Source organism: Candidatus Competibacter denitrificans Run_A_D11 (genome assembly GCF_001051235.1).
GTDB lineage: Bacteria > Pseudomonadota > Gammaproteobacteria > Competibacterales > Competibacteraceae > Competibacter_A > Competibacter_A denitrificans.
In genome coordinates, this window is record NZ_CBTJ020000025.1 from 1 (window position 1) to 57,671 (window position 57,671).

Below are 57,671 nucleotides of genomic sequence, written 5' to 3' on the forward strand. Positions count from 1 at the left end.
CGTGGCGCTTCTCGCTCTCCCACGGGATCTGCAGTCCCTCAGGGTTTTCGTGCTACCACGTCGCCCTTACACTTTAACCAATCCCCAACATACAAGGGAATTTCCGACGATGCGGCGACGGCGATGGATGCTTACGGCAGTTGCCGCACCTTCGGCTCACGCGCCCACTGCCGGGTTTTCGCAGCCTCGACGAAGGGGGCACAGTCGCTGGCTTTCAGCACGCCTGCATCCGCTTGTACGCTAGCGGCTTGTAATACCGCCTGCGCACCGGCATCGGCGGCGATGGCTTTCAAATGGCCGAAAGCGTCGCGCACCCAATCCACGGCGGCGGCTTCCTTGCTGAGCCGCTTGCCTGCTTCAGCGGACAGCACCAGCGCCACGGCGTCGAATACGATAGACGGCGTACCGGCCAACTGACCGTCAGCGGCTAGCGTCTTGCCATCCGCCAGCTTGGCCCCGCCCACTTTAGGCGCGACGATTTTGACGCCCGCACCAGCGGCTTCAGCGGCCTTGCGTAAGGCCATCACCGCCGCACCGTCGGAACCATCATCCACCAGAATCCCGACCGCCCGACCGGTAAGAATCGGCTTCATCTTGCCGATCAGTTGCAGGGCTGGCGAGGGTTTCATGTCGATCACCGGCGCAGCGGGCGCAGGGGCAGGCGGCAGTTGCTCCATACCCAGACCGTCCGCCACGCGCTTGGCCAAAGCCGGGTCGAGGTTAAGCAGATGGCCGACCACGCGCTCGCGGATGACCACCGTGGCGACCTTGGAGAGTTCAAACACCAGGGCTGACGCGATGTGCGCCTGCTCCAGTTCGCTCTGGCTGCGATAGAACAGCCGCGCCTGACTGTAATGATCGGCAAAGCTTTCGGCGCGGATGCGGCCTTTCTTGCCGTCGTCGGCTTGAGCAAAGGTGCGGAAGCCATCCGGCGTCGCGCGCGGTGAATCGGCTTGTAGGGAACTCGGCTCGTAATTGACCCGGCCCTTGGGTACGCCCATTTGCATGTGGCCGTCGCGTTGCAGGTTGTGGAACGGACACTTGGGCGCGTTAATCGGAATCTGATGAAAGTTGGGCGAACCCAGCCGGGAAAGCTGGGTATCCAGATACGAGAACAACCGGCCTTGCAACAGCGGATCGTTGGAAAAATCGATGCCAGGCACGATGTGAGACGGGCAGAACGCCACCTGCTCGGTTTCGGCAAAAAAGTTATCGGGATTGCGATCCAGCACCATGCGGCCGATTATCTTTAAGGGAACCAGTTCCTCCGGGATCAGCTTGGTGGCGTCAAGATGATCGAAGGGGAACTTGGCGGCCTCTTCCTCGCTAAACAGTTGCACGGCAAATTCCCATTCCGGGAAATCGCCCTTGGCAATGGCTTCATACAGATCACGGCGGTGGAAATCGGGATCGGCTCCGGCCAGTTTCACAGCCTCGTCCCAGACCGTGGATTGCAGGCCCAGCTTGGGCCGCCAGTGGAATTTGACGAAGGTGGAGTTGCCCTGGGCGTCGAGCAGGCGGAACGTGTTGACGCCAAAGCCTTCCATCATCCGCAGCGAGCGCGGAATGGCGCGGTCGCTCATCGCCCAGATCAGGGTGTGCATGGTCTCCGGCATCAGCGAGATGAAATCCCAGAAGGTGTCATGGGCGCTGGCCGCCTGCGGAAAGCCGCGATCCGGCTCCATCTTCACCGAATGAATCAGGTCGGGAAACTTAAGGGCGTCCTGAATAAAAAAGACCGGAATGTTGTTGCCCACAATGTCCCAGTTGCCTTCCTTGGTGTAGAACTTTACTGCAAAGCCGCGTACATCGCGCGGAGTGTCCACCGATCCCGCGCCACCGGCCACCGTGGAGAAGCGCGTGAAGACCGGAGTTTTCTGGCCGACCTCAGTCAACACCTTGGCGGTGGTGTATTGGGCGAGCGAGGCGGTCAATTCAAAAAAGCCGTGAGCCGCCGAACCACGGGCATGAACGATGCGTTCCGGGATGCGTTCATGATCGAAGTGAGTGATCTTCTCGCGCAGGATGAAATCTTCCAGCAGCGTCGGCCCGCGCGGCGTCGCACGCAGCGAGTTTTGATTATCCGAGATCGGTAGGCCCTGATTGGTGGTCAAAGCAGGATGGGAACCGCCGGCGTGCTGGTGCAGTTCGCCCGCGTTACCGCGTTTTCCGTCAGTGGGAGGTGTAGATTGGGCAGTCATTGAAACTCCAAAAACCAAGTGGGGGATTGAGAAAGCCAAAACGGGATGACCAGAACCACAAGAGCGTCTAGCTTTAGAGACTCCAAAACCGTCTGTAAAATGTCTCGGAATCGTTAAACAGTGTATTGGAGTTTGGCATGTCTGGTGGGTTCCACCCATCAGGCCCATACGTTGAATTAAAATGGGTGGCTAACACATCATGGCAACGGTTCAGATTGAATTACCCTCACCCGCGCCCGGCACCCGGCGGATGCTACGGGTTCACCGTTACGGCCCGCCCGGCGCACGACCCAAAGCGTATTTTCAGGCGGCCCTGCACGCCGATGAAATTCCGGGTTTGTTAGTGGCACAGCATCTGTTGCTAGGGCTGCAACAAGCGCAAGCCGAAGGCCGGATCAGTGGTGAGGTGGTGGTGGTGCCGGTGGCCAATCCCATTGGTCTGGGGCAGCATCTCAATGGCCGGTTGCTGGGGCGGTTCGATTTCGAGAGTACCGGCAATTTCAATCGCGGCTTTCCCGATTTGGCGGCGGTTGCGGCGGAACGCTTGCGCGGATGTTTGAGTGCTGATCCAGCCAAGAACATTGCTACAGTGCGGGAAACACTGCGGGCTGTGCTGGCGGAACAGCAGGCCATTCGGGAGACCAGCGCCTTAAAACTGGCTTTGCTCAGCTTGGCCGTGGATGCTGATTATGTGTTCGATTTGCATTGTGACAGCGAATCGTTGCTGCATTTATATACCTCGCGCTGGCATTCGGACGAGGGGCGCGTCTTAGGTGCAGAATTGGGGGCGGCGGTGATTCTGCTGGAGGAGGAGCCGGGCGGAAATCCGTTTGATGAAGCGTGCGCCGGGCCGTGGTGGAAGCTGCGCGCGGCTTTGGAACATGAAGCGCCGATTCCGCTGGCCTGCTTTGCGACTACAGTGGAACTGCGCGGTCAGGCCGATGTGCGCGATGATGATGCAGCGGCGGATGCGGCGGCGCTGCTGCGCTTTCTGCAACGGCGCGGCGTGATCGCCGGTGAACCGGGGCCGTTGCCGGAATCCCACTGCGAACCAACGCCGCTAAACGGTGTGGATGTGCTGACGGCACCGGCGGCCGGTGTGCTGGTTTATCGCAAGCAGTTGGGGGAGGCGGTCGCAGCGGGCGAGGTCGTAGCGGAGGTGGTGGATCTGTTCGGCGAACCGCTTGGCGCCGCTCGTCACCCAATCCGTGCTGCGACCGATGGCCTCCTATTCGCCCGTATGACCGAGCGGCTGGCGCGGCCGGGGCAGAAGTTCTGCAAGGTGGCAGGGCGGGAGCCGCTGGCTTATCGACAGGCTGGAAGATTGTTAGAGGATTAAGAGTCTATACGCAAATCCCCTCTTCTTCTGGGAGAGGAACCGGGGATGATGGTTTGTCTTCAATGGGTTATCTCCCTTGCCCTAACTCCCCAAAGAGAGTGGGAAAAGGGGAGCGTCGAATTTTCGTCTTTGTCATTAAAACTGCTTATGATCGACCCAACCTTTTACAGCGACTTTAGGAGTTTAAGATGGAATTGATTGGATTTCTGTTGATCGGTTTGGCGGCGGGCTGGTTGGCGTCGATTTACATGCGCGGTAGCAGCATGGGCTTAGTCGGTAATCTGGTGATTGGTGTGGTCGGCGCTTTTGTGGGCGGTTTTCTATTCCGGTTGATCGGTTTCGCCGCCGTTGGCTTGATCGGTCATCTCATCACCGCTACGGTCGGTGCCGTCGTCTTGCTTTACGCGGTCGGCGTGCTGAAAAAGAGCTAAGAAGCCCGACGCTCACTCACCCATGGATGCACTTTGGCTAGCACTTGCTTTTCTATTAGGGTTGTTAGCCCGTCAGTTGGGATTGCCGGCGCTGGTCGGTTATCTCGTGGCGGGCTTTGCCTTGAATGCCCTGGGGCAACAAAGTAGTGGGCTGTTGGATCAGGTTGCTCATGCCGGTGTCTTGCTCCTGCTGTTCAGTGTCGGCCTCAAACTGAAATTGCAAAGCCTGATTCGCCCGGATGTCTGGGGCGGTGGTGGACTGCATCTGATTCTCAGCGCGATGGTGCTGTGTTTGTTGTTGTGGGGTGTGACCGCGCTCTCCTTCAGTCAGGGTCTAGTCCTCGCCGTTACGCTGGGATTTTCCAGCACCGTATTGGCCGCCAAGGTGTTGGAGGAAAAAGTTGAATTACGGGCGTTTCACGGCCGGTTGGCCATCGGCATCCTCATCATTCAGGATCTGGCGGCACTGGCCTTGATGACACTGGCGGGTGGGGTGCTACCCACGCCCTGGGCCTTGCTGGTGCTGGGATTACCGTTGTTGCGGCCGCTGATCGGCAAAGTGCTGGATTGGACTGGGCACGATGAGTTGCTGGTGTTGTACGGCCTGGCGCTGGCGCTGGTGGTCGGCGGCTTGGGTTTCGAGCAAGTCGGGCTGAGTTCAGAATTAGGCGCACTGCTATTGGGTGCCGTGCTGTCCGGTCATTCGCGCGCGGTGGAATTATCCCGGTCTTTGTGGGCACTCAAGGAAGTGTTACTGGTCGGCTTTTTTCTGCAAATCGGCTTACTGGGCTGGCCGAGTATCGGCAGCGTAGGCGGAGCGATCCTGTTGACCGCGTTGTTGCCGCTGAAGGCGATCCTGTTTTTCATCATCCTGATCCGGTTCCGGCTGCGCGCACGCACGGCGTTTTTGACGGCGCTGGCGCTGGCCAGCTACAGTGAATTTGCCCTGATCGTGGCCAAATTTATGGTCGGTAATGGGCAATTGGGGCCGGATTGGTTGGTGGTGCTGGCCCTGACGGTAGCGCTGTCCTTTGTGGTCGCCGCCCCGCTGAACCATTATGCGCACGACCTGTACGAGCGCTTGGAAACGTGGCTGGCTCGTTTCGAGCGGCCGGAGCGGCATCCCGACGAACAGCCGGTGTCACTGGGTAAAACGCAAATCCTCATTTTGGGGATGGGTCATACCGGTACCGCTGCGTATGATTTTCTCAAAAAGCGGCAAAATACGCCGGAAGTCCACAAGGTACGGCTGGTCTCAGGTATTGATTCCGATTTGGTCAAGGTCGAGCGCCATATCCACGAGGGTCGGCGCGTGGTGTATGCCGACGCCGAAGATCCAGGCTTTTGGCATCGGCTGCATCTGGACCGACTGAAGGCGGTCATCCTGGCGATGCCCGATCCAGAAGCCAAGCGGATTGCCACCGAACAATTGCGGCAGCATGGCTTTCAGGGTCTGATTGGGGCGATCAGCAGCTATCCCGAAGAAGAGAAAGCGCTCAAGGCCGCTGGGGCCGATATGACCTTTTTGGCTTTCAACGAGGTCGGCGTTGGTTTGGCTGAGCATGTCTGGGAAGCGTTGGAAAAACGCGCTCCCGCACCGGCCAAAAGCACGTTAGGCTGACACCAATCGGCGTTACCGTGGTCTATTTCCGCAGATCAAAAACCGGCGAGAACTCAGCATGAGCAACAAAATCAGCAAGACTGAAGCCGAATGGCGTGCCCAGTTGACCCCTGAGCAGTTTGCCATTTGCCGTGAGAAAGGGACTGAGCGGGCCTTTACCGGCCACTATCACGACTGTCACGAGCCAGGGATTTATCGCTGCGTGTGTTGCGGTAAAGCCCTGTTCGATTCCAATACCAAATTCGATTCCGGCAGTGGCTGGCCCAGTTTTTGGCAACCGGTGCAAGCCGACAATGTGGCCACTGCCGAGGATCGCAGTTTTTTTATGCGCCGCACCGAAGTGGTATGTGCGGATTGTGGTGCCCATTTGGGCCATGTGTTCGACGATGGCCCCAAGCCGACCGGTTTGCGCTATTGCATCAATTCGGCGTCGTTGCGGTTGGATCGTACTGGAAAGGTTGATTCGCCGGATGGAGCTTGACCATACCGTTGCGCCATGCCGCCGTTGAGCACCTGATAGCAAGCGGCCGGTAGATTCTCGGTTGAGGGTGGTTTTGGCCGTTTCTGGGGTTTAGGGTTGCGGGCTGAGTTCACAATGTCCCGTACCCAATTCGCCAGATCAGGATCACAACCATCGCCATAGGGTACTGGTTTTTGCGAATCGCACTGCGGCGACCCAGGTGGGCAGGCCAGCCGGACATGGAAATGGGCATCGTGTCCCCACCAGGGCCGGACTTTATTAAGCCAACTCCGGTCGGTTTCGCTGTTGCATAAGCCCTGTTTGATGATAGCGTTGACGAAAATCCGATCCACTTCCGGCGAGAGCGCCGCTTGTCGCAAGGTATCTCGATACCGGGGCGACCAGTTGGCGTAATTTAGGGTACCTTCCGTGGCCCGAATCATTGAGGGTGCGCCGAGGCTTTCGGTATTCGGTCTTGGCAATAGCCGGTCACGGGGCTGTTGCAGCAGCCAGATATCGGCATCCAGTCCGGTTTGATGGCTGCGATGGCCGCCTGGCATAGGGCCGCCACGGGGTTGGCCCAAATCACCAATCAGCAGCCGACTGCCGTTGGCGGCGGCCTGTCGGCTCAAGCGCTCCAGAAACTGAATCAGCACCGGATGGCCGTAATAGCGATTGCGGCTGGAGCGCATCACTTGATAACCATCTCCGACCAGCGGTAGTGTTCGTGCGCCGACGATGCAGCCTGAGGTGAACGAGCCGATCACCTCAGGCTGTCCCGATAGGGGTGAACCGACATCACTCCAGCCGTTACCGGCCTGGGCTGAGGCGAACACGAGCACTAGCAGGATAGATAGGACACTAAATCGGGTGGCTTTCATCAAGCAGTCTCACGGGTGCAATTGAGTCTTATAAGCTTAACTAAGGAATAGGTGTTTGGGCAGTCCCCGGATTTAAAAGGATTGCGTGACCTGGGGTTCATTAACTTACAAGCCGATCAGATTCAATTAGTGCTGTAGGGGTTTTTAGCGTTCGCGCGTTTGCGGACATTCCCCCACCAATTCCACCTTGCCGTATTCGTCCACCGTCTCCAGCCGCACTGCGAATCCCCACAGCTGGTGCAAATGCCTCAGCACTTCCTGAAAATTATCGTGCAAAGGCCGGCGGTTGTAGGGCGTATGGCGCAGGGTCAGCGAACGATCCTTGCGATGGGCCACATTCCATACTTGAATGTTCGGCTCGCGGCTGCCTAGGTTGTACTGATCGGACAGCGCCAGTCGCAAGCGCCGGTAACCGGCCTCATCATGAATGGCGGTCACTTCCAATTCGTCCTGGGTCTCGTCGTCCAACACCGCGAACAGCTTGAAATCCCGCATGACCTTGGGCGAAAGATACTGGGCGATAAAGCTCTCATCCTTGAAATTGCGCATTGCGAAATCCAGCACCCTCAGCCAATCCTGACCGGCCATATCGGGGAACCAATAACGATCCTCGGCCGTCGGTTGCTGGCAGATGCGTTTGATGTCGCTCATCATCGCAAAGCCCAGCGCATAGGGATTGATGCCGGAATAATAGGGATGATCAAACGGCAATTGCTGAATCACGCTGGTATGCGATTGCAGGAACTCGATCATAAAGCCGTCGTTGACATAGCCTTGATCGTACAGCGCGTTCAGCAAGGTGTAATGGAAGAACGTAGCCCAGCCTTCATTCATCACCTGGGTTTGCCGTTGCGGGTAAAAATACTGGCCGATCTTGCGGACGATCCGCACGATTTCGCGTTGCCACGGCTCCAGTAACGGCGCATTTTTCTCGATAAAATACAGCAGGTTCTCTTGTGGCTCCGTCGGGAAGCGCGCTTCGCTCAGCACTCGTTCGCTCGGCCTGGCCGGCACCGTGCGCCACAGATCATTCAGTTGCAACTGTAAATAGGCTTCCCGTTCCTGCTGGCGCTGTTTTTCTTCACCCAGCGACAACGGCGCGGGATGCTTGTAGCGATCCACCCCATAGTTCATCAAGGCATGGCAGGAATCGAGGAACAACTCGACGTTTTCCTCACCATAGTGTTCCTCACATTCGGCCACGTAATTACGGGCGAACAGCAGGTAATCGATGATCGCGTCGGCGCTGGTCCAGGTGCGGAATAAATAGTTGCCTTTGAAAAAGGAGTTATGACCGTAAGCAGCGTGGGCGATCACCAGGGCTTGCATCATCGCGGTGTTTTCTTCCATGAGATAAGCGATGCAAGGATCAGCATTGATGACGATTTCATAGGCCAGCCCCATCTGGCCGCGCCGGTAGTTCTTCTCGGTCAGCACGAACTGCTTGCCGTAAGACCAGTGTTTGTAACCGAGCGGCATCCCCACCGAGGAATAGGCATCCATCATCTGTTCGGCGGTGATGATCTCGATTTGGTTGGGGTAGGTATCCAGCTTAAACTCATTGGCGGCGATCTGGCCGATCACCTCGTTGTAGCGTTCCAGGATCGAAAAGGTCCATTCCGAGGAATCGGTAATGAGTCGGCTCGTTGTCATGACACGCGCCTCTTAAATAACTCCCGAAACACCGGGTAAATATCCGCCGCCCCGTCGATCTGCTGCATGGCGAAATTGGGATGCACCTCGCGCACTTCCTCGTAAGCTTCCCACAGGCTTTGGTGGCGGTCTGGGGTGATTTCGATATAGGAAAAATAACGGACGAACGGCATGATGTGCTTGAGCAGGATGTCCTTGCAGGCCGGTGAATCGTGATGCCAGTTATCGCCGTCCGAGGCTTGCGCGGCATAAATATTCCAGACCGACAGCGGATAACGGGCCGCTGCGATGTCGGCCATCAAAGTCAATGCGCTGGAGACGACCGTGCCGCCGGTTTCGCGCGAATAGAAAAATTCCTGTTCGTCTACTTCCTTGGCGACGGTGTGGTGACGGATAAACACCACCTCGATCTTCTGGTAATTGCGCTTCAAGAACAGATAGAGCAGGGTGAAGAAGCGCTTGGCCAAGTCCTTACGCGCCCGATCCATCGAGCCGGACACATCCATGATGCAAAACATCACCGCCTGGGTGCTCGGTTGCGGTTGTTTAGTGCGATTGACATAGCGTAGATCGAACGTATCGATAAACGGCACCGCCCGCACGCGGGCGCGCAGGTGCTCGATTTCCTCAACCAATGCTTGCGCGCGGGGTTCATCCACCGGCGTTGCCGCCAACACCTGCTGAAGTTCGGCTTCGGCTTCGTGCAAGCGGCGGCTATAGGGCGCCGCCATTGCGATCCGCCGCGCCAGCGCGCCCCGCATCGAGCGCACCACGTCGAGGTTGGACGGATTGCCCACGCTGCTAAAACCGGCTCGCACCGACTTGAATTCGGCCACCTTGGCCAGTTGGGTGCGCACCAGATTGGGCAGCTCCAAATCCTCGAAAAACAGTTCCAGAAATTCCTCGCGCGACAGCTCGAATACGAAATCATCCTCGCCTTCGCCGCTGTTGCTGGCCTGACCTTTGCCCGTGCCGCCGCCACTGCCGCCTTGCGGCCGCGCCATCCGGTCGCCTTTGATAAAGTCCTTATTGCCGGGATGAATGGTTTCGCGCCGCCCGCCCGCGCCGTGGCCGAACACCGGCTCGGACAGATCGCGGGCCGGAATATTGATCTTCTCGCCGTTATCAATATCGGTGATGCTGCGGCCATTCATGGCCTCGGTCACGGCTTTCTTAATTTGGCTTTTGAAGCGCCGAATGAAGCGCTGCCGGTTGACAGCACTTTTGTTCTTGCCGTCCAGCCGCCGGTCGATCAGCGTGGCCATGAATGATCTCCCCGGTCAGGACGCCTTGCGCACCCGCAAGTACCAGTCGGACAGCAATCGCACCTGCTTGGGGGTGTACCCCTTGGCGACCATTCGATCCACGAACTGGGCGTGTTTTTTCTGCTCCTCGGCGCTGGCTTTGGCGTTGAAACTGATCACCGGCAGCAGATCCTCGGTGGTCGAGAACATTTTCTTCTCAATCACCGCCCGCAGCTTCTCATAACTGGTCCAGGCCGGATTGCGCCCCGCATTGTTGGCCCGCGCCCGCAATACGAAGTTGACGATTTCGTTACGGAAATCTTTCGGGTTGCTGATGCCGGCTGGTTTCTCGATTTTTTCCAATTCGGTATTGAGCGACCCTCGATCAAACGACTCGCCGGTGTCGGGATCGCGATATTCCTGATCCTGAATCCAGAAATCGGCGTAAGTGACGTAGCGGTCGAAGATGTTCTGGCCATACTCCGAATAGGATTCCAGATAGGCTTGCTGCAATTCCTTGCCGATAAATTCGGCATAGCGCGGCGCGAGAAAGCCCTTGAGATGGGACAGATATTTTTCCTCCACCTCGTTACTGAACTGCTCGCGCTCGATTTGCCGCTCCAGCACGTACAACAGATGCACCGGATTGGCCGCTACTTCCGCATGATCGAAGTTGAACACCTGCGACAAAATCTTGAAGGCGAAGCGGGTGGAAATGCCGGTCATTCCCTCATCGACCCCGGCATAATCCCGATACTCCTGCATCGACTTGGCCTTGGGATCGGTGTCTTTCAGGTTCTCGCCATCGTAAATCCGCATCTTGGAAAACAGGTTGGAGTTTTCCGGTTCCTTGATCCGGGTTAATACCGAAAATTGTGCCATCATCTCCAACGTACCGGGCGCGCAAGGGGCGGCGGACAGCGAACTGTGGGTCAGCAGCTTGCGGTAAATCTTCACCTCATCGGATACCCGCAGGCAGTAAGGCACCTTGACGATGTAAACCCGGTCGAGAAACGCCTCGTTGTTTTTGTTGTTCTTGAAGGATTGCCATTCCGATTCGTTGGAATGCGCCAAAATGATGCCTTCAAACGGAATCGCCGACAGCCCTTCGGTGCTGTTGTAGTTGCCTTCCTGAGTCGCGGTCAGCAAGGGATGCAGCACCTTAATCGGTGCTTTGAACATTTCGACGAATTCCATCAGGCCACGATTGGCACGGCACAAGGCACCGGAAAAACTGTAGGCGTCGGGGTCGTTTTGGGCGAAATGCTCCAGCTTGCGGATATCCACCTTGCCGACCAGCGAGGAGATGTCCTGGTTGTTCTCATCGCCGGGTTCGGTCTTGGCGACGGCGATTTGATGCAGGATCGACGGCCGCAGCTTCACCACCCGGAATTTGGTGATGTCGCCGTTGTACTCACGCAGACGCTTGGCCGCCCACGGCGACATGATATGTTGCAGATAACGGCGTGGGATGCCGTAATCGTCTTCCAAAATCTGGCCATCTTCTTCGGGATTGAACAGCCCCAGCGGCGATTCAAACACCGGCGAGCCTTCGATGGCGTAGAACGGCACTTTTTCCATCAACTGCTTGAGCCGTTCCGCCAGTGACGATTTTCCGCCGCCCACCGGACCCAGCAAATAGAGAATTTGTTTCTTTTCTTCCAGCCCCTGCGCGGCATGTTTGAGATAGGAAACGATCTGCTCGATGGCTTCCTCCATCCCATAAAATTCCTGAAAGGCGGGATAAATTTTAAGAATTTTATTTTGGAAGATGCGCGATAAGCGGGAATCGTTACGGGTATCGACCATTTCCGGCTCGCCGATGGCCATCAGCAACCGTTCAGCAGCGCTGGCGTAGGCGCTGGCGTCCCGCTTGCAGAGATCCAAATACTCCTGGAGCGTGAGGTTTTCTTCGCGGCTTTGTTCGTAGCGCGAGAGATAGCGGTTGAAAAGGGTCATCGGGTATACCTCGCTGTAATCGGAGAAGTGCGACGGCTTCCAGTTTTAGTATTCAAGATCAGCGTGTTGTGAATCACTATGGGGCTATCGATCAGGAATTTTCATGCAATTAATATGCTAGGATTCAATCGGCGGCTACTTGCGTATGATCTGGCCGTTGGGTCAAGTGGATTCACAATTTCTTTGTTTTTGATAAAAATCAACCAATCAATAAGTTATTTATAGATTTAGCACTGAATAGCCTATGAACAGCTTGTTAGACCTATACTCGTCCGCTAAATTTTGTGGGCTGAGAAAACACGCTTCAAAATACCTTTCAGGGGCTGCTGCTGCGCACTTTTGAGGTTCGCGCAAGCAAAACGGGCATGTCGGCGCCACCATCCTGCCGCGCAATTTAGCGAATCTCTGGAAACGTAGTGCTCGTTCAGGCATAGATGGCCAGAATCCTGCCTTGATCATGGAGAGTCTACGCGGGCTTGGACCAGATCCGCCAAGCGTGGTTTCGAGATCCTTTAGCAGGTTGGTGGGATCTCTGCCATGACTTTACTGTGCAGCGAACCCGGCACCGAATCGAAAACGTGAACAGGCAATTGCATTGAAGATTATTAGCGAGTGGTTTCAACGGCTTTTTAACGATCCGCAAGCGGTCATCTTGATCGTGGTGCTCACCTTCGGCGCCAGCGTCATTTTGTTGATGGGGCGAGATCTGGCACCGTTGCTCGCCGGCCTTGTCATTGCCTATCTCTTGGAAGGTGTAGTCCAACTCCTGCAAAGATCTCTACATTTGCCTCGGCTGGTGGGCACTGTCTTAGTCTTTGTGCTGTTTCTCGCGTTCGTGCTGTTGCTGTTATTTGGCCTCTTGCCGCTCGCTTCGCGACAGTTCACCCAACTCATACAACAGCTACCGAACATGATCGTCAAAGGGCAAAATTTGTTGCTCAGTTTGCCGGCTTTGTATCCAGAGGTTATTTCAGAAGCCCAGGTTTTAGGTGTGATCAATGCGGTAAAAACTGAAATTGCCACTTGGGGCCAGAATGTGGTGAGCTGGTCGTTAGCGGCCGGTATGGGCGTAATCGCTATTACCATCTATCTGGTCCTCGTGCCTTTGTTGGTGTTTTTCTTTTTAAAAGATAAGGAGTTGATTCTGCAATGGGTCCACAGTTTTCTTCCCAATGACCACACGTTGGCGCAGCAAGTCTGGCGGGAAGTGGATCATCAAATGGGCAATTACGTGCGCGGCAAATGCGTGGAAATCTTAGTGGTCTGGGTGGCCACCTATGTGGCTTTCGCCTATATGGGCCTTCAGTATGCAATGTTATTGGCTTTAATGGTCGGTTTGTCGGTGATTGTGCCCTATATTGGGGCAGTGGTGGTGACGGTGCCGGTAGCGCTAGTCGCTTTTTTCCAGTGGGGCTGGAGTTCGGAGTTTTTATGGTTACTCGGTGTTTATCTGATTGTTCAAGGACTTGACGGTAATATCTTAGTGCCACTGCTTTTTTCTGAGGTAGTCAACCTGCACCCAATCGCGATTATCGCCGCAGTATTGGTATTCGGTGGTTTTTGGGGCTTTTGGGGTATCTTTTTTGCGATTCCCTTAGCAACGGTGGTGCAGTCTATTTTAAAAGCTTGGCCAAGGCCCTTACCGTTAATGGAATGATGCGAGTTAAAGAGTGTCTAAAATCTTAGGATTTTAAGCATCAAAATGCTCTCATGATAGTCACATCGATAAGGAACTTTCTGATGGTTATAGTGCCTCAATGGGGCTTATCGCTTCATTGAAATCATGATTAGCCCTATTTTCGCAACTTAATTGTTAATGGAGAGTGTTATGGAATTAACGGGCAAATTAAATACGGTCACTGAGACGGTTGATCGGGTGGCGGTCGGTGCCCATGAGGTTGTCGATAGAGCGACCGGTGCTGCCGCTTCGGTGGCGGAAAGGGCAGCCGGGGTGGCGGCTGATGTTTCAGAAAAAGCGTCTGATGTAGCTGTCGGCATGAGCAACAAAGCCGCAAGCGCGCATTACGCGGTTGATAGAGCTGCCGACGCGACTCATTTAGCTGCTGAAAAGGCGGTGGGCATGGCTGCACAAGTTTCGGAAAAAGCATCGGATATGGCCGCTAGAGTGAGCGAAAAAGCCTCAAATGTGGCGGCCCACGTCGCGGAAAAAGCATCGGGTATGGCGGCCCAAGTCGCTGAAACCGTCGATGAAAAGAAGAAGGAGCTAAAAGATGTTCAGGAAGATTTGTTGGAAACGGTGCGGCTGTATGTCCAGCAAAGTCCGGTTAAGGCGTTAGCCATTGCTGCGGTCGGCGGTTTCTTGCTGAGCCGTGTTCTGAGAGGCCGCTAATTCTCAACTATTGTGAGGCGATCTTACGCCGTGAATGAAACTGCCGGATCTCGTGCTGTTTTCAACACCCCAGAGCTTGACTCTGGGGTGATGGGAGAGGTGCAAGGGCTACTTTCCGAGTTCAGCGGGTTGGTGCAGGATCAGGTAAAACTTGCCGCGTTAGAAACCAAGCAAGCCGGTGCCACATTAATAACGCTGGCGGCTTTAGGTGTCGGCGCGGCTATTTTACTGTTTAGCGCTTGGTTGGGACTTATGGGAGTAGCGGTTCTTTTTGTGGTCGAACGCGGGATGATGATGGGCAGTACCGCTTTGGCGCTCGCGGTCGGATTTAACGTGCTCCTGGCCTTTCTGCTGATCTTCATCGCTTATCGCCGCAGTAGCCGTATCACTTTTCCTGCCACCAGTCGTAGCCTTAAGGCGCTGTTATCCAAGGAATCTTATGAGGGCCTATCTTAATGGCAGGTACTGATCTTCAGGGGAAGGCACAAGGCTCTCTAGCCGACCAGATTGCGGAGATCGAACGGCGGCTTCAGAATCGCCAGCGATTGATCGGGTTACGCCGGAGCCTTTTGAACCAGCATATCCGTCAAAAAATCGCTTCCCCGGTCACGCTCTTGGTGGCGGGCAGTGTGGGCTTTGTCATCGGTGATCTGACGCGAGGAGAAAGGAAGAAAGGGTCTCTTGGCGAAGAAGTGCCCAGGACATCGCCCCTTATGGAAGTGATTGATAACGTAGTAGGGTGGGTACGGCCCATTTTTCTAGCCGAGATGGGAAAGATCATGCAGTCTTTTTCCTCGGTGGTGTCAAACGAACTTTCCGAGCAGATCTATCGGCTTAGTGAAAAAGCTTTTACCGAAAAGGCTGATAACACCTCCGAACCGACGTGATTAAAGAAGCGGCGACAACAAACGAGCCGTCGCTTCAAACAGCCGTTGGCCGAAAGTGGCTCGCCGGCCCGGTTTAACGTAAGGTCGGGCCAGTTTTAGATCGGCCTGGAAAGTCTCAATAAGCTGAGCGGCGATCTGCTCGTTATAGATCGTGGCCATAATCTCGAAATTGAGGGATAGGCTGCGGTTGTCGAAATTGGCGCTGCCGACGGCGGCGATCTTTTTATCGACCACTAACACCTTAGCGTGCAGCATCGGTGGGCCATATTCGTCGATCTTGATCCCTGAGCTAACCAACTCATCGTAATAACTGCGTGCAGCGGCGGTGACTAAGCGCGAATCGCTTTTGTGAGGGACGAGAAGCCGTACCTCCACTCCCCGCAACGCCGCTGTGATCAGAGCGGCCGTTAACGCCTCAGTTGGGACGAAATAGGGCGTGGTCAACAGGATCTGGTGTTGGGCACCGGCGATCATCGCAAAAAAGCACTTACTGATGGCGTGGCGAGTGTTGTCAGGTCCCGATTCGAGCAATTGCAACCAAAATCTGCTCTGGGATTCTTCAGAAAATGGTGGGAAGAACGCCAGCTCGAATGGTGCCTGATCGGTTGCGAAGTACCAATCTTCCAGAAAGATAAATTGCAGACGGTGTACCGGTTCCCCATCAATGCGCAGGTGTGTGTCGCGCCAAGCGTTCTCGGAACTGCTGAAGCTGCTGTGGTTGTCGCAGACGTTGATGCCACCGATGAAACCGATTTGGCCGTCCAACACCACGATCTTGCGATGCGTGCGAAAATTAAGCTGTGTGGGCCGCAGTCGGGCCACGCTGATCGGGTTAAACCAGGCAGTCGCTGCACCGGCGTCTTCGAGCGGTTTTAGAAACCGGCGGTTGACGCGGTTAGAGCCGATGGCATCCAGCAGCAACCGGACCTGCACGCCAGCACGAGCTTTTTCGATCAGCAAATCGCGCAGCCGAGTGCCGATGCCGTCCGGTTGCCAGATGTAATATTCCAGATGAATGTGATGAGTAGCCGCTGCGATGGCCTCTTCAATCGCCTGAAAACACGCATCGCCGGTTTCCAGCAAATGGATATCGAGAGCCGCCGCCGGAACCCCTTGCCCGGAACGCTTGAGCAACAGGGCCAACTGCTGTTCCAAAGCGGTGTCGGGGAAGCCGGGTGGGGTCTGTTCATCTTGACGCAAACGATGGGAAGCGGATTGGACTAAGCGATTGCGAGCACGGTCGTAGCGCAACCGTCGCCGCCGCAAGCGTCGCGGCCCAAGCAGCAGATAAACGGCAGCGCCGATGTAAGGCAAGAACAGCAACGCCAGTAACCAGGCCAACGTGGCCGCTGGCGAGCGGCGCTCTAAAATCAGAGCGGTTGCGGCCAAAACCAACCACACCAGCCACGCCAGCCACAAGAAAGTCAGTAAATGCTCGGAGGACATGGTTTAGAGGCGCTCCGATGCAAACTCCGCCAAACGTGAGCGTTCGCCGCGCCGCAAGGTCACATGACCGCCATGTTGCCAGGCTTTAAAGCGGTCAACCACATAAGTCAAACCGGAGGTTGTTTCCGATAAGTAGGGCGTATCGATTTGCGCGATGTTGCCAAGGCAGATCACCTTGGTACCGGGGCCGGCACGGGTGATGAGGGTTTTCATCTGCTTCGGTGTGAGATTCTGCGCTTCGTCGATGATCAGGTATTTATTCTGAAAGGTACGACCACGCATAAAGTTCAATGAGCGAATCTTGATTTTACTGCTGAGCAAATCTGCGGTGGCGGCGCGGCCCCATTCGCCCCCTTCCTGGGGTGCGAGCACCTCCAGATTATCCATGAGCGCGCCCATCCAGGGCGTCATTTTCTCCTCTTCGGTACCCGGCAGAAAGCCGATATCTTCACCGACCGGTACGGTAATCCGCGTCATGATGATTTCTCGATAGCGTTTGCTATCTAGGGTTTGCGCCAACCCCGCAGCCAGTGCCAGCAAGGTCTTACCGGTGCCAGCGGCGCCAAGCAGAGACACGAAATCGATTTCGGGGTCCAACAACAAGTTAAGGGCGAAATTTTGCTCACGGTTACGGGCTACGATACCCCAGACCGAATGATTAGGAGCCGTGTAATCTTTAAGAATTTCGATCACCGCCTCCTCGCCGTTGATCTGGCGAACGATAAAGTCGGTCGGTGGGTCGATTTGGAATAAACCTTGATTCGGGTGCCAGTGAGTCACGTCGGGGCCGCGTACCCGATAATAGGTATGGCCGCTGTCTTGCCACGAATCCAGCTCTTTGCCATGGGTTTCCCAGAAATCAACCGGCAAATCCCAGGTACCGCTGTAAAGCAAGTTAACGTCATCCAGCGTTTGATCGCTGTAGTAGTCCTCGGCGTGCAGGCCGAGGATGGCCGCCTTGATCCGCAGGTTAATATCTTTGGAAACCAGGGTGACCCGACCGTCGGGATAGTCCTGTTGCAGGCTGAGCGCCATGCCCAGAATATCGTGATCCGGGGTATTGCCGGGTAGCGGTTGGAGTGAGGGGTTAGGTCGAAGTGGCCGTGTTTGGAAAAACAGCCGACCGCTGGATGGCTTGCCTTGCTGACCTGGCAAGCCAGGCAGTTGCAAACCTAAATCAATCGCGTCTTTGCTGGCCCCAGCGATCAATTCATCAAGAAACCGACTGACTTGGCGGACATTGCGGGCGACCTCGGAAACCCCTTTTTTGGCATGATCGAGTTCTTCCAGCACCATCATCGGCAAATGAATATCGTGTTCCTGGAAGCGAAACAGAGCGCTCGGATCGTGCATCAGGACGTTGGTATCGAGCACAAACCTACGGGGATTGCGCAGAGCGGGCGAAATCTGGAATTTGGCGGCAGTGGTCGTCATGAGCGGGTCTGGCCGGTGGTTCGGCGGAAGGTTGAGGGTAGGAAAATTTGACGAAGCGGGGCTACGGCGAGTCGTTGCAGCGCCGGCCGGGGTGTTAAGCCGTGTGTTCGGGTCAATGCGACTCAAGCGGCGGCTGGCGGGGTGGTCAGCGCGGCCAGAACGGCGGCTGCATGGCCATCCACCTTGACCTTGCGCCATTCTCGGCGCAGCACACCATCGGCATCAATCAGGAAGGTGCTGCGTTCGACCCCAAGCGCTTCCTTGCCGTAATGCTTTTTTAGTTTGATGACGTCGAAGAGTCGGCATAGCGCTTCATGCGCGTCCGTGATCAGATGAAACGGTAAAGCGTGTTTAGTGCGGAACAGGTCGTGGCTACGCAGGCTATCGCGCGATACGCCCAACACGATAGCGTTGGCTGCGACGAACTGTTCATGCAAATCGCGGAATTGTTGACCTTCAGCCGTGCAGCCTGGTGTGTTGTCGCGCGGATAGAAGTAGAGCACGACCGGATGGCCACGCAACGCGGACAATCGCACGGTTTGGCCGCCGGTCGCCGGTGCGCTGAAATCAGGAACAGCCTGTCCTATCTCGACGCCCATCTCGATTTAGCCCTTAATCGGTTCTAGTACCGCATCCAAATTTAGCTCGTCGCAAAAATCCAGGAATTCCTCGCGCAACATGGCGATATGGGTGGTGGCCGGAATGCCGATGGCCAGATTGACGGAAAACATCGGCGTTCCGGTGTGCGGTGCGCTGTAGCTGCGGGTCATCATATCTTCAATATTAATCGAGCGATTGGCGAAAAAGCTCGCCAGGTGATGGACGATCCCGGGTTGGTGAACCGCCACCACCTCCACCGCGTAGGGCAGCACATCACCTGACGGCTCGCGGCTTTCGGTGCGTTTGACCGTGATGTTCAGGCCCAAGGTCTGCTCCAGTTTTTTGAGCTGCATTTCCAGCTTCGTCAGGGTGTTCCAATTACCTTGAATCAAAAGCAAGACGGCAAACTCGACGCCCAGCACCGTCATACGGCTGTCTACGATATTGCAATCGCATTCCAAAATGACACGCGATAGATCGTTGACCAGGCCGGGCCGATCTTGGCCCAGAGCGGAAACGACGAGATAGTTTTTCACGGACGAAGCTTCCTAACAAAAAGAGAAGAATTTGCCGGTCCCAGTGTACAGGCATCGTGGAGGGGTGAAAACCGCTCCTTATGGCGTCCTGTAGGCGCTTGTCAAGCAGGCCCCGTATCCGTACCATGCCGCGATGCTAGGCTGAATTTGGGGAGTGGAAGACCATGTTTCGGGGCAGTATGGTGGCAATCGTCACCCCTATGCGCGCGGATGGCGGGCTGGATTTTGCGGCGCTGGCGCGCCTCGTCGAGTTCCATATCGAAAATGGCACCGATGCCATCATTGCCGTCGGTACCACTGGCGAATCGGCGACTCTCGATTTTGAGGAGCACATTCGCGTGGTACGCCAGGTCGTCGAACTGGTCAAGCGGCGCATTCCGGTGATTGCCGGTACCGGCGCCAACTCGACCAGCGAGGCATTGCATCTGACCCAGCGTTCCATGGAAGCCGGAGCGGATGCGTGTTTGCTGGTGACACCGTATTATAACAAACCGACTCAGGAAGGGCTGTTCCGCCATTACCAGATGATCGCCAAGACGGTGCCGATCCCGCAGATTCTTTACAATGTGCCTGGGCGCACTGCCTGTGACCTCAAGCCGGAAACCGTCGAGCGGCTTGCCGATATCCCCAACATCATCGGTATTAAAGAAGCCAGCACGCTGGAGCGAATCCAGGAATTAGTGCAGCGATGTGGTGATCGCCTGGATGTCTTCAGCGGTGACGACGGTATTGCGGCCGAGGCGATGCTAAGCGGCGCCAAGGGCGTGATTTCGGTGACCGCTAACGCCGCGCCGCGTGCCATGCACGAGCTAAGCGTCGCCGCCTTGGCCGGGGATCGTGCCCAGACCCAGGCTATCAATGACCGACTAGCCGAGTTGCACAAGGCACTGTTTGTCGAATCCAACCCTATCCCGGTGAAATGGGCCGTTGGCCAGTTGGGCCTTATCCCACCAGGTATCCGTTTGCCGTTGACTCCACTGTCCGAGGTGTTTTATCCGACGGTGCGGGCGGCGCTGCAACAGGCCGGAGCCATCTGAAATATGCTGATTACGCGCTTTAATCCGCCCTTGTGGCGTGCCGTCGTCCCGGTCGTCACGCTGACGATGCTGGCCGCTTGTTCCACCAGTCTCGATACTCTGCTACCGGATCGCCGACCGGATTACCGGAAGAGTACCCTGGCCCAGCCGCTGGAAATTCCGCCAGACCTCACGGCGTCTACCATCGACGACACGTTAGTGGTGCCGGAACTTAACCCGGCTGGTTCGGCTAAGTTATCGGCTTATGCCAGCGAGCGCGGTGGTGCCCAGCCGCAGCCGGTGAAGGCAGAAGCCGTGCTGCCGCTGCAAGCGGGGATCACCCTGGAGCAGGCGGGTAATCAGCGCTGGCTGACCGTTGCGGCACCGCCGGATCGGGTCTGGCCGAAGGTGCGGGAATTTTGGACCAGCAATGGGTTTGCGTTGAAGCGCGATGATCCGACCATCGGGATCATGGAGACCGATTGGATGGAAAATCGGGCGGATATTCCTCAGGATGGGGTCCGCGCGGTTTTGAAGAAATATTTGGATGTGTTGTATTCGGCGCCTACTCGTGATCGATTTCGGGTCCGATTGGAACGGGTCGGTGAGGGTCGCGCCACAGAAGTTTATCTGGCGCACTCCGGGGTAGAGGAAATGGCGGTTGGCGGTGCGACCGCGAGTGCTACCAACACCTACATCTGGCAGCGGCGCCCTTCCGATCCAGAGCTGGAAGCCGAGATGCTCAAGCGTCTGATGGTCTACCTTGGCGCATCTGAAAAGCGTACCGCGACTGAACAGGCTAAAGCTGGAACGACGCCAGGGCCGCGCGTTCGCCTCATTGAGCAAGGTGCGGAAAGTCAGCTCGTCATTGGGGAAGACTATTCCCGTGCTTGGCGATTGGTTGGCTTGGCTCTGGACAGCAGCAATTATGCAGTTGAGGAGCAAAATCGCGGCCAGGGTCTCTACGTCGTCGAGTATCGTGATCCAGAGAAGGAAAACCAAAAGCCTGGCGATGAAGGTTGGCTCGCCAAGCTCGCATTCTGGCGCAGCAAGCCGCAGGCACCGCCACCCGGTACTCGCTACCGGGTGCGCTTGGCAGGTCAAAGTGGAAAGACCGTGGTTGTGGTCCGTGACAGCGCTGACCAGCCTGATTCCTCGGCGGGTGCTCGGCAAGTTTTGGAAGCGGTACAACGGACTATCCGGTGATCTGGTGTCGGCTGGCTCGACCGGTTTGGTCGAGTCAGTTTGGAAGCCGGGCCTAGTTGGAGCTATCGAACTTGGGCGCACGCATCCAGCGGTTGCCGCCGCAGTTAATCGCCCAGATCGCAGCGGGCGAGGTGGTCGAGCGGCCGGCCTCCATCGTCAAGGAGCTGCTTGAAAACAGCCTGGACGCCGGCGCTAGCACCGTGCGCATTGAAGTCGAGGAGGGCGGCGTCCAATTAATCCGAGTGCGTGATGATGGCGGCGGCATTCATCCTGATGATTTGCCGTTAGCCTTAGTCCGCCATGCCACCAGCAAACTCGCTTCGTTTGCGGATTTGCAGCACGTTTCCAGCTTGGGTTTTCGTGGCGAGGCGCTACCCAGCATCGCCTCGGTGGCGCGTCTGACGCTGACATCCCGAACGTTGCAGAATGACACGGGTTGGCGGATGGTTGGCGATGGTGGTGACGCCGTGCGTGAGCCTGTGCGGGCTTCTCATCCGATAGGGACTACGGTCGAAGTCCGCGATCTGTTCTTCAATGTGCCTGCCCGCCGCAAGTTTTTACGCGGTGAACGTACTGAATTCGGCCATATTGAAGATGCTGTTCGTCGCTTGGCCTTGAGCCGGTTTATGACCGGATTCGGTTTGTGGCATAACCAGCGGCTTGTTTTCGAATTGCCGCCGGCGACTGATCACCTAGCCCGCACTCGACGAATTGCAGCGCTCTATAGCCGTGACTTTGTTGCCGCTACCCTTTGGATCGACAACGAAGCGGCCGGCTTGCGGGTTACCGGCTGGTTAGGATTGCCGGCCGTGGCTCGTGCGCAGCCTGATTGGCAATCTTTCTTCGTTAACGGTCGGCCGGTACGTGATCGCACCATCGCCCACGCCGTGCGTCAAGCCTATCAAGATGTGCTGTATCAGGGGCGCCACCCGGCCGTGGTGCTTTATGTTGAGCTGGACCCGACCCTGGTCGATGTCAACGCCCATCCGACCAAACACGAAATTCGGTTCCGGGAATCAGCGCTAATCCATGAGACTGTCCGCCGCATCGTGCAAACCGCCTTGGCCGAGGTGCGACCGGGCACGGCCCCAGCGCCTGTTCTGCGATCTGAGGTGCGCGGGTGGTCGAGCGGGTTCGGGGGCGGCGGTGGTTTCATGACGGGTCAGCGCCCGTTACCGCTGGGAGTGCGAGAGCAATTCGCGGTCTACGGCCAGTTGCATCCGCAGACCTCACCCGCCAGCGAGGTACCCCCGGTCAGCGGTGATCCCTCGCCCCTGCCTGAGCGCCCGCCACTAGGCTATGCGTTAGGCCAATTGGCCGGTTGCTATGTTTTAGCCGAAAATGCCGAGGGCTTGATCGTGGTCGATACCCACGCAGCCCATGAGCGCATCCTCTATGAACGCCTCAAAGCCGATCTAGGTGCGCGCGCTGTGCAAACCCAATCCCTATTGGTCCCGGTGACCGTGGCAGCCACCGCTGGTGAGATACGGTTGGCGGAGGAGAATCTTAAATTATTTGCGCAAGCGGGCTTGCTGGTTGAGCCGTTGGGGCCAGAGACGTTGGTGGTGCGGCAAATTCCAGCGCTGCTGGCGGGCGCTGATATGGCCGGCCTGGTCCGCGACATGCTTGCCGATTTGGCCACGCACGATACGACGGATCGGGCTGAAACGGCCATTTTGGGATTACTGGCCAGTCTGGCCTGTCATGGGGCCGTGCGTGCTCACCGTCCTCTCAACCTTTTGGAAATGAACACGTTGCTGCGGGATATCGAGCGCACTGAGCATGGTGGCCAATGCAATCATGGTCGGCCGACCTGGGTGCAGCTTGAATTGGCGGAATTGGATCGGTTATTTCAGCGGGGACGCTGAAGGTGGCGGCTGACTCGAACCCAGCGGTTTATCCGCCGGTCTTGTGTTTGATGGGGCCAACCGCCTCCGGTAAAACCGCCCTAGCGCTGGCGCTGGCTCAGCGGTTGCCTGTGGAGATTATCAGCGTAGATTCCGCGCTGGTTTATCGAGAGATGGATATTGGCACCGCCAAACCGGATTTGGCCACCCGGCGCCTGATCCCGCACCGGTTGGTAGATATCCTTGATCCCGCCGAAGCGTATTCGGCTGGGCGGTTTCGGGTTGATGCTCTGCGCGAGATCGCTCAAATCCACCGGATGGGGCGTATTCCCCTGCTGGTGGGTGGCACCATGCTGTATTTTCGAGCATTAGCGGAAGGTTTGTCCCGGCTTCCCCCAGCCGATCCGGCCGTGCGCGCCAGACTGGCGGTTGAATTAGCCGAGCAGGGCAGCGCGGCCTTGCACGCGCGCCTGGCGCGGGTCGATCCAATCGCTGCCGAACGGATTCATCCTCATGACCCGCAGCGCGTCCAGCGGGCGCTTGAAGTCTATGAAATCACCGGTCAATCATTGACGGAACTTTGTGCCCTGCCACGGGACGAATCATTGCCATGGCGAATGATTAAGCTCATTGTGGCCCCGGCGGATCGCCACTGGTTGCATACTCGCATCGAACAACGATGGCGCCAGATGCTAGAGCAAGGTTTTATCAGTGAGGTGGAACGGTTACGGGCGCGTGGCGATCTTGATTTGGATAAACCCTCGATGCGTGCGGTTGGCTATCGGCAAGTTTGGCTGTATTTGACGGGTGGTCTGGATTATGCATTGATGACTGAGCGTGCCCTCATCGCTACTCGCCAGTTGGCTAAGCGGCAGATGACCTGGCTGCGCACTGAACAGGATGCGGAATGGCTAGAAAGTGCTGATCCGGATTTGCTGGCAAAAAGCCTGAACCGACTGCGAGTGAAAGGGTTTTTCCGCAAAGGTGCTGATGGCTTGTGATAGACTATTGAAGTCGGTGCTCGGTCGTTTTCTGATCAAACTGTCTATATCGCTCAATGCATTATTGTTATTCTCGCGGGTAACACATCATGGGAATGTGATGGTCCAGTGGTGGGTGGACGGCCCTGCGGGGGCGAATGTCGTGTATGGCGTCGCCGCACTGTTTTATTTTGGCGTCTAGCTGTTTTTCTTTTTGCAAGATTAGGAGTTACGCAGTTGAAATTCTAAGTTATTGATTAACAGAAGATTTCGATTGTCTGCCGCACAAGTCGATTTCTTTTAAAATCAGAGCGTTAGAGATCCAACTGCGTAACTCCTAAAGATATATCTTGATCTTTGGTTTTGGCGGGTCTGTTCGGGCCTATAACAACAAGGGAGAATTCGGTGATGGCAAAAGGTCACTCTCTTCAAGAGCCTTTCTTGAATGCGTTGCGCAAGGAGCGGATTCCCGTGTCGGTTTATCTCGTCAATGGGATTAAGCTGCAAGGGCAGATCGAGTCTTTCGACCAGTTTGTGGTGCTGCTTAAAAATAGCGTCAGCCAAATGATTTACAAACACGCTATTTCCACTGTCGTGCCCGCACGCAATGTGCGACTGAATTTGGCGATGGACGAGAATAATGCCGGCAACGATCAACTCTGAACGGCTTGACCCAGTTTGCGGAGGACGGTTTGTTCGAGCGTCCGCGCGGCGGTGAGCGCGCCGTTTTGGTGCATGTGCAGCTCGAAGCCTTCGCAGGCGAGCAAGATTTTAGCGAATTTCGGGAACTGGCGATGTCGGCGGGTGCCGAGTGTATGGCCCTGATCACCGGGCGACGCCAAGCTCCCGATCCCCGTTTGTTCGTCGGCAGCGGTAAAGCCGAGGAAATTCGCGAAGCGGTTCGTCAAAACGCGGCCGATCTGGCCATCTTCGATCACACCTTGACCCCCGGACAGGAGCGCAATCTCGAAGCTTTCCTGCAATGTCGGGTTGTGGATCGGACTCGTTTGATCCTGGATATCTTCGCGCAGCGAGCGCGTAGCTTCGAAGGTAAGCTACAGGTGGAGTTGGCACAGTTGCGCCATTTGTCCACACGGTTGGTGCGGGGCTGGACTCACCTCGAGCGGCAGCGCGGCGGTATTGGTCTGCGCGGCCCAGGCGAAACCCAGTTGGAAACCGACCGGCGTTTGTTGGCGGATCGTATCCGCCAAATCCGTTTACGACTGGAACATGTTGACCGCCAGCGCGAACAGGGGCGACGGGCGCGACGCAAAGCCGATTTGGCCACCGTCTCAGTGGTGGGTTATACCAATGCTGGCAAATCGACCTTATTCAACGCCTTGACCCAAGCGGGCGTCTACGCGGCCGACCAGTTGTTCGCCACGCTGGACCCGACTCTACGACGGCTGGATTTGCCAGGGATGGAGCCGGCGATTCTCGCCGATACGGTCGGCTTTATCAGTGATCTCCCGCACGAGCTGGTGGCCGCATTTCGGGCCACCTTGCGCGAGACGTGTGAGGCTAATCTTTTGCTGCATGTCATTGATGCCAGCCATCACGACCGCGAGGCCGTTATCGCGCAAGTCGAAGGCGTGTTGACGGAAATCGGTGCGGACGCGGTGCCGTGCCTGCAAGTGTTCAATAAAATTGACCTGACCGGCGAGCCGCCCCGGTTGGAGCGAGATGCACAAGGCCAAGTACGGGCAGTTTGGCTATCGGCCATCCGTGGCGCGGGAATGGATTTACTGGCGGTGGCCATCGCCGAGCGATTGCGCGGCGAAGGTGTGTACGGTTGGTTATGCTTGCCGGTCACGGCGGCCCGCTTGCGCGCTCGCCTGTTCGGGTTGGGTGCCGTGCTCGGTGAGCATACCGATGCGGACGGCCAGTGGTTGATTGAAGTGCGCATGTCGCGCGGTAATGTGGAACTTCTGCGCCGCCGTTACGGGTTGCGGCCAGAATGGGTGCGTTCGGGATTCGATGTCCCGGCGGTGTGAATCTAGGATGAACAATCCGAAAGACCGAAACACGATTTTGGGGTATGACATGGCCTGGAATGAACCGGGAGGCGGTAACCGCGATCCTTGGAGTGGGGGTGGTCGGGATCAGGGGCCGCCTGATCTGGAGGAGGTGATCCGCAAGCTGTCCGACAAATTTAGCGCGCTGCTGGGTGGTCGGCGTGGTGGCGGCGGCGGTAGCAGTGGTAGCGGCGGCGGTTCCTCCTCTTCAGGGTTTGCCGGTATCGGCCTGGTGGTTGGTGCTATGGCCGTGATAGGTTGGCTGATCGCCAGCATTTACATCGTTGATGAAGGGACGCGCGGGGTAGTCTTGCGCTTTGGTCGCTACCTGGAGACCACGATGCCGGGACCGCATCTGCGGATTTTTCCTATCGACCGGGTGGAGATCGTGAATGTTGAACAGCGGCGTTTCCGGGAGGTCGGCTATCGATCCGGGGGCGGGGGTGGGGGCAATCGGCAGCCGGCGCTCCGTTCAGTGCCGAAAGAAGCCCTCATGCTGACGCAGGATGAGAATATCGTCGATGTGCGTTTGGCGGTGCAGTACCAAATCAATGATCCGCGATCCTACCTGTTTAACGTGTTTGACCCCGAATCAGTCTTGGTGCAGGTGGTGGAGAGTGCAACCCGTGAGACGATTGGCAAAAGCACCATGGATTTCGTCTTGACCGAGGGTCGTAGTGACATCGTGGCCAATATCAAGTCATTGAGTCAGCGCATTCTTGACAACTATCCGCCCGGCCCCCTCCAGCTGGCCGGTACGCTGGAGACGAAAAAAAAGCCTGATCCAGCCGTCGATGATGGAAAAGACAAAAAGCCACCGATTTCAGCCAACAGCGGTAAGGGTATCGGATTGCAGATCATTACTGTGGTGCTCCAGGACGCCCAACCACCGGAAGAGGTCCAGGATGCTTTCGCCGATGCCATCAAAGCCCGTGAGGACGAGCAACGGCTGAAAAATGAAGCGGAAGCTTACGCCAATGAGATTATCCCAAGAGCGCGCGGTCAAGCGGCGCGGCGTTTACAGGAAGCGGCAGCTTACAAAGAACAGGTTATCGCCCAGGCCCAGGGTGAAGCGAGCCGTTTCGCTCAATTGTTGGGAGCCTATACCAAAGCACCTGAAGTGACGCGAGAACGGCTGTATTTGGAGACGGTTGAGGCGGTATTGGCGCGCACCAGCAAGGTGTTGGTCGATACGCGCGGCACCAACAATTTGTTGTATCTGCCGCTGGATCGGCTATTTAGGCCGGTGGAGCCGGTATCGGGGGCGAGTGTCGGTACCACCGCGACTCCAGCGGCCGAGGCGTTGCCGCCGACGGGTCAGTCACCATCCTCTGATGGCAGCGCGGCGGCCACCCGCTTGCGTGATTTGAATCGTAGTCGGGAGGTACGCTGATGGCTTCCTCGCTCTTGTCGCTATCGCGTAATGCCTTGCTGGGCACGCTGATCGGCGTCGTCGCAGTGCTTGCGATGTCTCTGTTTACGGTGGATGAAACCCAGACCGCCATCCGGTTCCAACTGGGTGAGATCGTTCAAGACAACTATCCGCCAGGTTTGCATTGGAAATGGCCGCTCATCAACAACGTCCGCAAATTTGATCGGCGATTGCAGACACTGGATACCGAACCAGAACGGTTTTTAACGGCGGAAAAGAAAAACGTCATTGTGGATTCGTTCGCCATGTGGCGGATCGAAGATGTGCGGTTGTTTTACACGACCGTCGGTGGCGATGCCGCCCAAGCCAATGTGCGCCTGGATCAAATCGTTAAAGACAGCCTGCGCAGCGAATTTAGCAAGCGGACGATCCAGGAAGTAGTTTCGGGTGATCGGGATCAGATCATGGAGACGCTCAGCCGGTTGCTGCGGGAGCAAGCGACCCAACTGGGGATTGCCGCAGTCGATGTGCGGATCAAGCGAATCGATCTGCCGGCGGATGTCAGCAGCTCGGTATTCAGCCGCATGAAAGCCGAGCGGTTGCGGGTCGCCAAGGACTTCCGCTCTCGGGGTGGCGAGGCGGCTGAACGCATCCGCGCCGATGCCGACCGGCAAAGCACGGTGGTGTTGGCAGAAGCGTACCGTGATGCCGAGCGTCAGCGCGGTGAGGGCGATGCGCAAGCGGCCGACACGTATGCCCAAACGTATGGTAAGGACCAGGATTTTTATAGTTTCTATCGCAGTTTGACGGCCTATCGGCAGAGTTTCGCCAATAAAGATGACATCCTGGTGTTGCAGCCGGATTCCCAGTTCTTGCGCTATTTCAACAAAGCGCAATGATCTTAGCGATGCGCTGTACTGTGGGCTGCCATCGGCCAGCAGGGGTCGGCCTTTGCCATGTGGGATGACTTGCTGGCGGCCTTCGGTTTGATGTTGGTACTTGAAGGAATTTTGCCCTTTTTGAACCCGCGCGCCTCGCGCCAGAGCCTCTTGCGAATAACCCAGTTGGAGGATCGTCTACTGCGGTTGATTGGCTTAGGCAGCATGATACTGGGGTTGATGGTGCTGTATTTTTTTCGCTGAAGTCGATGCGTCGCCTTTATTCACCCTTACCGAATCTATCATCGGCCCGCCATGAGCGTTGAAGATCGTTGGCTGTTGCCTGAGGGCATTGAAGAAATTCTGCCGCCTGCCGCCAGTCGTTTGGAGGGGCTACGCCGCCGATTGATTGATCTGTACACGAGCTGGGGTTACGAGCTGGTCATGCCGCCACTGATCGAATTTCTCGAATCGCTGCTGACCGGGACCGGTAATGATCTGGAATTGCAGACCTTCAAGCTCACCGACCAACTGAGTGGCCGCATGATGGGTGTGCGTGCCGATATGACCCCGCAAGTGACGCGGATTGATGCTCATTTGCTCAAACGGGATGGGCCTGCGCGCCTGTGCTACATGGGCACGGTGCTGCGCACGCGCGCCGATGGCTTCGGCGGTTCGCGTAGCCCTTATCAGGCCGGTGTCGAGCTGTATGGCCATCGTGGCTACGAAAGTGATCTGGAAGTCCTCACCCTGATGCTGGAAACCTTGGCGGTCGCTAACATCGCCGATGTGCATCTGGATTTGGGGCATGTGGCGATTTTTCGAGAACTGGTTCGACAAGCGGGCCTGGATCACGACCAAGAAAAAATCTTGTTTGAAGCGCTGCAACGTAAAGCACTGCCAGAGATTCGCCGACAGCTAATGGCGTGGCGTCTTGCGCCGTCGGCCGAGCGGCTGCTATCGCATTTGGCGGAGTTGAACGGGGATATGGCGGTGCTGACTGAGGCTGAAGCGCTATTAGCCGGAACCGGGGCGGCAATTGATGCGGCCTTGGTCACGCTGCGGCGCCTGGTCACCGCGCTACAGCGCTACCGACCAGAGCTGCCGATCCATATCGATTTAGCAGAATTGCGGGGCTATCACTACCATACCGGCGTCCTGTTTTCCGCCTATGTGCCGGGTCGAGGGCACGCGGTGGCGCAGGGTGGCCGTTACGACGAAATCGGCCAGGTCTTCGGCCGAGCGCGCCCGGCAACCGGATTTAGCACCGATTTGGCGACACTGTTACGGTTGAGCGAGCCGCCGGGTCGGATTCATCGCGGAATCTATGCACCGGATACGGACGATCCGGCCTTGGAGCGGCAGGTGGTGAGCTTACGGATGCAGGGGGAGCGGGTCGTGCGGGCTTTGTCCGGTGGTGCCGAAACGCCGCCCGGTTTGGGGTGTGATCGGATATTGGTGCGCCGGGGAGAGGAGTGGGTGGTTGCTCCGGTGCCAGAAGAGCCTGTTGGACAGGGCCGGATTCATTGAGCCACTTTCAGGAAGCAAACATGGGCAAAAACGTAGTTGTCGTCGGCGCGCAATGGGGTGACGAGGGCAAAGGTAAGGTGGTGGATCTGCTCACCGAACATGCGGCAGCGGTCGTCCGTTTTCAGGGCGGGCATAACGCGGGCCATACCTTGGTGATCGGTGGCCAAAAAACCGTTTTGCACCTGATTCCTTCCGGCATTCTCCGGGATGGCGTCGATTGCTTGATCGGCAACGGGGTGGTGCTCTCGCCAGAAGCTTTGCTGGCCGAGATCGACGCGCTCGAAAAACGCGGTGTGGCGGTGATGGAGCGATTGCGGCTGAGCGAAGCCTGTCCGCTGATTTTGCCTTATCACGTTGCGCTGGATCAGGCCCGTGAGAAAAAACGCGGCGCTCAAGCCATCGGTACCACCGGACGCGGTATCGGCCCGGCCTATGAAGATAAAGCGGCCCGGCGGGCAATCCGGCTGGGTGATTTGCTGAATCGGGATCGTTTCGCTGCCAAGCTCACCGAGGTGATGGGGTATCACAACTTCGTCCTCCAACATTATTTTCAGGTCGATGCGGTCGATTTCCAGAAGACCTACGATGAAACGCTGACGATGGCGGAACGGTTGCGTCCACTGGTCGCCGATATCACCGCGTTGTTGGGCGAGCATCGGCGGCGTGGCCACAACGTGCTGTTCGAGGGCGCGCAAGGGGCGATGCTCGACATTGATCACGGCACCTATCCCTATGTCACCTCCTCGAATACGACAGCAGGCGGTGCGGCGACTGGAACCGGGTTAGGGCCAGGCTATCTCGATTACGTGTTGGGCATCACCAAGGCCTATACCACGCGGGTGGGAGGCGGACCCTTCCCGACTGAATTGTTCGATAAAACCGGCGATTATTTGGCCGAACGCGGCCATGAGTTTGGTTCGACCACCGGCCGGCGGCGGCGTTGCGGCTGGTTCGACGCAGCGGTGTTGCGGCGTTCGGTGTTGAACAACAGTGTGTCAGGATTGTGCGTGACCAAGCTGGACGTACTGGACGGCTTGGAAAGCATCCAGGTCTGTGTGGGCTATCGCTACGGCCAGGAGCGACTCGATTGTGCCCCGTTGGGCGCTGAAGCCTTGGCTGCTTGTGAGCCAATTTACGAAGAGCTGCCCGGTTGGCAGCAGCCCACTGCTGGCGTGCGCCGTTATGAAGATTTGCCAGCCAATACCTTGGCTTATTTGCGGCGGCTTGAAGAGTTGACTGAGCGGCCTATCGCCCTGGTTTCCACCAGCCCGGATCGGGCTGATACCATCGTATTGCGAGATCCCTTTGGTGCCTGAAATCCGCCAAAACAAAAGGCCCGGCGTTAACCGGGCCTTTCGATAAAATCTGGTGCCGAAGAGAGGACTTGAACCTCCACTGGGTTACCCCAACTAAGACCTGAACCTAGCGCGTCTACCAATTCCGCCACTTCGGCTTAAAGTCGCCGGTTCAGCGGCGACGGGAGCGCACTATACGGATTGCCTCTCACGCTGTCAATTTTTCCCTTCCCTCTCTTAACCCGCTACCGATACCTTTAATGACTGCAAAAAAACGTGATGCCTGGCGCCGCATGGACCCCTTTCTCAACCGAGAGCAAGAGAAATACGGTCGTCCTTCGCCCAGCCGAGAATTTATCCTGCACTATTTGGAAGAGCGGGGAATGCCCCTAACGTTGGGCGAATTGTGCGCTGAGTGGGGGATCAGTGACAGTTGGGAAGTCGAGGCGCTCTCCCGTCGGTTGCGGGCCATGGAGCGAGACGGCCAATTGATCCGTAACCGTCGCGAAGGCTATGGATCGGTTGCCAAGATGAATCTGGTGCCGGGGCGAGTGATCGGTCATCCAGAAGGGCATGGTTTTTTGATCCCTGACGCCGGCGGCGACAATCTGTTCCTCTCACCCCGCCAGATGCGCAAACTGCTGCACGGCGACCGGGCAGTGGCGCGAGTGATCGGGGTCGATTACCGGGGTCGGCGTGAAGGTGCCGTCGTAGAAGTGCTAGAGCGCAACACCGAAATAGTGGTTGGGCGCTTTTGCGAGGAGCGCGGGGCGTTCTTCATCGTTCCCGACAACAAACGGATCAATCAGGACATCATGGTACCGGCGGATGGACGTGGTGAGGCCCGCGCCGGCCAAATCGTCATCGCCGAGTTGATCGAACAGCCCAGCTCGCAAAGTCGCCCGCTCGGCCGGATCAAGGAAGTGCTGGGCGAACACATGGCGCCGGGCATGGAAGTACGCATCGCCATCGCCAGCCACGGTATCCCGATAGACTGGCCAGATGCGGTGTTGGCGGAGGTGAGCCATTACGGCGATACAGTGCCGGACGATGCCAGGCAAGGCCGTTGGGATCTGCGTGAGATCCCATTGGTGACCATCGATGGCATCACCGCCCGCGATTTCGACGATGCCGTGTACTGCGAACAGCGTGGGGCCAACTGGCGTTTGCTGGTGGCCATCGCCGATGTGTCGTGGTATGTGCAGCCCGGTACGGCATTGGATCAAGAGGCCCGCAAGCGCGGCAATTCGGTGTATTTCCCGGATCGCGCCATCCCGATGTTGCCGGAGGTGCTTTCCAACGGTCTGTGCTCACTCAATCCCGCTGTGGATCGCTTGTGCATGGTCTGCGAGATGGCTTTTAACGCCGAAGGTCGCATGATTCGCTCACGCTTCGCCGAAGCGGTGATGCGCTCACAGGCCCGGTTGACCTACGATACCGCTGCGGCCATCGTTGCCGACCGTGATCCGCATGTCCGCAAGGAATACGCCGCCCTAGTGCCGCATTTGGACCGCCTACAGACGCTGTATCAGGTGCTAAAGGCAGCACGCGAACAGCGCGGCGCGATGGATTTCGACACCCAGGAGACGGTGATTGAGTATGGCGCGGATCGCAAAATTGAGCGAATCTTGCCGACTGAGCGCAATGACGCCCATCGTCTCATTGAAGAGTGCATGATTGCCGCGAATGTGGCGGCGGCGCGTTTTTTACAGCGCAACAAGATACCAGGTCTTTACCGGATTCATGAGGGACCTACCGAGGAGCGCTTGAAAAAACTGCGGGCTTTTCTCGGTGAGTTGGGTTTGGGGCTGAGCGGGGGTGAGAAGCCGACACCACGCGATTACACTCGAGTTTTGGAAGGTGTTAAGGGCCGAGCAGACGCCCATCTGATTCAGACCGTCATGCTGCGCTCGCTGGCTCAGGCGACTTATAGTCCTGCGAACGCCGGTCATTTCGGGTTGGCGCTGGAAGCGTATGCGCATTTCACTTCGCCGATCCGCCGCTATCCCGATTTGCAGGTGCATCGTGCCATTCGTCATATCCTCAATGGCGGTAAGGCGGCTGATTTTCCCTACACTCAAGCGGATTTGCTTGGCTTGGGCGAGCATTGCTCAATGACCGAGCGGCGGGCCGATGAAGCAACGCGCGATGCGGTGGAATGGCTCAAGTGCGAGTTTATGCTGGATAAGATCGGTCAGGTTTACGATGGCGTTATCACCGGCGTAACCGGGTTTGGCTTGTTCGTCGAACTGAGCGGGGTCTACGTTGAAGGGCTAATCCATGTGACCGCCTTGCGCAATGACTACTACCAATTCGATCCGGTCGGCCAGCGCTTGCGCGGCGACCGCTCCGGGCAAATTTACCGTCTGGGTGATAGTTTACGGGTGCGGGTGGTGCGGGTGGATTTGGATGAGCGCAAGATCGATTTTGAATTGATTGAGAGCGGGCGCCGCGATGAAAAACCGCGATCTCCGCGGAGTCGCGGCCCACGCAAAAAGGGTTGAATACAGTGCTGGAGGAATCGATCCACGGCATCCATGCAGTGGCGGCGGCGTTGAAGTACGAGCCAGAACAGTTAAGCGGGGTGTGGGTAGAGCGGCAACGACGGGATGGGCGCTTGCAGACGTTGCTGGAGCAGGCGATGGGCCTTGGTATAGCGGTCCATTACACCGAACGATCCGAGTTGGATCGACTGAGCGGTGGGGCGCGACATCAGGGCATTGTGGCCCGCTTGGCCGGGCGCCGGCCTGCGCTGACTGAGGACGATTTAGCGGATTTGCTGGCGGGAGTGGCCGGATCGGCTTTGTTACTGGTGTTGGACGGGGTGCAGGACCCACACAATCTGGGCGCATGTTTGCGTAGCGCGGCAGCGGCGGGCGCCCATGCTGTGCTTGTTCCCGCTGATCGGGCGGTGGGTTTGAACGCGACGGTCCGCAAGGTTGCGTGCGGTGCGGCGGACATCGTGCCATTCGTGCAAGTGGTCAATTTGGCACGGGTACTGCGCGATTTACGCGAGCGGGGCATTTGGGTGATTGGTGCAGCGGGAGAAGCGGAAACCAGTCTTTACACGGTCGATTTCACGGTGCCGACCGCCATTGTGTTGGGCGCCGAAGAAAAAGGGCTGCGCCGTCTGACCCGCGAACTGTGTGATCACCTGGTCCAGATTCCGATGGCGGCCGGTGGCATCAAGAGTTTGAATGTATCGGTGGCGGCAGGAATATTTCTGTTCGAGGCGCGGCGGCAGCGGGCGTTTAGCGCCTGACCGGCTTTTCGTAGCGCGTCATTTCCAAATACCCTTGACCGCCAATTTTTTGATCTCCGAAACGCCCAGTCACTGCAACAGCACCCTCCCAGTACCGCACCGTTAGCCGCATTTCCTGATCCACGACCTTTGGGGTAATGGTCAAATCCAAGCTTTCGGCCGGCAAACGCAAGCGCCACTGGGCCGGATAACGGTCGCCAGTCCTTGGGCTGACCCACTCGCCCAACGGCTGCAAGTCCATTTCGTTCCAGCTTAGCGCCCGCGTTTGGCCATCGGCCGTGATTAGCGTTCCCTTGCTGAACGGGTCCGCGCTGCCATCTTTGTGGCGCATCCGATAGAGCATGAGGTCTCGCCCATCATCCAGTTGCAGGGCGAACCAGTCCCAGCCACTTTGCTCCGGCCCCAGGGCACTGGTACTCCATTCACGGTCCAGCCAACTGGTGCCGGTGACTTGGAAGGTCTTTTCGGCGACCTGAACCGTGCCTTGGGCGGATAGACGGGTATAAGAGTAGTAATAAGAGGCATTGCCCGGTTCGGCGCTTTTTTGGCTTAAACCTCGGTCACCTTGCAGTACGATAGGTTTGGTGGTGTTGAGTATTAGATCAAGCGCTATAGAGTCTTGCTGGGCGCGAACTCGCAGTGGAAAGGCGCCGGTTTCAGTTCCAGTCAAGGCCCAGTCATCTAGCCAGACTCGAAACGGTGTGGCTTGCACTCCCGCCAGACCCACCGCGCCGCGACTGAATCGCTCGAAGGCATGATGCTGTGCGCCTGCGACATCGGTGAGTGCGAAATGGCCCATGTAGACCTGATTCGTCCGCCAAACTGAATCGCTGACCGGTGGCTGTGGTGCGAGAGCGATGCGAAACAGGGTTAGTTGATAACCGAATTGCCGTCCAGTGGGATCGGCTAGATTGCCGGTGACATACCACCATTCGTTACGGAAGGTGGGGTGTGAGCCATGATCGGCTGGAAACGCGAAGGGGCGCGGCGCATAAGCGCGCTCGTAGCCGGTTATCTCGGTGTTACCACCCAGGGCCGATCCAACCGTCATCCCGGCGGTTAAGTGGGCTGGGCTGGGTCGAAACAACTGGTTGGCGACACTAATCAGCAAAGCCACCCCGAGCAAGCCGACCAACCATCCATAAAGTCGGCGCATTTATTCGGCTCGCAGCGCGTCGGCCGGTCGGGTGCGAGCCATGCGCCAGATGGGATAAAGCCCTGCCAGCAGGGCCGCGATGATCGCCAGTGCGAGTGTTTCCAGGAGCAGCCAGGGATCGACATGGTAGGGTAGAGTCCAACCGAAGGCCCGCCGGTTGATCACGAAAATCAGCACAGCCGCGAGCAGCAATCCGACTGGAAAAGCCAGCAAGCCTGCCACGGCGCCCATAAAGCCCGTCTGCAACGATACCAAGAAGCCGATCTCGCGCGGAGTCATGCCGGTGGCGCGCAACACGGCGAATTCTCTTGCACGCTCCAGTTGCAAAGCCGATAGCGCGCTCAGCACCCCGACCACCGCTACCAGAATCGCCAGTAGGCGCAAGACATTGGTAATCGTGAAGGTGCGGTCGAAGATTTCCAGCGTCCTAGCCTGAATATCCCGATTCGGCCGAATCATCAGCGGCTGAAGGGTGCCTAGCCGCTCCTGCAAGCGTTCGCGCAACGTCGCCAGGTTTTCTCCCACGACCGCAAATACGGCTGCCGAGCCGATATCAGCATCGTGCCAGTACCGTTCATAACTGGAGCGCTGGATCAAAATACGGCCGTGTTCGGAGCCATAGTCCAGGTAGATCCCCGCAATGGCGAATTCATGCAAGCCATCAGCCGTCATCAAGGGTAGAGAATTGCCCACATTAAGCCGCTGGCGGTAGGCGAGGGGTTCGCTGATTAACACCGACTCGCCAGTTTGGAAGGCGTGCCAAGCTGTGGCTGGATCGCCAGCGATCAGGCGATAACCGGCTTGCGCCGCCGGGGCAAGTTCTGCGGCGATCAGTTGGATTGGGCGACCGCCGAGTTCAGCGCTGGCGCGTCGGTAGGTGGAAACCGTCGCCACACCCGGCGTAGTCCGCAAAGCAGCCAGCGTTACCGCTTGTAATACCTCAGCGTTGTTGCCGCCCTCGGTGCCCGTTGGCGCGAGGTATAAATCCGCACTAAGCAAGTCTTTGATCCAGATCGCCACGCCACCGCGAAAGCTATCCACCATCACGCCAACCCCGACCGTGGTGGCGAATGCCACCATCAATGCGGCCACGGCGATACCGGTGCGGCTGAGATGACGGGCAACGTCCCGGTTGGCCATCCGGGTTAATAGATTCAATCGGTCCACGAGCGATTGATTGATGCGGACAACATAAACCACAGTAGGTGGGGTCAGCAGGGCACAACCGAAAATCAGCAAAAACAAGCCGATGAAACCGGACACCAGTGAATCTGAAAGAGTCAAGATCAAGCTACCACCGCCCAGGCTCGTGAATCCGGCCAGCGCCAACCGAGGCACCGCAGCCTGCCAGCGGGTTTCCAAGTACGAACGGCTTAATGCTGCGCCAGGCGGTGCATTCGCTGCTTCCCGCGCCGGTAACCAAGCCGCTGCCAAGGTTGCTGAGATGCCCAGCGCTGCGCCCTTGAGCAATGACCACGGATCGATTAAGAACTCACGGACGCTCACGGTGTAATACAAATCATTGATGGTGCGGGTGACGAGGTTTACCAGTCCCGAACCCAGCCACAATCCCAATAAACCACCCAGAAAGACACCGGCTAAACCGAGCAGTAACGCCTCACCCAGCACACCCACGAACAATTCACCGCGCGTGGCGCCCAGCGCTCGTAGCATCCCCAGCAGGCTGCGCCGCTGTACCACCGAGAACGAGGTCGCGTTGTAAATCAAGAAGGTGCCGACCACCAGCGCCAACAGGCTCATTGCTGTTAGGTTCAGCGAAAAAGCGGCGCTTAGATCAGCGGTTGCCTGATTGCGTCCTTGGGCGTTTTCAAGCCGAAAACCGCCCGGCAGCCAGGCGCGCAACTCGTCGGCAATCCGTGCACCGGCACGGCCATCCGGCAGGATCAGATCGATATGACTGAGCCGACCTGGCAATCCTAGCAAGACTTGTGCGGTGCTGATATCGGTGATGAGCAGACCTTCCATCTCCGGGCCGTCTAGGGTGCCAGCGCGTTTTAGCGTGAAGGATTGATTGCCCCGTTGTAAGGTGATTTGCTCGCCCAGGGTGGACGGCATCAATGCGGTATCAGGTTCCTGGATCAGGGCGCTTAAATTCATGCTACCGTCGCTGGTGTTGGCTGCGGCGGCACGAAATGGCCCTTCGGCGAAAGGGTCGATACCCAGAATTTGCAGTAGTTGACCAGGTTGGCCTTTTTGTGGCAGATAGCCGGTCACCACTGGTGCTGCAAGCCGAAATCCACGTTCAACCCGCAAAGCGCGGTAAAGGGTTTCGGGAATGCCACTCGAACCACCGACGATCTGATGGGTCGCGTGGCCGGTGATGCGGCCCATGGTGAGATCGAAGCTCCGGCGGGCGCTGGCGTTGGCGAGATCGACGGCCAAGACGACCGCAACGCCAAGCGCGATACCGAGGATGGATAAACCCAATTGCCAGGGGTGGTGCAGGGGATGGCGGAGCAGCGCTCGCCACAACAAGGGCGTCACAACGTAATATCCTGAATCTGGCCGGATTCCAGATAAAGTACCCGGTCGGCCCGCGCCGCGACATCACGGCTGTGCGTGACCATGATGATGGTCGTGGCTGCCTGGCGGTGCAGGTCCAACAACAGTTCCAAAATGCGCTCACCGGTTGTGGTATCCAGATTTCCTGTCGGTTCATCGGCCAACAAGAGCAGTGGGCGGTGAATCATGGCGCGGGCAATGGCCAGTCGCTGTTGCTCGCCGCCTGATAGCCGTTCGGGAAAGCTGTCGCGCCGGTCCCTAAGATTGATATAGGCCAATAGTTCTGCCGCCCTACAATACTCCACCTCGGCGGTCAGCCCATTAAGCTCGAGCGGCAGCAGCAGATTTTCCTGAACGGTTAAAGTTGGGATAAGATTGAAAAACTGAAACACAAAACCGATATGGCGGCGCCGGAAGTGCGTGCGCTCGCTCTCGGTCAAAGCCGCCAGCGACCGGTCTTCGATCCAGATGGTCCCGGCGTCGGGCAAGTCGATACCACCGAGCAAATTAAGGAGCGTGGATTTGCCAGAGCCGGATTGTCCGAGCAAAGCGACAAATTCACCCCGGCCAATATCCAAATTCATGCCGTTGAAGATGGTCCGCTTTTTATCTCCTTCAGTATAATCTTTGCTAAGATTACGAATTGAGACAAAAGTGGGTGCCGGAGTTGGGGTTTCCATCTAAACTCATCAATTAAAAGCTTTAAATTTAAATTAGCTGCTGAGTGGGTTGTCTTTGAGCGACAGTAAGTTCAACCTATTTCTTGAGTTTTGCTACTGTTAGAGGTCGCGCAACTTCACGTTATGCGGCTGAATGGTTTCATGATTTAGAGTGGGCTGAATAGCGTTTCTGGGATATTTTAAGATCAGATATTTTCAAAGGCTTTGGGAGTCCTCGTATGGAAAAGCGTAGGCTGTGGGTTGGAGGGGCGGCCATCGCTCTCTCGCTGGGAATTACTCTTTTACTCGGTGCTTGTGCCAGGCAGCAGCAGGCTGGGTTACCGCCATCGACCAATTATAGTTCCCATACCTCGTCGCCGGATACTTACAATTACCAGATAGGGCCTGGCGATCAGGTTCAGATTTTTGTCTGGAGAAATCCTGAGGTTTCCCAGAGTGTTGTTGTTCGCCCGGATGGGAAGATCACCACCCCGCTGGTGGAGGATCTGCAAGCGAGTGGGAAAACCCCCAACCAGTTGGCCCGCGATATGGAAAAAGCGCTGGAGACATATATCCGCCAGCCAATTGTCACCGTCATCGTTGCCGGTGGTATCGGGCCTTACAGTGAGCAAATCCGTGTGATTGGCCAAGTGGGCGGTGGGTCACAGCAAGGCGGCGGCGGGCGAGTCGCTGGTGCTCAAGCTCGGGCAATCGCATACCGCTACAAAATGACCCTGCTGGATGTGATGGTCGCTGTCGGTGGTTTAAGTGAATTTGCCGCTGGGAATAACACCAAGCTGGTTAGAGTGGTCGAAGGCAAGCAGCAGGAATACCAGGTGCGATTGGAAGATCTGCTCAATGGCGATATTACCGCCAACGTGGATATCTTTCCCGGGGATATTCTGATCATTCCCGAAGCCTGGTTTTAAGCCAGTTGATCGGCGGATAAGGAAGTAATCCACGATGAATGAATTGATCGAACAGATCCTGAGCTATCTGCGGGGGATTTGGCGCAATCGTTGGTATGCTATTGCGTGTACATGGTTAGTTTGCCTGATTGGGTGGGGGGTGGTCTTGCTTTTGCCCGACCAATATCAGGCTTCTGCCCGGGTTTATGTGGATACCCAGACCGTTCTTCGTCCTGTGTTGCAGGGCTTAACCGTCGATCTTAACCCTAATGCCCAGGTTGAATTGATCACCCGCACGTTATTGAGTCGGCCCAATTTAGAAAAGATTGCCCAATCGACAGGCTTGGACAGGCAGGCGAAAGACGCCGAGGCTTTGGATGGCTTATTGACCCGATTGAGTAAGGACATCGGTTTTGCCAAGAGTGGCGCGGATCTCTATGCCATTACGTATACAGACCCTCAGCCGGAATTGGCTAAGAAAATGGTGCAAACCATTGTCGATGTATTCGAGAAAAACCTGGTCGGCAATACCCAGCAAGGTACCGATACCGCTCTGCGGTTTTTGGGTGAACAGATTCGCGAGTACGAAGCCCGTTTGGTTGAAGCGGAAGAGCGCCTCAAAGCCTTCAAAATCAAAAATGCTGGCCGCATGCCTTCGGAAGGGCAGAATTATTACGGCCGTATGCAGCAAGCCTCTAATGATTTAGAAGCCATCCGCTTGGATCTGGCGCAGGCGGAGAATCGCCGTGCGGCCCTGCAACAACAATTGGGCGCCGCCTTACAGCAGCAGGCCAAAAGCGATAGCGCAGCGGGTGGTGAAACCCCCGAAGCAGCGGTGGTGCTGCCGGTCGATACGCGCATCCAGGCGCTTGAGCGGCAACTTGATCAGTTGCTGATCCAGTATACCGACAAACATCCAGACGTTAATATCTTGCGCAAGACCATCTCTGATCTTAAGAAACAGCAGGCGCAAGAGCGCGCCCAATACACGGCGAGCCTTCCACAAAGTAGAACCGTCATTAGCCGGACGCCGAAAACCTATTCGTTTATTGATGAGCTGAGAGTCAAACTAGCTGAAGAAGAGGCTAATATCGCCTCGTTGCAAGTACGCTCGGCCGAATATGCCAAGCGGTATAACGAGCTGCGCGGCCAAGCCAGCGTTCTTCCCCAAGTGGAAGCTGAACTGACCTCTTTAAATCGCGATTACGAGATTAATCGGAAAAAATATGACGAATTGATCTCACGGCGTGAATCGCTGCGGTTGTCTGAGCAAGCGGAGCAATCCAAGCAGGATGTGCGTTACCGGGTTGTCGAACCGCCTCGGGTACCGCCGATACCCAGTGGACCCAAACGCTTGTTGTTGATGAGTTTGGTTCTGGGTGTAGGGTTGGGGGCTGGGGTGGGGCTGGCCTTGTTGGTTTCTCAGCTTTGGCCGACCTTTGACAACCGGCGCAGCCTGATGCAGATCACTAATATCCCAGTACTCGGCAGCGTCGGCGTGGTGTTGTCCCCTCTAGCGTTGCGTCGGGAGCACAGGATGGTGGCTGTATACGCCTTATCGGTCGGCGCTTTATTTTTAGCTTATGGCGGTTTAATGGCTTGGCAACTCTTTGGAACTCGTTATAACTTTCTTGCTGGCTAATGAGGCTACGCTGATGGATAGCATCGAAAAAGCCATGTTCGGCCGCTCAGTTAGCGCGGTTACGCGCCCACCTGCTGTGATTCCTCCCGTTCCACAAAGCCGAGAGGATGTGATTGAACGGGCTGTGAACTTGCCGAGCAGTGCTCCGATTACCAGCCCCAACCTGCCGGAGGCCCACAGGCGTACTCGGCGCTCTGTGACCTTGGACATGGAGAGAATTCGGGCGTCCGGTTTGCTGGTGCCGGATAGTCAGCGCAGTCGGATCAAGGAGGAGTATCGCCAAATCAAGCGGCCTTTGCTGATGAATGTTGATGGCAAAGGAGCGGCTAAAGTCGATCATCCCAATTTGATCGGGGTGACCAGCGCTCGGGCTGGTGAGGGTAAGACATTTACCGCTTGCAATTTGGCCTTGAGCATCGCCTCCGAGCGCAATCGCACGGTCTTGTTAGTAGATGCTGATATTCTCAGACCCGCCGTGGCAAAGATGCTCGGTTTCGAAGGGGATCAGGGATTGGTGGATTTCTTGGCCGACGATCAAATGGAATTGGCGGACGTGTTGGTGAGTACCAATATGTCTTCCTTGACGGTGTTGCCAGCCGGCAGCAAACACCATTTATCGGCGGAGTTGTTAGCCGGCGATAACATGCGTCGATTAACGGCCGAGATGAGCCAGCGCTACCCTGACCGGATTGTTATTTTTGATGCACCACCGTTACTAGCAACCACTGAAGCGCGTATTTTAGCCAGCCTTATGGGCCAGGTGGTGATGGTGGTTGAAGCCGAGCGAACGCTGAGAGCGCACGTTAAAGAAGCGTTGAGTCTGCTGAACCCGAATCAGATGAGTGGGTTTGTTCTCAATAAGTCACGCGATTTGATTACATCGGGCTATTACGGGAAGGATTATGATGGCCACGATGGGCAGGAGTTTGGCACCTTGCCTCCAGCGGGTTCAATCGGGTGATCACGGAATTCAACCATGCAACGGACTAGTAATCACCCTTATGGGCAAAAGCCGGCCTGCAAGCTGATAGTGCGGGGAGCTGTTTTATCAGTCGTATTCGGCGTGAGTTTTTGCATGCCGGGGCAGGCGCAACAGAGCCGCGATGGTGGTGGGTCAAATGCCTGGCAGATTACCCCTCGAATCAGTGTGGGTGCCATCTATTCGGATAATATCAAGTTGGCACCGGCAAATGCCGCAGAGGACGACTTGGTGCTTGACGTCGAGCCGGGCATTTCGATCCGCAAACGAGGGGGTCGGCTTGACCTCCGTTTGGATTACACGGCTCAGGGTCTACTGTATGCCAATCATAGCGACGCCAATACCGTCAATCATCAATTGCAGGGTTTTGGTAGCGCCGAAATTTTTCAGAAACATTTCTTTTTGGATGCCTATAGCGCTATCTCCCAGGTCTCGGCGACCTCGTCAGGTAGAACCGGTTCACCCGCCAGCTTGGCCTTTTTGAGTAATTTGGATTTAGGCTTGCCCGGTGTGCCCGGGTTGTTTCAGTCTTTTGGGACTTCCGACGAGATCGCCCTGACCGATAACCAAACCACAGGCTATCGTTATGGGATAAGTCCTTATTGGCGCCAGGATATCGGCGGTTGGGTCGAAGGGCTGCTGCGCTATCGTTACGATGGTGTGCGTTATGGTGATCAGAATAAGGTAACGACTACACAAGGCGAGCAGCAAACTGTTAATGCCGATAGTCAGGTCAATACGCTGACGCTTGATCTGAACAGCGGTCGGCGGTTTAACATACTCAACTGGAATATAGGTTATTTTTACCAGCGCCAACAGTTGGATAACGTAACGGACAGCAACGTCACGGCTAATGGCGAGGATCGCCGGGAGCGCTTGGATGCAAGAATCACCTATCGCTTAAGCCAGTATTGGGCTTTGTTGGCTAACGCGGGCTATGAGGATAGCCAAGTTACAGGTTTTGAAAATGCGCGGGATGGTAGCTACTGGGGCTTGGGTGCGATTTGGACGCCCAACCGTTTCCTGGAGGTAGGTGGTTTATACGGGCCTGACGTGAACCTGATCGCCCTGCGTTGGAATCCGTCCACCCGCACCTCCCTGGACGTTAGGCGGCGCGACCGGAACGTCGGCGTCGAATCCGGGGTTCATTGGCAAGGAACTTTCAAGCATCAGGCCCGTGCGAGCACCTGGTCAGTCACTTACCTTGATGAAGTGACTAACGAGCAGCAACTGCTCGGTAGCAGCCTCCTTGCGGTCGGTGCGGATGGCCAACCACTGGCTTTGGAGGAACAGGGCCAGAGCATCTCTGCCGAAGGGCCGTTCGGTCTGACCAATCGGAATTTTCGGCGCAAGCGCCTGGATGCCGGTGTGGTCTATCGGCGAGGGCCTACGGGTATCTCAGTGAATGCATTCAGCGAAGAGCGCCAGACGCAAGATGCTAAATCGATTGAAAGTACCTATGGTGCTGGCGCGCTTTGGACGTGGCGGTTTGCGCCACAGGTGGCCTCGTTTATCGGTGGTGGCTGGGAACACGATGATTTAGGAGAGGAAGCCCAACGGAACGATTATTGGGTATCGATTGTGGGCCTTGCTCAAGCTTTTACTCCCAACTTTGGCGGGTTGATTAGTTATCGCTACTATCAAAACGACGCGGGTTCGGCTGAGCAGGAGTTTCGCGAGAATCGACTCAATGTCCGCTTTAACATGAAGTTTTGAACTTGCCATGTATACCGATTATTACCGCTTCAATGCCAAGCCTTTTCAGTTGAGTCCCGATCCGCGATTTTTCTTCGGAAGTCGTGCTCACGCACGGGCGCTTGCCTATTTGCGCTATGGTTTGAGCCAGGGTGAAGGGTTCATCGTGGTGACCGGCGGCATTGGAACCGGCAAGACCACCTTGGTCAAAAGCCTGTTTCAGGAGTTGGACCCAAGTCAGGTCGTAGCCGCCCAGCTAGTAACGACTCAGTTGGAAGCCGATGAACTGTTGCGAAGTGTCGTAGCCTCATTCGGATTGCCTTACGAGGGTATGGGAAAGGCAGCATTGCTTAAGCATTTCGAGGATTTCTTGCGCGGTCATGCTCGGCAGGGGCGACGGGTTTTATTGGTGGTGGACGAAGCCCAGAATTTGCCGCCTAAATCGCTTGAAGAATTGCGAATGCTGTCAAATTTCCAGATTGGCGAGACGCCGTTATTGCAGAGTTTTCTATTAGGCCAGGAAGAGTTTCGCCATACGTTGCAAGAGCCGAGCATGGAACAACTGCGCCAGCGTGTAATCGCTTCCAGCCACTTGACTCCGTTAACCGAGGAAGAAACGCGGGATTACATCGAACACCGGCTGCGGGTTGTCGGTTGGGATGGGCGACAGCCGATGTTTACCGAAGGCGTCTATCCGGCCATCCATCGCTTTACCCAGGGCATTCCGCGTCTGATCAACGTTTTTTCTGACCGCCTAATGCTGTATGGTTTTTTGGAAGAGTTGCGAGAGTTCTCGCCGGCCGCTGTCGAAGCGGTCGGCCAAGAGTTGGAGCAAGGCCGCGAAGTTGGCGTACAGGGGGCGGGCCGTAATAACCGTTCGCTGTTGCGGGTCAGCCATGCCATGGAGCAACGCCTGATCGAGTTGGAAGAAGCGATGGAGACGGTGTTGCAGCACCCCGAATGGCAAGATGCCCAGTTAGAACGTATGGAGCGACGCTTGGCCCAAGTGGAGCCGGCAGTCCGCGTGCTGCGACGTGAATTGGCGGATATGAGGCGGCGCATCGACCAGCAAGATCGTATGGATGACCCCTTCCTTGATGATAAATTTGGCGACGCCCCGTTTGCCGATGACAAGAGATCGGCGCAAGCCAGTGTTGAAGAGCACCCACTCTTGTGATGTTTGCAAAGTCCTAACCGGTTGGACTGGATTTTAGCGGTCCACGCATCAAGTCTGCCAGCGACCCGCCAGCCCGGTTGCTGGGTTGGCTAATGAGCGGAATCCGGCCAGTCGAGCACTGTTATGCTGGCGACTCCCTAAGATCGGCATGACGCCGTGCGCTAAAATACTGAGCGCTGCCCGTTCGCCGAGCAGTGCTTCAACAGCGGGTTGTAATGCCCGTTCCCCGGCCTGCTGATAACTATGGGCAGAAAGATCATCAAGGGCGAGCGGGGCATTCAAGCCGTTCTCGAAGCCGTTTTCCATGAAGCCATCAGCAATCAGCCGCGCACAGCTAAAGGCCGGATTGCCCCAAAGATAAGCATCTGCATCGCGTCCACTCGGCATTTCTTCGAAGGGAAATTGTTCAATAGGATCGGTTTTTTGGCCATAGGGCAGTCGCAGCAGAATGCGCGGTGTCGCCAAACCCAGCCAGGGGGCTATCGAACTGGTGCGTAGAGCTTGCCAGTCTCGTTGGTGTTCGGCCAGGGGTGGCGTCCACAGGGCTGGATCAGTCAGGGATGCAGTGGCTGGGCAACCCAATAAACTCGGTGCCGCCGCCGCCAAAAAGGGTCCGCCGGCCTCAGCGGCCAAGATGCCCAGGCTAGCTAGTAGCGCTATGTCCTCAGTCGTGGCGCCAAAGTGATAGTCTCCAACCCATAAAGACCAGGGGTGCCCGTCTGCCGCACGTACTCCCTGGTCAATGAGGATGCTGTAGAGTCGGGTCGCTCGCGGATCATCGCCTGCTGCGCGCAAGTCGGCTAACAACTCGTTCCGGGTCATATCGAACAGTTCAATTTGCACCGCATCACTATCGACATGGGCCACCAGATCGTAGGTGCTGCGCCAGGTGGCTTCCAGGGCTTGAAAGTCCGGGTGGTGCAGGATTGCTCGTAACCGTTCTCCAAGCAATGCGTCGGTCGCGGCCAGCCATGCCGCTTGTTGGTGATCGGGCTGCACAATATGGGGTTGGACGATGGCCTTGACTAACCCATCAATCGCGCCGACTCCCGAACCGGTTCCAGTCTGAGCGTGACTAGGCGTTTTCCCCAATAACCGTTCTAACAAGGCGTTGTGGTCTTCTGTGGGGGGTTGTGAGGGGTTTGGCGATTCCACAGTGAGCGATGGGTGCGGCTGGGTGACTTGGGCAAGATCGGCTAAATTTGGCGGGTTGGCGCGAGAACGGCACAGGCTTTGCAAGCTTTCTAATTGGCGGCACAGGGCATCAGGGTGAAAATCGTCGAGTTCGCTAAAACGGAGCGTGATGGCCTCGGTACTTGTTTCCCCATGGAGTGGCAGAGAGAGCCTGGGAGCTAGTCGGGACATAACGGCAGCGAAACGATCCATATCCACCGGCAACGGCGGGCGACCCGCCCGGTCAAGCCCAGATGCCGGTGTTTCTCCGGCAGCCCGACCGCTGAAATCGGCCATGATCAAGATGCGGAATGGTGCCTCTGGATCGGGTTGAGTGGGTGTCGAAATCGCTGTCGGCAAGGTCAACCGAAACTCGATACGATCTGGCATGGGATTGGCTCTCCTGGCTGAGCGGGGATACTAACAGGTTAGTGCGGTACTGGTGTTTTTGCCGGATGACCGACGCCTTTTTTGCCGGGGATTGCTGCTAAACTCAACCATCGGGCTGCTTGGCGCAGCGGGGACGCGGAGTCTAACAATATGGCTACCACTCAAAAACATCGAATCGCCGCCGTCAACAGCATCTTGGGCGAGGATGTGTTGCTGCTTGGGCGGATGACCGTCAAGGAACAAATGAGCCGGGTGTTTGAGTGCCATTTGGATCTGTTCAGCGAGAAAAGGGATATCAAGCTGGCTGATGTGCTGGGCACCAACATGACGGTTCGTTTTGAGCTGCCTTATCAGCAGGGAACCCGTTATTTTAATGGCTTGGTGACTCGCTTCAGTTATGAAGGGACTCACAACGTGCGTTATGGCTTCTATCGCGCCGAGTTGAGTCCTTGGTTATGGTTTCTGACCCGCACGTCCGATTGCCGGATTTTCCAGAACAAAACCGTGCCGGACATTATCAAGGAAATTTTTCGGGAGCAGGGGTTTAGTGATTTCAAGGATGCCCTGAGCGGTAGCTACCGCGAATGGGAGTATTGCGTCCAATACCGAGAAACGGATTTCAACTTCGTCAGCCGGATGATGGAGCAAGAGGGAATCTACTACTACTTCTCGCATGAAAATGGCAAACATATTCTGGTGTTGTCCGATAACGTCGGCTCCCACAGCGAGTTCCCCAAATATGAAACTGTTCCCTATTTTCCACCGGATATCCACGCTCATCGTGAACGGGATAACCTGTCGGAATGGTTCGTTGACCAAAGCGTTCAGCCTGGCGCCTATGTTCTGAACGATTATGATTTCACAGCCCCGCGCAAATCGCTGCGGGCGGTTTTGAACCGACCTAAATCCCATGCGCTGTCCGGTTTCGAGATGTATGACCATCCGGGTGAATACACCCAGTTGGGTGATGGCAACAGCTATTCGAAAATCCGCCTGGAGGAGTTACTGGCGCAACACGAGGTGGCGGTGGGTCGTGGTGACGCCGCCGGGTTGGCGGCTGGTTATCTGTTTAGCCTGACCGGCTGCCCGCGCGAGGACCAGAACCGTAAATATCTCATTGTGTCGGCCCATCACGAGATTGAATCCGACGAATACCAAACCCTGACCAGCGCGCCGGTCTCCGATAAACCTTATCGGGGTGAAATCACCGCCATTGATGCCCAAGCGCAGTATCGAGCGCCGCGGGTGACTCCAAAGCCGATGGTGCAGGGGCCACAGACCGCGATTGTGGTCGGTCCAGCGGGCGAGGAGATTTATACCGACCCATACGGCCGGGTGAAGTGCCAGTTTCATTGGGATCGCTACGGCCAGGCCAATGAGAGCAGTTCGTGCTGGATTCGGGTATCGCAATTGTGGGCGGGCAAGCAATGGGGTGCGATGAATATCCCGCGCATTGGCCAGGAGGTGATCGTCGATTTTCTCGAAGGCGACCCCGATCAGCCGATCATCACCGGTCGGGTTTACAACGGTATTAACATGCCGCCCTACGAGTTACCGGCGAAGGCCACCACCTCGACCCTGAAAAGCAATTCCAGCAAAGGCGGCGCCGGTTTCAACGAGATCCGCCTGGATGACACCAAAGGCAGCGAACAGGTCTTTGTCCATGCCGAGCGCAATCAAGATACTCGCGTCAAGCTGGATGCATTCGAATGGATCGGCAACGAGCGGCATTTGATCGTCAAATCCCATCAATTTGAGAAAGTGGAAGGCAAAAAACACTTAACCGTCCAAGGCGATCAAAACGAGAAAGTTGACGGCGCGGTGTCGCTGAAAGTCGGTGGCGATCAAAAGGAAGAGATCGGGGGCGACCAACACCTGAAGGTCGGTAGCCGCCAGAATATCAAGGCGGGTGGTACCATCTCGATGGATGCTGGCATGGATTTGCAGCAAAAGGTCGGCATGAAACACGCCGTTGATGCGGGGATGGAGATTCATTTAAAGGCCGGCATGACGGCCGTGATTGAGGCTGGCGTATCGCTGACGATCAAAGTGGGTGGCAACTTCATCAATATCAATCCGGGCGGTGTTTTTATCCAGGGAACGATGGTGATGATCAACAGCAGTGGTGCCGCTGGTTCCGGTGCGGGTTGCTCCCCGCAATCGCCATCGCCGCCCACCGCTCCTGACGAGCCGAAAGAAGCGGCCAATGCTGAATCTGGCCAAGTCAGCGATGCACAGGCGCAGAGTCCGGCACAACAGAAGGCGCAGAAGTTGGGTTCTGTACGAGCTGGTGCGCACGCCCCCAAGGAGGATGATTCTGCGGCCGGCGGCACTGGTGTAGCAGCAGTGCCGCCACCCACCCCCGCGCAACGGGCGCAAGAAGCAGAACAAGACGAGCAAGCAAAAACCGCCCAGAAGGCCAGCGACACCGGTAAGCCTTTTTACCGGCCGCCGGAACCAGCAGCCAAGCCGATTCTCCCTAGAAAACCCCAGGATAAAGAAAAGGATTGATAGGTTATTCGCGTGGCTACCGACCCATTACCAGAGATTTTAAGTCGCCACCTCTTTGCCGATGGGGGAGCACGGGTTTATGCGGTGCTGGATGGCGCCGCTATCCCTGACCTGTTGGAAAAATTACAGGAATATCAAATTGAGCCGGTGTGTTTATACCGTGGCACTTTGATCCCTACGCTGGCTAAGGCCGCTCCCTACCAGGTTCTTTTAGAGCGGGAATCTGGCTTCACGCATTGGTTGTTGCAGAAAGGCTGGGGACGGCATTGGGGTATTTTTGCGCTCGGTCGTGCGGATTGGCGCGCGATGCGTGAGCATTTGTGCGCTTTAACCGTCGCCTATTCTCCTGACCAGCAACCGCTTTACTTCCGCTATTACGATCCGCGGGTGTTGCGCGTCTATTTGCCGACATGCGATACCGATGAACTCTGGGCGCTGTTCGGCCCTATCACGCGCCTGCTGTGTGAGGATGAGGTGGGCCATGTGCTGAGCTATCGGATTGCGGGCGGCCAATTGGTCAGCGAGCGGACGGTGTTGGCGGCCGCAAGGTCAGCGCGGGAGAGTGGCGATGCTGGTGATGCGTGATACCCAGGTACAGGCTTTCGAGAAGGTGGCGGTAGATCACTTTCAGCAAGCGTTGCTTGCCCATGTACGGACTTTTTTTCCGCGCCACGCCGAGGTTTTGGGGCCGGCTCAATTGGAGCGGGTTATCCATCATGCTCTGCAAAAAGCGGCGCGGCGCAATCTGAAGACGGAGCGGGCGGTTTTCTTGTACACCGGCTTGCTGTTGATGCTGGGAAGCGAGTTTGACAAGGACCCGCAGCTACCATGGGTGGTCTGGCGACCGGAACCCGTGCCGTCCGAGGAAGTGGCAGGAGAAGCCGAGAAAGAGCAGGCTATTGACCAGAAAAGCCCCGATGCCCACGTCGAAGGTCTATACGGCCAGGCCATGAAGTTTCTGGATCGGGCGGTTGGTGCGGAGAATCAGTTTTTGCAGAGAACGGTCGAGGCTTTATGCCAAGCCCGGATCTTTGATGAGGTCCCTTCTGCGCCAAGTTTCGGTCACCGATTGTTGCTGTTATTACAGATGCTGGGGCCGGAGCGCTATCGTATCATCGGCGAAGGGCCGCTGCGCGAGCTGGTTCGGCACGGCTATGAAAGCGCGAAACGCTACGGAATGGTCAGTGAGCGGGAGATCATGCACTACATGGCACTGGCTTTCGTGCTGGGAAGCGGGTTTGTGCGTGACCCGCTGTATCCTTGGGCAGGGAGTGTGCTGAGCAGCTCAGCAAAAACTGACGGCGCAGCAAAGGGGCGGGGAGCCGCCTTGTGGCAGGCGGCCCTAGAACATCTTAGCCGATGCCTACCCGCTTGTCCCCGGCGGGCCGAGCAAAGCGCAGCAGCGTTGGCGCGCCCAAATGAATCTTATAACCGGATCATTGAGGGTTAGCTGCAAAGCCTCCTGGCATTCACAGCAGAATTTCCGGGCAGGGCGGGTGACTAAGAAACGACGTTGGGCTGGCGGTCAACCCATAGGCGCCGGATTGAAAGACGACGATCAAATCGCCGATATCCGCTTTCGGTAACTCCATCCGCTCGGCAAGAATATCGAGTGGCGTACACAAGGGGCCGACGACCGTCACGGTTTCCCGCTCAGTTCCAATAACGCGATTACCGACAGCGACTGGATAGTTCTTACGAATCACCTGGCCAAAGTTGCCGGAAGCCGCCAGATGATGATGTAAGCCACCATTGGTGATCAGAAATGTATGGCCGCGTGATACTTTGCGGTCAATCACTTCGGCGACATAAATACCCGCCTCTCCCACCAGATAGCGACCCAACTCTAAGATCACCCGCGCCACCGGGAGTTGTTGCTTCACTATCGGTAGCCAGCGAGCCAGATTGGCGGCGATGGGCGCTAGATCCAGGGGGGTGTCGCCAGGAAAGTAAGGGATGCCGAAACCACCACCGATGTTGAGCGAACAGACCGGCGTGGGCGCATCCACCGCCAAGCGCAGCGCGAGTTCAAAAGTCTGATTTTGCGCCTCAATGATGGCTGCGGGCCGCAGGTTCTGCGAGCCGCTGAAAATGTGAAAGCCTTGAAAATCAAGTGCTAGATCGCTGATTTGCCGCAGCAGCCTCGGTACCTGTTCGGCATCGACTCCAAAGGGTTTAGGGCCGCCGCCCATCTTCATGCCGGCGGCTTTTAGCTCGAAATCGGCATTGACCCGCACCGCCACGCGCGCGGGTCGTTGCTGTTCCTGGCTTAACCGAGCGACGGTTTCCGTTTCATTGAAGGATTCCAGATGAATAGTGATGCCGGCGGCAATAGCGGCCGCCAGTTCCATTGGCCTTTTGCCAGGGCCGGCAAAACTGATTGCCGCAGGCGCCATTCCCGCATCCAATGCGATGTGCAGTTCGCCCAGTGAGGCGACATCGAAACCATTCACCAAACCGGCCATGTGCTGCACCAGAGCCGGCATCGGATTGGCTTTAATCGCATAGTGCAACTCGACAGCTGACGGCAGTACGCCACGCAGTGACGCCACTCGTTCGGTCAGGAGATGCCGGTCATAGGCATAAAAGGGCGTTTGTCCGACTCGCATAGCCAGTTGGGTCAGTGGCATACCACCGATCTGCAAACAATCATCAATCACCGGAAACTGGGCTAGAGGTGGATGGACTGGGCGGCCGTCGCTCATGGCTTATTCTCTACAAACAAGTCACATAACTCTGCGGCCAATGCTTTGCGGTCGATCTTGCCGTTAGGATTGCGGGGCAAATCCGCTTGGCGCGTGATGATTTGCAGCGGAACCATAAAGTTCGGCAGGTGTTGTTTACAGTGGTTGATCAGTTCGCTCTCGTTTAGCCCCTGTTCCAGCAATTTGATGACAGCGACAACGGCTTGACCCAAGGCCGGGTGCGGGATACCGAGCGCTGCGGCCTCGGCGATGCGGCCGCTGCCGTATAGTACGTCCTCAATCTCGCTGGGACTGACTCGATAGCCGGAGGTTTTGATCATATCGTCTTTGCGGCCGATGAAATATAGAAAGCCCTCTTGATCGGCGCGCACGGTATCCCCTGACCAAACGGCCATTTCGACCAGGGGCAAGCCGGGGTCTTGTCCAGGAACGGGACGAAAGCGTTCGGCGGTCTTGGCGGGATCATTCCAGTAACCCTGCGCGACCAATGAACCCCGATGGACCAGTTCGCCGGGTTCATCGGGTTCGCACGGTGTGCCGTTTTCGCGCACGATGAGGATCTCGGCGTTGGGAATCGCCTTACCGATGGAGTCCGGCCGCTGGTCGATTTCTTCAGGCGGCAAATAGGTAGAGCGGAACGCTTCGGTCAGGCCATACATCAAGAACGGTATGGTGTTGGGCAAGGCCCGCCGGAGAGCCGCTAATGTCGCACGCGGCATCGCGCCTCCTGAGTTGGTGAAATAGCGCAAGCTTTCTGCCGCCGCGCCGGGCCATTCAAGCTGGGCCAGTTGTACCCACATTGGGGGAACGGCCGCCAACCCGGTGACCTTTTCGCGGACGACAGTAGTGATGACATCACGCGGCAGCAGATAATCCATCAAGATGACGGATGCGCCGACTGCGAAAGCCGTGGTTAGTTGGCTTAAGCCGTAGTCAAAACTCAGAGGCAGAATGGCCAGAATGCGGTCGGTGGCTTGATTGGCCAGATAATCTGCCACGCTGTGCGCGCCTGTGATCATGTTGCGATGGGAGAGGACGACGCCCTTCGGCTTGCCGGTACTGCCAGAGGTATAGAGAATGGCCGCCATGTCGATGTCGATGGCGTGGGTTCTGCCTTCACCGGCGGCGCTGGCCGTTAGCAGATCGGGCCAACTCAGTGTTTTCAGAGTATTCAATTCCCCCAGCGCAGCAGCGTCTACTAAAATCAGAGTGTGCAAGTCAGGGCATTGAGCGAAATGGGGTTGTAGAGTTTCCGCGCGGTCGCGGGCTGTGACCAAAACCCGCACGTTACAATCCCGGACAATGTAGGCGACTTGCTCCGGCTTCAGCAACGGATTGACCGGTACAAACACCCCATCGGCCAAAGCCGTACCGAACAGGGCGACCACCGTTTCGTGTCGTTTGGGCAGATAGACAGCGATGCGCTCACCGCGCCGCAGGCCCAATGCCCGCAGCCCGCCCGCAGCGGCCTGAACCTCCGCAGCCAGTGTGGCGTAATCAAGGGCGGTTTGCCGATGGACCACGGCGGTCGCATCGGGGCGGTGATTTGCCTGTTCCAGAATAAGTTCGTGCAGCAATCTGACCATGGAGGATTCGGGCGAATGAACTTGAATGAATACGGATGGACGGGGCTAATGATAGTCCTTCCCGCCGCAGTGAGATAATAGGTGGCTCTGCCATCCGCGCTTATTGGAGAGAACTTGCCATGCAGAGACCACCGCTTTGCCAATCGGCTCTATTGCTTTATGGGACCGATGGCTGCCATCTCTGTGAGCAAGCCGAAGCTTTCCTGCACGCGGCGGGCGTCACCGTCGAGTGTGTGGATATCGCCGATCATGAGGATCTATTGGATCTCTATGGTACTCGTATTCCCGTGCTGCGGCGGTCGGATACCGGCCAAGAATTGGCTTGGCCTTTTGATGGCGTGGCGATAAGTCACTTTTTGGCAAGAGGTAAATCAATGACAAGGCAAACATCGTGTACTTATCTGCTGGCGCTTGCGCTCGGCGTCATGGCAAGCCTGGCTCTGACCGAACCGGCGACCGCCGCCGGCCTGCAAATCTCCGAACAGAGCGTTACTGGCCTGGGCCGCGCATTTGCAGGGGGCGGGTTGGTCAACGACGACGTTTCCGCTGCGTACTACAATCCCGCCGATCTGATGTTGGATCAGGGAAATCAGGTACAGATGGGGATGACGTTTATCGGGATCGGTATGAAGACAAACAACGCCGGCTCGTCAGTCCGACTGCCGGGTAATTTGAACGCCGTGCTCACTCGAACCGGCACTGTTCCGGTCTTTGTCACGACGCCGGCAGTGGGGCGCGCCGATGATGGAGGAACGGACAGCCTGGTCCCCAACGGTTTTTATGCCACCAATCTCAATGACCGGATGCGATTTGGCCTCAGCATTACCGCTCCCTTCGCGGTCAGCACCAACTACGGCAGAAATTGGGTGGGCCGTTACCATGCGGTTGAGTCGGAGTTGCTGACGGTCGATATCAATCCCTCGCTAGCCTATCGAATAAACGAACATTTCTCGGTCGGGGCTGGTGTCAGCGCGCAGTATGCCAAGGCACGGCTCACTCAGGCGCTGTTTAATCCCTTGAGTGCTTTCGTGAAGGATGGTTATGCCGAGGTTGAGGCTGATGGCTGGGGGTTTGGTTACAATCTGGGCGCGCTATACGAGCTTGATCCAAATACCCGGTTCAGTCTCAGTTATCGCTCGCGCATCAAACACTCGGTGGAGGGCGAACGGACCATCTCCGATTACATCGCCAGCCGCAACGGCGTTTTACCCGGTAAAGCCGACGTGACCTTGCCCGATTGGGTAGGGTTGGCCGCTTATCGGCGGCTTGATGAGCGTTGGGCGGTCATGAGCAGCATACGCTGGACCAACTGGAGTTTGTTCGACAAGCTGCAAACCGATTTCAGTGATGGCACGAGCAGCGTGACCCCAGAAAATTGGCAGGACAGTTGGGCGTTCAGCATCGGTGCCAGTTACGATTACAGCCCGGAATGGACCTTTCGCGCCGGTTACGTTTACGAACAGACGCCGGTTCCTTCGGCGCAATATCGCACGCCGCGCATTCCTGACAATGATCGCAATGCCTTCGCGCTGGGCTTCAGCTATCATCCTGACCGATGGCTATCTGTCGATTTCGGCTACATGTACATCGCGTTTAAAAAGGCTCATACGGAAAATACCATCGATTTGATCCCGACTTCCCCTGGACTCATCACCGACACCTTGCGGCTTGACTATGACGGTACGGGCCATTTGATCGGGTTGCAGGCCAGTTACCGGTTTTAAGCCTTAGCGACGATCATCAGACCGATAAAGCCGGGGATTTACCCCGGCTTTATTTTTAGGGGTAGACCGAGAGATACTGCTTTCCGTGTGGTTGTGGGTTTCGACAGCCTGAAGCGAGGGTATGAACGCATGAATAACGCAGCAGCCATCCGTCAGGTGGCGGTTCTGGGGGCGGGTGTGATGGGCGCGCAGATTGCCGCGCATCTGGCCAATGCCGATATGCCGGTGGTGTTGTTCGACCTACCGGCCAAAGAGGGCGATCCCAATGGTATCGCCACCAAAGCGATTGCTAATCTGGCCAAGCTGAACCCCGCACCGCTGGCGATCAAGGAGCGCGCCCAGCTTATCCAGCCGGCCAATTACGACCAGCATTTGGAAGCGCTACGGACTTGCGATCTGCTGATTGAGGCCATCGCCGAACGGCCCGATTGGAAAGCCGACCTTTACCGGCGGGTCACGCCCTATCTCAACGACCGGGCCATTCTGGCGACCAACACTTCCGGCTTACCACTCAGTGCGCTGGCGCAATCGGTGCCGGACACGGTGCGTTCGCGCTTCTGCGGCATCCATTTTTTCAACCCGCCGCGCTACATGGCGCTGGTGGAGTTGATCCCGTGCGCGACCACCGATCCCGCGATTCTCGATCTGCTGGAAACCTTCCTGGTCAGCACCTTGGGCAAAGGCGTGGTGCGAGGCAAGGACACGCCCAACTTCATCGCCAACCGCATCGGCGTGTTTTCGATGGCCGCCATCATGCACCAGACCCAAGTGTTTGGCTTAGGGCTGGATTTGGTGGACGCGCTGACCGGCCCCGCGATAGGTCGGGCCAAAAGTGCCACCTACCGCACCGCCGATATTGTTGGTTTGGATACCATGGATCATGTGTTCAAGGGTTCGGCGCACGCGCTGCCGCAAGACCCCTGGCGCTCGTATTACCAGGTGCCTGATTGGTTGAATACCTTGATCGCAAAGGGTGCGCTCGGTCAGAAAAGTGGTGCCGGTTTTTACGCCGGCAAAGGCAAGCAGGTTTTTGATCCCACCACGGGCACTTATCGGGATGCCGGAGCCAAGCCGGATGAGGCGGTACAGGCGATTCTCAAGCGCAAAAATCCCGCCGAAAAATTCGCCGCACTCCGGGCCAGTGACCACCCACAAGCCCAATTCCTGTGGGCCATTCACCGCGATGTATTTCATTACGCAGCGGTGTTGCTGGCGGAAATCGCTGATAACGCCCGTGATGTCGATTTTGCGATCCGCTGGGGCTACGGCTGGAGCCTGGGGCCGTTTGAGATTTGGCAAGCGGCTGGCTGGAAGCAGGTCGCGGCGTGGATTGCCGCAGACATCGCCGCTGGCAAGGCATTGACGACTACCCCGCTACCGGCCTGGGTCGATCAGGTGGACGGGGTGCATCGACCGCAAGGTTCCTATTCGGCGGCGGAAAATGCTTACAAGCCGCGTTCGAGCCTGCCGGTCTATCAGCGCCAGCTTTATCCCGAACCGGTGTTGGGTGAAGCGCCGCACCGTTACGGCGAGACCGTGTTCGAGAACAGCGGCGCGCGGCTGTGGACGACTGGCGATGGCATCGGCATCTTGAGTTTCAAGACCAAGCTGCATGTCATCGGCGATGACGTGTTGGAGGCTGTGCTGGCAAGCCTGAACATCGCCGAACGGGATTTTGCCGGTTTGGTGCTGTGGCAGACCGAAGCGCCGTTCAGCGCCGGAGCCAATCTGGCCGAGGCCGTGTCGGTGGTTTTGGCTGGTGATTTCGTTAGCTTTGAGAAAGCGGTCGCCAAATTCCAGCAAACCACTGCCGCACTGCGTTATTCAGCGATTCCGGTAGTGGGGGCGGTGCAAGGGCTGGCGCTCGGCGGTGGTTGCGAGTTTTTGATGCACTGCGACCGGGTGGTGGCCGCGTTGGAAAGCTACATCGGCTTGGTCGAGGTCGGCGTTGGCCTGATTCCGGCCGGTGGCGGTTGCAAAGAATTCGCCCGGCGTGCGATGGATGAGGCCAAAGGCGGCGATTTGTTGCCGTTTCTGCGGCCGTACTTTGAAGCGATGGCGATGGCCAAAGTGTCGCGCAGCGCCGAAGAAGCCCAGCAACTGGGCTATCTCAAACCGTCCGATGTGATCATCTTCAATCCTTACGAACTGCTGTATGTCGCCAAAGCACAAGTCCGGGCACTGGCAGAAACCGGCTACCGGCCGCCGCAGCCGCGCCCGATCCGGGTAGCGGGCCGCACCGGTATGGCCGCTTTCCAGATGGCGCTGGTCAATATGCGCGATGGCGGTTTCATCTCAGCGCATGACGATCAAGTCAGCCTCAAGATCGCCACCGCCTTATGCGGCGGTGAGGTGGACGCCAATACTTGGGTCGATGAGGCTTGGTTGCTCGGTTTGGAG

The 57,671-nt window shown here is 56.9% G+C and carries 46 protein-coding genes and 1 tRNA gene (1 of these 47 running past the window's edge); 31 read left to right on the forward strand and 16 right to left on the reverse strand.

Annotated elements, in window-relative coordinates; translation table 11 throughout:
• Positions 1 to 131 precede the first annotated feature (131 nt).
• Positions 132 to 2,201: a catalase gene (locus BN873_RS04380; RefSeq protein ID WP_048671029.1), complete on the reverse strand. Its 2,070-nt coding sequence runs from the start codon at positions 2,199 to 2,201 to the stop codon at positions 132 to 134.
• Positions 2,202 to 2,400: 199 nt separating this feature from the next.
• Between BN873_RS04380 and BN873_RS04385 the strand changes: the two genes are divergently transcribed.
• From BN873_RS04385 to msrB, 4 genes are all read left to right on the forward strand, one after another.
• Positions 2,401 to 3,540 carry a succinylglutamate desuccinylase/aspartoacylase family protein gene (locus BN873_RS04385; protein WP_048671031.1) on the forward strand — a complete coding sequence of 380 codons (1,140 nt, stop codon included), beginning with the start codon at positions 2,401 to 2,403 and terminating at the stop codon, positions 3,538 to 3,540.
• 188 nt (positions 3,541 to 3,728) lie between these two features.
• Positions 3,729 to 3,971 (forward strand): GlsB/YeaQ/YmgE family stress response membrane protein, encoded by a 243-nt coding sequence (locus BN873_RS04390; protein WP_048671032.1) that lies wholly within the window; start codon positions 3,729 to 3,731, stop codon positions 3,969 to 3,971.
• A 22-nt stretch (positions 3,972 to 3,993) separates the two neighbouring features.
• Positions 3,994 to 5,592: a cation:proton antiporter family protein gene (locus BN873_RS04395; RefSeq protein WP_048671034.1), complete on the forward strand. Its 1,599-nt coding sequence runs from the start codon at positions 3,994 to 3,996 to the stop codon at positions 5,590 to 5,592.
• 58 nt (positions 5,593 to 5,650) lie between these two features.
• Positions 5,651 to 6,073 carry a peptide-methionine (R)-S-oxide reductase MsrB gene (gene msrB / locus BN873_RS19315; RefSeq protein WP_048671036.1) on the forward strand — a complete coding sequence of 141 codons (423 nt, stop codon included), beginning with the start codon at positions 5,651 to 5,653 and terminating at the stop codon, positions 6,071 to 6,073.
• Here msrB and mepA read toward each other — a convergent pair.
• The 4 genes from mepA to BN873_RS04420 all read right to left on the reverse strand — a co-directional run bounded on the left by mepA (position 6,004) and on the right by BN873_RS04420 (position 11,789).
• Positions 6,004 to 6,933 carry a penicillin-insensitive murein endopeptidase gene (mepA, locus tag BN873_RS04405; protein WP_071243995.1) on the reverse strand — a complete coding sequence of 310 codons (930 nt, stop codon included), beginning with the start codon at positions 6,931 to 6,933 and terminating at the stop codon, positions 6,004 to 6,006. The two genes, msrB and mepA, sit on opposite strands and share 70 nt — an antisense overlap.
• 144 nt (positions 6,934 to 7,077) lie before the next feature.
• Positions 7,078 to 8,586 (reverse strand): SpoVR family protein, encoded by a 1,509-nt coding sequence (locus tag BN873_RS04410; RefSeq protein ID WP_048671038.1) that lies wholly within the window; start codon positions 8,584 to 8,586, stop codon positions 7,078 to 7,080.
• The gene (locus tag BN873_RS04415) at positions 8,583 to 9,851 is read right to left on the reverse strand and encodes a YeaH/YhbH family protein (protein WP_048671041.1); all 1,269 of its coding nucleotides are present in this window, start codon (positions 9,849 to 9,851) and stop codon (positions 8,583 to 8,585) included. The genes BN873_RS04410 and BN873_RS04415 overlap by 4 nt, the downstream gene beginning before the upstream one ends.
• A 15-nt stretch (positions 9,852 to 9,866) precedes the next feature.
• Positions 9,867 to 11,789, reverse strand: a complete 1,923-nt coding sequence (locus BN873_RS04420; RefSeq protein ID WP_048671043.1) for a PrkA family serine protein kinase — start codon at positions 11,787 to 11,789, stop codon at positions 9,867 to 9,869.
• 595 nt (positions 11,790 to 12,384) lie between these two features.
• On the opposite strand from BN873_RS04420, the gene BN873_RS04425 reads away from it, so the two are divergent.
• The 4 genes from BN873_RS04425 to BN873_RS04440 all read left to right on the forward strand — a co-directional run bounded on the left by BN873_RS04425 (position 12,385) and on the right by BN873_RS04440 (position 15,026).
• Entirely contained in the window at positions 12,385 to 13,446 is a 1,062-nt protein-coding gene (locus tag BN873_RS04425) for an AI-2E family transporter (protein WP_048671045.1), read from the forward strand.
• A gap of 171 nt (positions 13,447 to 13,617) precedes the next feature.
• Positions 13,618 to 14,139, forward strand: coding sequence for a hypothetical protein (locus BN873_RS19320; protein WP_048671048.1), 522 nt, complete (start codon positions 13,618 to 13,620; stop codon positions 14,137 to 14,139).
• A 30-nt stretch (positions 14,140 to 14,169) separates the two neighbouring features.
• Positions 14,170 to 14,595: a phage holin family protein gene (locus BN873_RS04435; protein ID WP_139031645.1), complete on the forward strand. Its 426-nt coding sequence runs from the start codon at positions 14,170 to 14,172 to the stop codon at positions 14,593 to 14,595.
• A complete protein-coding gene (locus BN873_RS04440) occupies positions 14,595 to 15,026 on the forward strand; it encodes a hypothetical protein (protein ID WP_048671051.1) in 432 nt (143 codons plus the stop codon). The genes BN873_RS04435 and BN873_RS04440 overlap by 1 nt, the downstream gene beginning before the upstream one ends.
• Here the strand turns inward: BN873_RS04440 and cls are convergent, their stop codons facing one another.
• The 4 genes from cls to BN873_RS04460 form a co-directional block, all read right to left on the reverse strand.
• Positions 15,027 to 16,472, reverse strand: a complete 1,446-nt coding sequence (cls, locus tag BN873_RS04445) for a cardiolipin synthase (RefSeq protein ID WP_048671053.1) — start codon at positions 16,470 to 16,472, stop codon at positions 15,027 to 15,029. It lies immediately after the preceding gene.
• Positions 16,473 to 16,475: 3 nt separating this feature from the next.
• On the reverse strand, positions 16,476 to 17,879 hold the full coding sequence (locus BN873_RS04450) for a PhoH family protein (RefSeq protein ID WP_374727154.1): 1,404 nt from the start codon (positions 17,877 to 17,879) through the stop codon (positions 16,476 to 16,478).
• Between the two features lie 149 nt (positions 17,880 to 18,028).
• Positions 18,029 to 18,505 carry a peroxiredoxin gene (locus BN873_RS04455; RefSeq protein WP_048671056.1) on the reverse strand — a complete coding sequence of 159 codons (477 nt, stop codon included), beginning with the start codon at positions 18,503 to 18,505 and terminating at the stop codon, positions 18,029 to 18,031.
• A gap of 6 nt (positions 18,506 to 18,511) precedes the next feature.
• Positions 18,512 to 19,042 carry a glycine cleavage system transcriptional repressor gene (locus BN873_RS04460; protein ID WP_048671058.1) on the reverse strand — a complete coding sequence of 177 codons (531 nt, stop codon included), beginning with the start codon at positions 19,040 to 19,042 and terminating at the stop codon, positions 18,512 to 18,514.
• A 164-nt stretch (positions 19,043 to 19,206) separates the two neighbouring features.
• Here BN873_RS04460 and dapA point away from each other — a divergent pair, with 164 nt between their 5' ends.
• From dapA to BN873_RS04515, 11 genes are all read left to right on the forward strand, one after another.
• A complete protein-coding gene (dapA, locus tag BN873_RS04465; RefSeq protein ID WP_048671060.1) occupies positions 19,207 to 20,079 on the forward strand; it encodes a 4-hydroxy-tetrahydrodipicolinate synthase in 873 nt (290 codons plus the stop codon).
• A gap of 3 nt (positions 20,080 to 20,082) precedes the next feature.
• Entirely contained in the window at positions 20,083 to 21,264 is a 1,182-nt protein-coding gene (bamC, locus tag BN873_RS04470) for an outer membrane protein assembly factor BamC (protein WP_048671061.1), read from the forward strand.
• A gap of 71 nt (positions 21,265 to 21,335) precedes the next feature.
• Entirely contained in the window at positions 21,336 to 23,132 is a 1,797-nt protein-coding gene (gene mutL / locus BN873_RS04475; protein WP_048671063.1) for a DNA mismatch repair endonuclease MutL, read from the forward strand.
• A gap of 50 nt (positions 23,133 to 23,182) precedes the next feature.
• Complete coding sequence (gene miaA, locus BN873_RS04480) at positions 23,183 to 24,112, forward strand: tRNA (adenosine(37)-N6)-dimethylallyltransferase MiaA (protein WP_048671163.1); 930 nt, start codon at positions 23,183 to 23,185, stop codon at positions 24,110 to 24,112.
• A 387-nt stretch (positions 24,113 to 24,499) separates the two neighbouring features.
• Positions 24,500 to 24,754, forward strand: a complete 255-nt coding sequence (gene hfq / locus BN873_RS04485) for an RNA chaperone Hfq (protein ID WP_048671065.1) — start codon at positions 24,500 to 24,502, stop codon at positions 24,752 to 24,754.
• A 29-nt stretch (positions 24,755 to 24,783) separates the two neighbouring features.
• Complete coding sequence (hflX, locus tag BN873_RS04490; RefSeq protein WP_048671164.1) at positions 24,784 to 26,085, forward strand: ribosome rescue GTPase HflX; 1,302 nt, start codon at positions 24,784 to 24,786, stop codon at positions 26,083 to 26,085.
• Between the two features lie 49 nt (positions 26,086 to 26,134).
• A complete protein-coding gene (hflK, locus tag BN873_RS04495) occupies positions 26,135 to 27,499 on the forward strand; it encodes an FtsH protease activity modulator HflK (protein WP_071244002.1) in 1,365 nt (454 codons plus the stop codon).
• On the forward strand, positions 27,499 to 28,377 hold the full coding sequence (gene hflC / locus BN873_RS04500; protein ID WP_048671067.1) for a protease modulator HflC: 879 nt from the start codon (positions 27,499 to 27,501) through the stop codon (positions 28,375 to 28,377). Before hflK ends, hflC begins: the two co-directional genes overlap by 1 nt.
• A 57-nt stretch (positions 28,378 to 28,434) precedes the next feature.
• Positions 28,435 to 28,620, forward strand: coding sequence for a DUF2065 domain-containing protein (locus BN873_RS04505; protein WP_048671068.1), 186 nt, complete (start codon positions 28,435 to 28,437; stop codon positions 28,618 to 28,620).
• A gap of 51 nt (positions 28,621 to 28,671) precedes the next feature.
• Positions 28,672 to 29,886, forward strand: coding sequence for an ATP phosphoribosyltransferase regulatory subunit (locus tag BN873_RS04510; RefSeq protein ID WP_048671069.1), 1,215 nt, complete (start codon positions 28,672 to 28,674; stop codon positions 29,884 to 29,886).
• A gap of 20 nt (positions 29,887 to 29,906) precedes the next feature.
• Positions 29,907 to 31,202 (forward strand): adenylosuccinate synthase, encoded by a 1,296-nt coding sequence (locus tag BN873_RS04515; RefSeq protein ID WP_048671071.1) that lies wholly within the window; start codon positions 29,907 to 29,909, stop codon positions 31,200 to 31,202.
• A 50-nt stretch (positions 31,203 to 31,252) separates the two neighbouring features.
• Here BN873_RS04515 and BN873_RS04520 read toward each other — a convergent pair.
• Positions 31,253 to 31,339, reverse strand: a tRNA-Leu gene (locus BN873_RS04520).
• Positions 31,340 to 31,441: 102 nt separating this feature from the next.
• Between BN873_RS04520 and rnr the strand changes: the two genes are divergently transcribed.
• Together rnr and rlmB are read left to right on the forward strand one after the other, a co-directional pair.
• On the forward strand, positions 31,442 to 33,685 hold the full coding sequence (gene rnr / locus BN873_RS04525; protein ID WP_048671073.1) for a ribonuclease R: 2,244 nt from the start codon (positions 31,442 to 31,444) through the stop codon (positions 33,683 to 33,685).
• A 5-nt stretch (positions 33,686 to 33,690) separates the two neighbouring features.
• Positions 33,691 to 34,443: a 23S rRNA (guanosine(2251)-2'-O)-methyltransferase RlmB gene (gene rlmB / locus BN873_RS04530; protein ID WP_048671075.1), complete on the forward strand. Its 753-nt coding sequence runs from the start codon at positions 33,691 to 33,693 to the stop codon at positions 34,441 to 34,443.
• Here the strand turns inward: rlmB and BN873_RS04535 are convergent.
• The 3 genes from BN873_RS04535 to BN873_RS04545 are packed head-to-tail and all read right to left on the reverse strand — an operon-like array spanning position 34,433 to position 38,706.
• Complete coding sequence (locus BN873_RS04535; protein ID WP_048671077.1) at positions 34,433 to 35,599, reverse strand: lipocalin-like domain-containing protein; 1,167 nt, start codon at positions 35,597 to 35,599, stop codon at positions 34,433 to 34,435. The two genes, rlmB and BN873_RS04535, sit on opposite strands and share 11 nt — an antisense overlap.
• Positions 35,600 to 38,104 carry an FtsX-like permease family protein gene (locus BN873_RS04540; protein ID WP_048671079.1) on the reverse strand — a complete coding sequence of 835 codons (2,505 nt, stop codon included), beginning with the start codon at positions 38,102 to 38,104 and terminating at the stop codon, positions 35,600 to 35,602.
• A complete protein-coding gene (locus BN873_RS04545; RefSeq protein ID WP_320411699.1) occupies positions 38,101 to 38,706 on the reverse strand; it encodes an ABC transporter ATP-binding protein in 606 nt (201 codons plus the stop codon). Before BN873_RS04545 ends, BN873_RS04540 begins: the two co-directional genes overlap by 4 nt.
• Positions 38,707 to 39,020: 314 nt before the next feature.
• Here BN873_RS04545 and BN873_RS04550 point away from each other — a divergent pair, with 314 nt between their 5' ends.
• The 5 genes from BN873_RS04550 (at position 39,021) to BN873_RS04570 (ending at position 45,182) form a co-directional block, all read left to right on the forward strand.
• A complete protein-coding gene (locus BN873_RS04550) occupies positions 39,021 to 39,710 on the forward strand; it encodes an XrtA/PEP-CTERM system exopolysaccharide export protein (protein WP_048671082.1) in 690 nt (229 codons plus the stop codon).
• Positions 39,711 to 39,744: 34 nt separating this feature from the next.
• On the forward strand, positions 39,745 to 41,331 hold the full coding sequence (locus tag BN873_RS04555) for an XrtA system polysaccharide chain length determinant (protein WP_048671086.1): 1,587 nt from the start codon (positions 39,745 to 39,747) through the stop codon (positions 41,329 to 41,331).
• A 13-nt stretch (positions 41,332 to 41,344) separates the two neighbouring features.
• A complete protein-coding gene (locus BN873_RS04560; protein ID WP_053085237.1) occupies positions 41,345 to 42,292 on the forward strand; it encodes an XrtA-associated tyrosine autokinase in 948 nt (315 codons plus the stop codon).
• A 114-nt stretch (positions 42,293 to 42,406) separates the two neighbouring features.
• Complete coding sequence (locus BN873_RS04565) at positions 42,407 to 44,026, forward strand: TIGR03016 family PEP-CTERM system-associated outer membrane protein (protein ID WP_048671088.1); 1,620 nt, start codon at positions 42,407 to 42,409, stop codon at positions 44,024 to 44,026.
• A gap of 7 nt (positions 44,027 to 44,033) precedes the next feature.
• The gene (locus BN873_RS04570) at positions 44,034 to 45,182 is read left to right on the forward strand and encodes an XrtA/PEP-CTERM system-associated ATPase (RefSeq protein ID WP_053085238.1); all 1,149 of its coding nucleotides are present in this window, start codon (positions 44,034 to 44,036) and stop codon (positions 45,180 to 45,182) included.
• Between the two features lie 48 nt (positions 45,183 to 45,230).
• Here BN873_RS04570 and BN873_RS04575 read toward each other — a convergent pair whose 3' ends face one another.
• Positions 45,231 to 46,745 (reverse strand): type VI secretion system contractile sheath domain-containing protein, encoded by a 1,515-nt coding sequence (locus tag BN873_RS04575; RefSeq protein ID WP_048671090.1) that lies wholly within the window; start codon positions 46,743 to 46,745, stop codon positions 45,231 to 45,233.
• Positions 46,746 to 46,895: 150 nt separating this feature from the next.
• Here BN873_RS04575 and BN873_RS04580 point away from each other — a divergent pair, with 150 nt between their 5' ends.
• From BN873_RS04580 to BN873_RS04590, 3 genes are read left to right on the forward strand one after another with little or no spacing between them, the layout of a single operon-like run.
• A complete protein-coding gene (locus BN873_RS04580) occupies positions 46,896 to 49,256 on the forward strand; it encodes a type VI secretion system Vgr family protein (protein ID WP_053085239.1) in 2,361 nt (786 codons plus the stop codon).
• Between the two features lie 12 nt (positions 49,257 to 49,268).
• A complete protein-coding gene (locus BN873_RS04585; protein ID WP_048671092.1) occupies positions 49,269 to 49,841 on the forward strand; it encodes a DUF4123 domain-containing protein in 573 nt (190 codons plus the stop codon).
• Positions 49,825 to 50,706, forward strand: a complete 882-nt coding sequence (locus BN873_RS04590) for a hypothetical protein (RefSeq protein ID WP_048671094.1) — start codon at positions 49,825 to 49,827, stop codon at positions 50,704 to 50,706. Before BN873_RS04585 ends, BN873_RS04590 begins: the two co-directional genes overlap by 17 nt.
• Positions 50,707 to 50,725: 19 nt before the next feature.
• On the opposite strand, the gene BN873_RS04595 is transcribed toward BN873_RS04590, so the two are convergent.
• Together BN873_RS04595 and BN873_RS04600 are read right to left on the reverse strand one after the other, a co-directional pair.
• Positions 50,726 to 51,961 (reverse strand): pyridoxal-dependent decarboxylase, exosortase A system-associated, encoded by a 1,236-nt coding sequence (locus tag BN873_RS04595; RefSeq protein WP_048671096.1) that lies wholly within the window; start codon positions 51,959 to 51,961, stop codon positions 50,726 to 50,728.
• A complete protein-coding gene (locus BN873_RS04600) occupies positions 51,958 to 53,547 on the reverse strand; it encodes an acyl-CoA ligase (AMP-forming), exosortase A system-associated (protein ID WP_048671098.1) in 1,590 nt (529 codons plus the stop codon). Before BN873_RS04600 ends, BN873_RS04595 begins: the two co-directional genes overlap by 4 nt.
• A 119-nt stretch (positions 53,548 to 53,666) precedes the next feature.
• Here BN873_RS04600 and BN873_RS04605 point away from each other — a divergent pair, with 119 nt between their 5' ends.
• On the forward strand, positions 53,667 to 55,271 hold the full coding sequence (locus BN873_RS04605; RefSeq protein WP_048671100.1) for an outer membrane protein transport protein: 1,605 nt from the start codon (positions 53,667 to 53,669) through the stop codon (positions 55,269 to 55,271).
• A gap of 129 nt (positions 55,272 to 55,400) precedes the next feature.
• Positions 55,401 to 57,671, forward strand: partial view of a 3-hydroxyacyl-CoA dehydrogenase/enoyl-CoA hydratase family protein gene (locus BN873_RS04610; RefSeq protein WP_048671102.1) — the 5' portion only. Its footprint extends 90 nt past the window's final position; 2,271 of the gene's 2,361 nt are visible here — the first part of the coding sequence; it begins with the start codon at positions 55,401 to 55,403; its stop codon lies beyond the right edge, outside the window.

Excerpts from the sequence above, each read along its gene's own strand:
- BN873_RS04570 (WP_053085238.1), top strand. The coding sequence starts at position 44,034 with ATGTATACCGATTATTACCGCTTCAATGCCAAGCCTTTTCAGTTGAGT.
- BN873_RS04515 (WP_048671071.1), top strand. The coding sequence starts at position 29,907 with ATGGGCAAAAACGTAGTTGTCGTCGGCGCGCAATGGGGTGACGAGGGC.
- BN873_RS04415 (WP_048671041.1), bottom strand. The coding sequence starts at position 9,851 with ATGGCCACGCTGATCGACCGGCGGCTGGACGGCAAGAACAAAAGTGCT.
- miaA (WP_048671163.1), top strand. The coding sequence starts at position 23,183 with ATGGGGCCAACCGCCTCCGGTAAAACCGCCCTAGCGCTGGCGCTGGCT.
- hfq (WP_048671065.1), top strand. The coding sequence starts at position 24,500 with ATGGCAAAAGGTCACTCTCTTCAAGAGCCTTTCTTGAATGCGTTGCGC.
- hflC (WP_048671067.1), top strand. The coding sequence starts at position 27,499 with ATGGCTTCCTCGCTCTTGTCGCTATCGCGTAATGCCTTGCTGGGCACG.
- BN873_RS04575 (WP_048671090.1), bottom strand. The coding sequence starts at position 46,745 with ATGCCAGATCGTATCGAGTTTCGGTTGACCTTGCCGACAGCGATTTCG.
- bamC (WP_048671061.1), top strand. The coding sequence starts at position 20,083 with ATGCTGATTACGCGCTTTAATCCGCCCTTGTGGCGTGCCGTCGTCCCG.
- BN873_RS04535 (WP_048671077.1), bottom strand. The coding sequence starts at position 35,599 with ATGCGCCGACTTTATGGATGGTTGGTCGGCTTGCTCGGGGTGGCTTTG.
- BN873_RS04420 (WP_048671043.1), bottom strand. The coding sequence starts at position 11,789 with ATGACCCTTTTCAACCGCTATCTCTCGCGCTACGAACAAAGCCGCGAA.
- cls (WP_048671053.1), bottom strand. The coding sequence starts at position 16,472 with ATGTCCTCCGAGCATTTACTGACTTTCTTGTGGCTGGCGTGGCTGGTG.
- BN873_RS04385 (WP_048671031.1), top strand. The coding sequence starts at position 2,401 with ATGGCAACGGTTCAGATTGAATTACCCTCACCCGCGCCCGGCACCCGG.
- BN873_RS04580 (WP_053085239.1), top strand. The coding sequence starts at position 46,896 with ATGGCTACCACTCAAAAACATCGAATCGCCGCCGTCAACAGCATCTTG.
- BN873_RS04560 (WP_053085237.1), top strand. The coding sequence starts at position 41,345 with ATGGATAGCATCGAAAAAGCCATGTTCGGCCGCTCAGTTAGCGCGGTT.
- mepA (WP_071243995.1), bottom strand. The coding sequence starts at position 6,933 with ATGAAAGCCACCCGATTTAGTGTCCTATCTATCCTGCTAGTGCTCGTG.
- BN873_RS04550 (WP_048671082.1), top strand. The coding sequence starts at position 39,021 with ATGGAAAAGCGTAGGCTGTGGGTTGGAGGGGCGGCCATCGCTCTCTCG.
- BN873_RS04595 (WP_048671096.1), bottom strand. The coding sequence starts at position 51,961 with ATGAGCGACGGCCGCCCAGTCCATCCACCTCTAGCCCAGTTTCCGGTG.
- BN873_RS04605 (WP_048671100.1), top strand. The coding sequence starts at position 53,667 with ATGCAGAGACCACCGCTTTGCCAATCGGCTCTATTGCTTTATGGGACC.
- BN873_RS04410 (WP_048671038.1), bottom strand. The coding sequence starts at position 8,586 with ATGACAACGAGCCGACTCATTACCGATTCCTCGGAATGGACCTTTTCG.
- BN873_RS04395 (WP_048671034.1), top strand. The coding sequence starts at position 3,994 with ATGGATGCACTTTGGCTAGCACTTGCTTTTCTATTAGGGTTGTTAGCC.
- BN873_RS19320 (WP_048671048.1), top strand. The coding sequence starts at position 13,618 with ATGGAATTAACGGGCAAATTAAATACGGTCACTGAGACGGTTGATCGG.
- BN873_RS04565 (WP_048671088.1), top strand. The coding sequence starts at position 42,407 with ATGCCGGGGCAGGCGCAACAGAGCCGCGATGGTGGTGGGTCAAATGCC.
- BN873_RS04380 (WP_048671029.1), bottom strand. The coding sequence starts at position 2,201 with ATGACTGCCCAATCTACACCTCCCACTGACGGAAAACGCGGTAACGCG.
- BN873_RS04600 (WP_048671098.1), bottom strand. The coding sequence starts at position 53,547 with ATGGTCAGATTGCTGCACGAACTTATTCTGGAACAGGCAAATCACCGC.
- hflK (WP_071244002.1), top strand. The coding sequence starts at position 26,135 with ATGGCCTGGAATGAACCGGGAGGCGGTAACCGCGATCCTTGGAGTGGG.
- BN873_RS04590 (WP_048671094.1), top strand. The coding sequence starts at position 49,825 with ATGCTGGTGATGCGTGATACCCAGGTACAGGCTTTCGAGAAGGTGGCG.
- rnr (WP_048671073.1), top strand. The coding sequence starts at position 31,442 with ATGACTGCAAAAAAACGTGATGCCTGGCGCCGCATGGACCCCTTTCTC.
- BN873_RS04555 (WP_048671086.1), top strand. The coding sequence starts at position 39,745 with ATGAATGAATTGATCGAACAGATCCTGAGCTATCTGCGGGGGATTTGG.
- BN873_RS04455 (WP_048671056.1), bottom strand. The coding sequence starts at position 18,505 with ATGGGCGTCGAGATAGGACAGGCTGTTCCTGATTTCAGCGCACCGGCG.
- BN873_RS04440 (WP_048671051.1), top strand. The coding sequence starts at position 14,595 with ATGGCAGGTACTGATCTTCAGGGGAAGGCACAAGGCTCTCTAGCCGAC.
- BN873_RS04390 (WP_048671032.1), top strand. The coding sequence starts at position 3,729 with ATGGAATTGATTGGATTTCTGTTGATCGGTTTGGCGGCGGGCTGGTTG.
- BN873_RS04505 (WP_048671068.1), top strand. The coding sequence starts at position 28,435 with ATGTGGGATGACTTGCTGGCGGCCTTCGGTTTGATGTTGGTACTTGAA.
- BN873_RS04510 (WP_048671069.1), top strand. The coding sequence starts at position 28,672 with ATGAGCGTTGAAGATCGTTGGCTGTTGCCTGAGGGCATTGAAGAAATT.
- BN873_RS04545 (WP_320411699.1), bottom strand. The coding sequence starts at position 38,706 with ATGAATTTGGATATTGGCCGGGGTGAATTTGTCGCTTTGCTCGGACAA.
- dapA (WP_048671060.1), top strand. The coding sequence starts at position 19,207 with ATGTTTCGGGGCAGTATGGTGGCAATCGTCACCCCTATGCGCGCGGAT.
- msrB (WP_048671036.1), top strand. The coding sequence starts at position 5,651 with ATGAGCAACAAAATCAGCAAGACTGAAGCCGAATGGCGTGCCCAGTTG.